The organism is Marinobacter sp. 3-2 (assembly GCF_003751355.1).
GTDB lineage: Bacteria > Pseudomonadota > Gammaproteobacteria > Pseudomonadales > Oleiphilaceae > Marinobacter > Marinobacter adhaerens.
In genome coordinates this window covers 1-57,671 of record NZ_RJUQ01000015.1, presented here as the reverse complement: position 1 = coordinate 57,671, position 57,671 = coordinate 1, and the positions used below count along the sequence as shown (strand labels likewise).

Genomic DNA, 57,671 nt, shown 5'->3' with positions numbered 1-57,671 from the left:
CGGCAAAGTTTGTTTTTGATGATGACAATCGACGAGGCATGGCTGTGGACTCCATGGTGGCCGGCGGCTGTATTGTCTCCGGCGCTCTGGTGAAGCATTCCTTGTTGTTTTCGCAAGTTAAGATTCATTCTTATAGTGAAATCTCGGATTCGGTCATCTACCCGGATGTCGAGATTGGCCGTCACTGCCACATCCGCAATGCCTTGATTGATCGTGGCTGCCGCATCCCCGAAGGGACGAGGATAGGTTTCGACGAGGCCGATGACCGGAAGCGGTTTCATGTATCGCCCAAAGGTATTGTGCTGATCACGCCCGAGATGCTCGGGCAGGATTATCCCCATGGCCTCTGACACCAAAACACCGGTTGTACTCTGCTGGCACATGCACCAGCCGTCTTATCAGGATATGCGCACTGATCAGTTCCTGTTTCCCTGGGTGTACCTTCATACCATCAAGGATTACAGCGACATGGCGGCGCATCTGGAAGCGAATCCGGACGCGAGGGCGGTAGTTAATTTTGCTCCGGTTCTGCTAGAGCAGATCGAGACCTACCTTATCCAGATTGAAAAATGGCGCCATGGCGCCGGCGAGATCGGCGATCCTTTGCTCGCAGCTCTGGTTGCAGAACAGTTGCCGGAAACCGGCACGCCTGCGTTTCTGGGATTGATCGAAAAGTCTCTGCGGGCCAACCGGGAACGGATCATCAATCGGTATCCGGCCTACGCGCAGTTGGCGGAGCTTGCAGAGGTATACCGCAAAAAGCCCGAGCTGCAGAGATACATTTCAAGCCGGTTTCTTTCCGACTTGCTGGTTTGGTACCACCTTGGCTGGATGGGAGAAACCATCCGCAGAAGCAGCCATTGCATCCAGAGCCTTCAGGAGAAGGGCCACAACTTTTCGATGGATGACCGTAAAGCTCTTCTCGACGTGATTTTTGATGTGTTATCCGGCATCGGCCCAAGATACCGGCATCTTGCGCAAAAAGGGCAGGTGGAGCTGTCTGTCAGCCCCTACACCCATGCCATGCTCCCTCTGTTGATCGACCTGGGTGCTGCCCGCGAGGCCATGCCGGATATCGCTTTGCCAGCACACAGCCATTATCCGGAGGGTGAAGCGCGCGCCGCATGGCAGCTCCAACAGGCGAGGGCCGTTTTTCAGCGCTTCTTCGGTGTTGATCCCTCCGGCTGCTGGGCTTCCGAGGGTGGTCTCAGCCAGGCCACACTGGGCCTGCTGGACCAACATCAATTCCGATGGACTGCCAGCGGAGATTCTGTGGTGCACAACAGCCTCAATCTGGCCCGGCAGGACAACCCGGATTTGCCCGATGCCGGGATTCACCAGCCCTATACGTTCGGCGAATCGAATACCGCCGTCTTCTTCCGTGACGACGGTCTGTCGGATCTGATCGGTTTTACTTACGCAGACTGGCACGCCAGGGATGCCGTTGGCGACCTGGTGCATCATATGGAAAACATTGCGGGGCAGGCCAAGGGCAAGACGAAGCCGGTGATTTCCGTGATCATGGATGGCGAAAATGCCTGGGAGTATTACCCCGAGAACGGTTTTCACTTCCTCGACGAGCTCTATCGGGTACTGGCAAACCACCCCCGGCTCAGATTGACCACTTATGCCGATCTGGTGGCGAACCCCGTAGCCGCGCCGGTTCATTTGCCGCATCTTGTGGCCGGCAGCTGGATTTACGGTACGTTCTCCACCTGGATCGGTGACCCGGACAAAAACCGGGCCTGGGATCTGCTCTGTGAAGCCAAAACCCACTTCGACCGGGTGATGGACAATGGCAGTCTCAATTCGGAGCAGAAAGCAGCCGCCATGCAGCAACTGGCTATCTGCGAAGGGTCCGACTGGTTCTGGTGGTTTGGTGACTATAACCCGGCCCAGATCGTCAGCGACTTTGAGCATCTGTATCGCCGCCACCTCGTCAATCTCTATGAAATGATCGGCTACCCGGCGCCGCCATCTGTGTTCCAGAAGCTCAGCCAGGGCAGTGGAGAACCGGCTCGCGGCGGTACCATGCGGCCGGGTCATGAGGCGGATCATCCTGCATGACTTCAGCGAACGACAAGGATCTGTTCAGTGCCCGAAGGGCCGGTGTACTGCTTCACCCGACCTGTCTGCCCGGAAGCCTGGGTGTTCTGGGCGCCGGCGCTCGCCGGTTCGTCGATTTTCTGGCCGACAGTGGCATCACCATCTGGCAGACACTGCCTATTGGACCAACCCACCAGGATCTTTCACCGTACCAATCCCTGAGTGCCCACGCGGGCAACCAGGATTTTATTGACCTCGCTGAACTGCTGCAGACCGGACTGCTGGCCGATGCTGAACTGGCCCAGCCCATCGCCGAATCCCGCCAGCAGCTGCTGGCTATCGCCGCCCAACGGTTTTACGAGGGCCATGCCACAGGCCGGAAGGGCCTTGATCTGGCCGGATTTGAAGCTTTCCGGGCAAGAAATGATTACTGGCTGGATGATTTCTGTCTGTTCTGCGCAATCCGGGAGGTTCAGGAGTCGCCAGGCTGGCTCCAGTGGCCAGAGCACTTGAGGGATCGGGAGCCGGCTGCCTTGCAGGCCTTTGTCGACCAGAACCAGGCCAGACTGGCTCGCATCAGGTTTGAGCAATTCCTGTTCAACCACCAGTGGCAGGCACTCCGGGACTATGCACGAAGCCGCAATGTTTTGCTGTTTGGTGATATCCCCATATTTGTCGCTCAAGACAGCGCCGATGTCTGGGCCAACCGACAGTTCTTCAAGCTGGACGCCCGGGGCGAACCCACTGTGGTTGCCGGTGTGCCGCCGGACTATTTTTCCGAGGAGGGCCAGCACTGGGGTAATCCACTCTACAACTGGCAGGTCATGGCGGAAGATGGCTACCAGTGGTGGCTTCAACGGCTCGAAAGCCAGCGCCATCTGTTCGATCTGATCCGGATAGACCATTTTCGGGGGCTTCAGGCCTATTGGGAGATCCCGGCTGAGGCCCCTCAGCCACGAAACGGCTATTGGGTTCCCGGCCCCTCTGACCATTTTCTACAGGCCTGCTTCGACCGCTTCCCGGATTTACCCCTGGTGGCCGAAAATCTCGGCATCATCAGCGACGATGTGGAAGAACTTCGTCATCGCTTCCGACTGCCAGGGATGACGGTGATGCAGTTTGGCTTCGACGGCAGCCCAAACAATCCGCATCTACTTCACAACCACCAGCCCCGGGATCTTGTCTACACCGGCACCCACGATAACGACACAACACTGGGGTGGTACCGCAGCCTGGATGACCGTACCCGGCACTATGTGAACGATTATCTGGCCACCAGTGGTGATGGGATGCCATGGCCGGTAATTGAAGCGGCGTTCCGTTCGGTCTGTTCATTGGCCGTGGTGCCTATGCAGGATTTCCTGGGTCTTGGAACCGAGGCAAGATTCAATACGCCGGGCACCATTACAAATAACTGGACATGGCAACTGGACTGGAATTTTCCCGAGAAAGACTTGTCGAAAATAATCGCTGAATCGGTAAAACGACATGGGCGCCTTCCTCCGGTCTGAGCATTTTTTGATCAGCATCAAAGAGGCGGGCCCCAACCTTCGATATAACACACAAGCAGTATCAACAATTGGCGTTCAAGATGAGTCACGAGGGGGGAACATGGAACACAGACTCAGTAAACGCGTACAGGGAAAGCTTGGGCTGTTGGTATACAAGCGCGGGATGCCGGTTGCGACCGGTCAGATTCGCGATGCCTCCAAACGTGGTCTGTTCATTGCCACGGACTACACTGACGTTCAGTTAAACCAGACGGTGGAACTGGAGTTCCGTTTTCCGGATACCCAGGAAAAGCGGTTCCGTCGGCTGAAGGCCCATGTTGTGCGGAAGTCAGACCGCGGCCTTGGTGTCGATTTTGAAGGCGTCGAGAACGACAGTTTCACAATTTCTTCACTGATTAACTGGCTTAAAAACCACCACATGCCAGTCAACTATTTTCCTGCCCGCAGGAAACAAGCCTGAAGAACACCCAAGGGAGAGGATCTGTGCATGGAACGACTCAAAGGTAAAGTGGCCGTGATCACCGGTGGCTCCGTTGGCATCGGAGCCGCAACAGCGCTCCGAATGGCAGAAGAGGGTGCTGCTGTCGCCATTCTCGACTGCCAGGATTCCGAGGGAGAGGCCCTGGCTAAACAACTTGAAGGCCGCGGTCTGAAGGCGGGTTACTGGCACTGTGACGTAAGCAAGGAACAAGAGGTCAAACAGGTTCTGGACGCCGTTGCCAATACCTTCGGTAGCCCGACTGTACTGGTGAACAACGCCGGCATTGCCGGGGCGAACAAGCCGACCCATGAACTCACGGAAGAAGAGTGGGACCATGTTCAGGATGTGAACGTCAAGGGCGTGTTTTTCTGCACCAAGCAAGCCATTCCCCACATGAAAAAAGCGGGCGTTGGCAGCATTATCAACCTGTCATCCATTTATGGGCTGGTGAGTGCGCCGGATATTCCGCCTTATCATGCCTCCAAGGGCGCCGTGCGTTTGATGTCCAAAACCGACGCCCTGTTGTATGCCACTGAAAACATTCGCTGCAATTCCATTCACCCCGGTTTTATCTGGACCCCGCTGGTTGAGGCGCACCTCAAAACGACCGGGCAGGACCCGGAGGAAGCTAAAAAGGCCACGGCGGCAATGCATCCTGTCGGTCACATGGGCGAGCCGGATGATATTGCCTGGGGCGCTGTCTATCTCGCCTCCGACGAATCCAAGTTTGTGACCGGGAGTGAACTGGTGATTGATGGCGGTTATACCGCTCGATGATGTCCCGACCAACCTGAGCGGAGTTCAAATTTGACCCTGGCAGCCTATACCCCGCGGTCCTTGCCTGAATCCCTGAGCGGATTGTTCCAGTTGGCGCTGGACCTTCGGTGGACCTGGCATCACGGTACCGATGAGCTCTGGCGCGCTCTTGATTCGGACATCTGGGACACCACCCGGAACGCGTGGCTTGTTTTGAACAGCGTGTCCGGGGAGCGGCTGGAAGAACTGGCCGCAGACCCCGACTTTCAGCAGCGCTACCGTGAGCAGATTCATGCTCACCAGGCTTTTACAGAGGCTGACACCTGGTATTCGACCGATTGTCCGGGCGATCTGGGCGAGGGCGTTGCCTATTTCTGCATGGAATATGGTCTGAGCGAATCGCTGCCGCTGTACAGCGGTGGTCTGGGCGTATTGGCCGGCGATTTTCTGAAGGCGTCCAGCGATCTGGGTGCGCCAGTCATGGCGGTGGGTCTGCTGTACCAACAGGGCTACTTTCGCCAGGCCATTAGCACCGATGGCGAACAGCTGGAGTTCTATCCATACAACGACCCCACCATGCTGCCCGTCTCGCCCCTGCGGGACGCTGACGACCAGTGGGTGAGGGTGATTGTGCCTTTCCCGGGAAGACACGTGCGCCTTCGGGCCTGGAAGGCCCAGGTGGGCCGCTGCGAGCTGTTGCTGCTCGATAGCAACGACCCCCGAAACGAACCGGGCGACCGGGGTATCACCAGCGAACTCTATACCGGTGACCCGGAAAAGCGCCTGCAACAGGAAATGGTATTGGGCATCGGTGGCTGGCGTCTGCTGGAACAACTGGGGAGATCGCCGTCACTCTGCCATCTGAATGAGGGCCACTGTGCCCTGGCGCTCATAGAGAGGGCCTTCAGCTGGCAGGACGACCATGAAAGTGATTTCCAGACAGCTCGAACCGCAACCAGGGCGACCAATCTGTTTACCACGCACACCTCGGTGGCGTCGGGCTTTGATCATTTCTCCCGATCGCTATTGCGACTGTATCTGACACCCTGGCTCGAAGGCCGCGACCTGAATGTCGATCAATTGCTGGCATTGGGAAGCCAGCCCTGCAGCCCAGACAATCAGTCGACTGACCTTAAACTCAATATGGCCTTGCTGGCCCTCAATATGAGTGGTCGGTTCAACGGTGTCAGCCGCATCCACCAGAAGGTCACCCAGACCATTTTCCAGCCTTTCTTCCCGCGCTGGCCGGCCGAAGACATTCCGGCGGATTATGTGACCAATGGCATCCACACGCCGAGCTGGGATTCTCCGGAATCCGACGCCATCTGGACCCGGGCCTGTGGCAAGGATCGCTGGCGCAGGCCTCTCCAGAGCACCTGCCCGATGACTGACATCGCCGACGAAGAATTATGGGAAATGAGGCGCCTGGAGCGCGCAAGGCTGATTACCTACCTCCGGCGAAGGCTTGCAAGCCAGCATTGCGAACAGAATCCCGGAAACAACCATGAAGCCGCGTGTGGCCTTTTGCTGGACCATGAAACCCTCACGTTGGGCTTTGCCCGCCGGTTTACGGAATACAAGCGACCAGATCTCCTGCTCAAGGATGAGGAGCGCCTGCTCAAACTGCTTGCCAGCCGCGATCGCCCGATTCAGATTGTGCTTGCAGGCAAGGCCCACCCCTACGATCTCCCGGGGAAAGACATCATCCGGCGATGGAAAGCCTTCTCCCGGCGACCGGATGTCGAGGGCAAGGTGGTGTTTATTGAAGACTACGATCTGGGCGTGGCCAACCAGCTTATCCAGGGCGTGGATGTGTGGCTCAATTGTCCGAGACACCCTTGGGAAGCCTGCGGCACCAGTGGCATGAAGGTACTCGTGAACGGGGGACTGAACCTGTCACAGTACGATGGCTGGTGGGCGGAGGCCTGGAACCCGGATGTGGGCTGGGCTATTCGACCTGGCGCTACCTTTGACGAGCTAAGCGGGTCAAACAATCACGACCACGATCTCTCGGACATGGAACAGCTGTTTGATCTGTTGGAGAACGAGGTAATTCCCGGGTTCTATGACGTCGACAGAGAAGGTATTCCCCGGAAATGGGTCGGGCGCATGCGTGCGAGCATGGATCAACTGACGGCGGCCTATTCCGCCAACCGGATGGTGCGGGAATACGTCGAGCAGTTCTATCTCCCCATGGCAGAAATGGGAAGCCGGCGCAGCTCCGAGACTGCACGGGAGCTAATTGGTGAATACGGAGAAATCTCCAGGCACTGGTCCCGGTTGCGTTTCAACAGCTTCAATACAAGCGAAGATTCGGGTAGCCAGACTTTCACCGTGGAAGTCTATCTGGATGGAATTGACGAGCAGCGGATTGCAGTAGAGCTTGTTGCAGAGGATTCCGAGCATGGCCCAAGAACCATTACGGCCATGCAGATGAAGCATCCGCTGGGTGGTTCCCCTCATACCTATCTTTATGAATGCACAGTGCCTCCACGCCCCGAAGGACACTACACGCCGCGCCTGCGAGTGCGGGATGCACGCCTGAACATTCCCCTGGAAAACCCCGCCATACTCTGGCTCAGGTAGGCCTCAGCTGCGCCAGAACGCCGGCGATAGAACGATCACCACGCTCAGTATCTCCAGACGCCCCATCAGCATACCCACAGACAGTACCCATTTTGCCGCATCGGGAAGCGGCCCGAAATTACCCGCAGGGCCGATTATGTCCCCAAGGCCGGGGCCGACATTGGTCAGCGAGGTGAGGGCGCCGGACAGTGCCGTGACAAAGTCCAGCTGCATGGCGGCCAGGGCAACCGTGATCAGCAAAAGACAGAGCAGGAAGATGAACGTGTAGGCGATCATCGACGAGATAATCTCATCGCTCACGGCCCGGCCGTTGTAGTTACGGGTAAGAACCGCACGAGGGTGCAGCAGGCGCATCAACTGCTCACGCAGGATGATCAGGGAAAGCTGGAACCGGAAGATTTTCATGCCGCCGGCCGTGGAACCAGAGCAGCCGCCCACGAACATCAGGAAAAAGAACAGCACGAACGCCAGAGGGCCCCAAGCCGAATAATCTTCGGAAGCATAGCCAGTGGTGGTTACCACAGAAGTGACGTTAAACAGGGTAGAGGCGTAGTTATGGATAGGATCGAAGGGGACCGGTGACACCATCCAGCGGTAGAGTGTCAGAAGCAGCGGTACAAAAAACAGGATCGCGAGAAACAATCGCACCTGCTGATCCCGGAAAAGAACGCCGTGTTGGCCATGCATTTCACGCACGAAAAGGAAGAAGGGCAAGCTGCCGATAATCATGAAAAATGTGGCTTCCATGAGGATCAGATCATTGAACTTGCCCATGGACAGATCCGAGGTAGAAAAGCCACCGGTGGCGATGCTGGTAAGACCATGGTTGAAGGCATCGAAGAGCGTCATGCCAGAAAACCAGTAGGTAACCACCGCAATGATAGAAAACGCCAGATAAACCACCAGCAAGCCACGGCTGAGTGTTTTCATCCTTGGCAGAGCCTTGTCGGTCCATTCCGAAGATTCGGTGGCGAACAGCCGCATGCCGCCGACTCGCAGAAACGGAAGTACCGCAACGAACATACCGATAATTCCGATACCACCAATCCATTGCAGAATGGACCGCCAGAGCAATACATCCCTGTCCATGTTATCGAGGCCACTGAGCACCGTTGCCCCGGTGGTGGTAATGCCCGAGGCACCCTCGAAAAAGGCGTCTGCGGCAGAAATGCCAATGTCACTCAGATAGAAAGGAAGGGATGAAAGCAGTGCAATAATGAACCACGATGATACTGTGAGTACGAACATGTACCGGGGCTTCAGATCCCGCGGTTTGCGGTAGGTGGCGGCCATTCCCAGTATACCGAGGCCCCAGACAATGGCGGCCGATTCTGCAAACGCCATGGCGTTCGGCGCTTCAGAGCCCGCAAGCAGGATAACAGGCAATGTCATGAAGATGCTTAAAAGCACGAACATGACGCTGACAATGAAAATGACGGGGTAGAGATTTCTCAATGGATGCTCGAGCCAGCTGATACCGGGAGACGGCGTCAGAATACCTTTGGGGTCAGCCTTCCGCAAGGTAACACCGCGCGGATGCTGAAATTACCGGTGAATTAAATCGGTGTAAATAACGCGTAAATGCGGATCTTTCTGATGGCAAAACGCGTCAGTCTGGTGCAAGTTCAGCGATGTACACCGAACAATTCGGTTAAGGAGATAAAAAATGAAACACCTACGTTCAATTGCCGTTATCTTTGCCACCGGTATGGCTGCTGCAGGAACCGCATCCGCCCAGGATATGTACAAGTCTGGCGTTGGCGGGCTCTACACAGGCCTGAACTACACTTTCATGAACCTTGAGAGCGGTAACGCGGATGCCGACGTAGGCACGCTGTCTGCCAAAGTTGGCGTGATGGCGACGCCGTATCTGGGCATCGAAGCGCGGGGCGGTTTTGGCGTGGATGACGACCGCATCGGCGGAGTCGATTATTCACTGGATAACTTCTTCGGCGGCTACGCCACGTTCAATCTGGCCAACGAATCACCCATTACGCCATACGCTATCCTCGGCTTCACCCGGGTTGAAATCGAAGCTTCTTCGTTTCTGGGCACAGCCACCGAGGATGAAACGGACGTGTCCTACGGCATCGGCATGAATATGGAATTTGCGCCGAACCTGTCCGGCAACCTTGAATACATGCGTTATTATGAAGACAGTAATGCCGAAGTTGATGGTCTGGGCGTCGGTATTCAATTCAACTTCTGAAACCAGGCCACCGGGGAGACTGTTTGAACCATCTGGCTCATGTATTTCTCGCGCCGGACTCACCTGAAGCTCGGGTGGGGAGCATTCTCGGTGACTTTACCCGGGGCGTCGATCTCTCGACGCTGCCGGACCCGGTGAAGCAGGGCGTCCGCCACCATCGGGCGGTCGACAGCTTCACCGACCAGCACCCCGACGTACTTGCCAGCAAACAGGTCTTCTCCCGTCAACGTCGTCGATTTGCCGGCGTTGCGCTCGATATTCTCTATGACCATTTTCTTCTCAAACACTGGGACCGGTTCAGTGAAATTGAGCAAGAGGCGTTCATTCGCGGTATATACAACGAGTTGCAGCAGAAAGAACATCTCATGCCGGACAAAATGGCCAGAGTTACCCGAATGATGGTATGGAACGACTGGTTCGGGGCCTACCAGGACCTTGAAAACATCGGGAAGGCACTGGACCGCGTTGCAGGGCGCATACGGTTCAGAAATGATTTCGCCGGCATAATCACGGAAATCCGCGCAAACCAGGAAGAACTGGAGCACAGTTTTTTATCATTTTTCCCGGATTTACAGGAATTTGCAGGAGGTATTGAATGAGGTTTGTTATTAGGGCGTTCTTGGCTGTGGTATTGGTTTTTCCATCAGCGATGGCGGTTTCTGCGGAGGCCGATGCCAACAATAGCCAGCAGCGACCGCCGGAAACCCTTGGCTATGTTGAATGGGTAGTCATGAAAGATACCAACCTGAGGCTGAAGGCGCGACTCGATACAGGCGCCAAAACGTCATCTCTCCACGCGGTAAACATCGAGGGCTTTGAGCGCGACGGCGAGGAGTGGGTCAGTTTCCAGATTCCACTGGGTGACCACGAGGACCAGCCGACCGAGGGCGAACTGGACCATGACGACGTCATTCTGGAGTTCGAACGGCCGGTTGAGCGAACTGTCCTGATCAAACGAAAAGGCGCGCCATCCCAGAAGCGCTATGTTGTCATGATGGACTTCTGCATTGCCGGAACCACACATACCACGCAGTTTTCACTGACAGACCGCGGCAAGTTCTCCTATCCGGCGCTGCTGGGTCGCCGATTCATGCGCGATGACAATATTCTTATCGATTCCGCAGACTCGTTTATGGCCGAAAAAGAGTGTGAATACATAACTCTGGAAGAGCTGGCAAAGAGGCATGCCGAGAAAGTCGTAGAGGAAACCGACTCGGATACTTAAAAGCACATGCTGGTGTGGTAATCCTCTTTCACGAGAACCAAGCTGCTCGGCGATCGTGGTATCAACAGGGACCGGTTTTCGGAATTTGCCAAATCAAATGTGGTGACGTCTGCATAAACCTCGCAACTCTCTCACGTCATCGAAAAAAATAAAGTAAACTTTCGTCCTTTACGCCCTTCGCCCCGGCCATTGTTGAAAGCAGGGCATTTGTCCAACTCTGCCTTCAAATTAATCCGTAAAAGATCCAGGCATCTTCGATGATGGGATTGTTTAACATTTTACCTGTGATTCAGATACTTGGGTTCTTGCTCATCCTGCTCAGCTCTCTAATGACACTTCCGGTGAACCTGTTGATGTTTGGCGACACACCGGATTGGCTGGCTTTCGTGAAATCGGCAAGTATCTGCTTTGGCGTTGGTGTGGTGTGTTTTTTCAGCGCCGGAGGGAAGCGCCGGCATGCTCTGAAACAGCGGCAGATGTTTATTCTCACGGTCTCGGCCTGGATTGTCATTCCATTATTCTCAAGCCTCCCGCTGCTGCTCAGCGATTTAAGGCTAAGTGTTACCGACGCCTTTTTCGAGAGCATTTCCGGTGTCACAACCACCGGTTCCACTGTGTTGACCGGCATTGATCATCTGCCAGGCGATATTCTTCTTTGGCGCTCAATCATGCAGTGGATGGGCGGTATAGGGATTATCGGTATGGCTGTCGCCATCCTGCCATTCCTGAGAATCGGCGGCATGCGATTGTTCGCGACAGAATCCTCCGAATGGACCGAAAAAGCAGTGCCCCGAACGAATCGGCTGGCCCGAGGGCTAGTTTTCAGTTACCTCGCACTAACTTTCGGCTGCATTCTGACGTATTGGCTCCTGGGCATGGATTTGTTCAACGCCATAAATCATGCCCTGACCACTGTATCGACCGGAGGTTATTCGACTTCGGACAGCTCAATGGGCCAGTTTGATCAACTTTCCATTCTGTTTGCATCGAGCATTTTCATGATGTTGGGCGGAATCCCGTTTTTTCTGTTTGTAAGGCTTTTGAATGGCCAGGCGCAGCCTCTTCTTCGCGACCAACAAATTCATTTCTTTCTGAAATTTCTCCTTGTGATCGCTGTTCTCATTGCTTTTTATCAAGTTTTAAACGACGGCACGTTTCCTCTGGATGCTTTCGTTCATGCTTTATTTAACGTGACGTCCGTAGTAACAACCACTGGCTACGCTTCACAGGATTACACACTCTGGGGCCCGTTTGTGGTCGTTCTGTTTTTCTTTCTGACATTTGTTGGCGGCTGTTCGGGGTCTACAAGTGGAGGGATGAAAATTTTCCGATTTCAGTTGTCCATGCTCTTATTGCGAGAGCAGGTAATAAGGCTGCTTCATCCAAATGCAGTCATTGGAAGGCGGTACAATGGGCGAATAATCAGTGACGAAATCGTAGCCTCCAGTGTAGCGTTTTCATTCATTTTTCTGTCAACACTGGCGGTGGTCGCTGCGATTCTTGCTGCCTTGGGGCTGGATCTTGTCACGAGCTTAACCGGTGCCGCGACCGCGTTGGCGAACGTAGGGCCGGGCCTTGGTGACATTATAGGCCCCGCTGGAAACTTCCAAACCTTACCGGATGCAGCGAAATGGGTATTAATGCTGGCGATGTTACTCGGGCGATTGGAGTTACTCAGCGTCTTTGTGATGTTCTCTCCGCAGTTCTGGAGAGGCTAGGTTCCAAACCGTTGGAGTCTTATATGATGCCGGAATCGGGCAGTAGCTTGAGGAGATTAATTATCTTATTTAACATAATATACATTATGCGCAGTTTGATATGGGCTCGAATAACACCATAGCAATTTTTTGGGCGACCACAGAAAGTGCTAAAGAATAGCCACAGAAAGTACTAAAATTTCACAAGAACCGCTAAAACGGTCGCCCACCTGTCTATCTATATGATTCTTGCAGATTTTGATGTATCTGTCTCTCAGGTCATTTTGCGGGTGTGCAAGAACTTCGATACTGGCCAGCTAGTTCGCTTCAATAGCACTATCGCTATTCGGCTCTATGGATTATTCGGAGTGAATGCAGAGCATCCATTACCGGTGGCGAACTACACCATCTCTATTTCCAGGAGTATTTGGATAACGAACCATAGAACGTTCTCTTTGAACCCATCCGGCTCTGCGAATTCTCCTTTGCGAAAGAACCAACGCGGGACGAATCATCAATAATTTGGGTGTGGGAATTCCAGCAGAAATCATGGACCACATTGCGAACGCCTGGATAAAGAAGCGGAAACTGCAAGATGCCCTTGGCGGCCCTGTGGGTAATGAGCTTGGGCGTCCTGACAATCCTTGGTATTGATCTTCCGGTGTTGTTTGATCATAAATCCGTTAAAATAACATTATTACGGATTTTATTTCCGCTCCCCCTTCTATGCCAGCGCATTACCAGGAGCCTCTCTAAATGAGTAAAACTGGCCAGGCACGCGTGTTGACGCCCGAACAGTTCGGCCACCTCTTGAGCGTGATCCGGGAACATCGCTATCCTGAAAAGAATACGGCCCTGGTTCAGATCAGCTTCAAGCTCGGGCTGCGAGTCCAGGAAATCGCGCTTTTACAGATCAAAGACGTTGCCGAACTCGGCCCTGACACTACTGGCCAGCGTTCGTTCAAGCTCAAAGAAATCCTGGCGTTGCCTGCGGCTTACACTAAAGGTGCCGATGCGCTGAGGCGATCCAAATCAACTTATCAACGCCGTCGGATCAGTTTCAGTGTTCACGATTTTCACCAGCTTGTTCAGCGAATTGAAACCATGGCTAAGGCCGGCGCCGAGATCAAACCGGAGGATTTTTATCCTGAGGTGAACAAGCACCGTGGTAAATCGCGCGATCTTCCGATGAATGACGCAGCACTGAGAACGGCTATCGAAAATTACCTTGCGATCCGTCTGGCAGCAGATCCTTCGGTGAAAAAGACTGATCATCTATTCCTGACTCAAAAAGGAGGCCCCTACTCTCCCAACACTCTCCAGGAACACTTAGCTCTGATGCAGAGGCATTGGGCAGGTATTGAGCGAGCCAGCTCCCACAGTAGCCGGAGGACGTTAATGACAAATATCATTCATGACCAAAAGAAGTCAGTTAAAGTTGCTCAAAAAATCGCTGGCCATGTTTCACCTTCAACGACACTCATTTATGAAGAGCCTCCTGAGGAGTCACTGAAGGAAGCGTTGCAGGATGCCGGGTACCAATATGTTGGATAACCCAGCAAGCGGATAGCTCTGGCTATCTCAGAATCATCGGTGTCCCCGACCCTGTGTCCAGTACTAAACAGTATTGGACGTTTCTAGCAACAAGTTGTTTGCATGGCTCATCCGGAGTGGAATCGTCAACTGCTCAGGAATCAGCATCGTCCGGTTGACCTTCTTGAGAAACCTAACCAATCAAAAGTTGGCAGCTCTCCTGTCCGCGGTGTTGTTGGTAGCAACAAACTCATAGCTCCCCTGCTCGCCTCTCGAAAACCTTTTCGACGATTCTGCCGTCGCCAACGTGACCTCCTTGCCACTTACAACTAGATACCCGTGAGATTTGCGAACGTTAGCTGCGGTCGCAAAGCGAACATTCAGGCGTGAGAATGGCATCACCATTCTGCGGGCCTGTGACTATGGACGCTCGAGAATTCTTGCCCCCGGCCCCTCTTTCGCAAGCTCGTCCTCCGGGTTTCGAAGGGGACAGTCCTTCAGCGACAGGCATCCGCATCCGATGCAACTGTCCAGCTCATCTCTAAGGCGTTCCAGAGAGCGTATCCGGTTATTCAGGTTCTCTTTCCATTTTATTGAAATGTCTTTCCATTCGGATGCTGTAAGTTTACTGCCCGCCTGTATGGAGCTCAGCGTTTCACCAATTTCCTCCAGTGATAATCCCGTGCGCTGGGCCACTCGAATGATCGCGATGTATCTCAGGACTATGGCCTGGTACTGCCGGTGATTTCCCGCGTTACGAGTGGCCTTGATTAACCCTTTTGACTCGTAAAAATGGATCGTCGACACCGGCACGCCGCTACGCTTGGCCACCTCGCCAACGCTCAGAATCCGCCCGGCATCCATCGCCTGTGTTTTTGCCATACAGCCACCTCATCAAAAGCCGCACACACCACGGGTATCCATAACGGTCCCGAAAACGCGCTCTGTGTTCGATGATAAATTTTTCGAAAGAAACGCTTGACCTCAAGTTAACTTGAGGCCCCATAGTCCTGCCAACTCAACAGGCCGTCAAGCCGAAATATGAATTCCAGTTGGAGGATCAAGCGTGAGCCACTCGCAGTCGGGGCGATCTCATTCGCCCAAATTGAGAACTTTACAGACCGTTGTACTTGTATTGATCGCCATCACCCTTGTGAGCGGTGGCCTGTATTACTGGAAAACACAACGGCAAGCCGGGGCGGGCGGCTGGTCCGGTGGCGGTCCAATGGATGTGGTGGCTACCACCGTGCAAGCCAAAGATGCACCGGTCACGCTGGAAGCACTGGGTGAGGTTCGCGCCGTCAATCAGGTGAGGCTGTCAGCCGAAGTGGCCGGACGCGTCTCGGACATTGCGTTCGAGCCTGGCGAAAACGTTAAGGCGGGGACCCTTCTGGTCCAGCTGGACGATGCCACGGAGCAGGCCGACCTGGACGCTGCGACCGCAGACGCCCGATTTGCTCGTGACCAGTTACAGAGGGCCGAAGGTCTTTTCTCGAAAGACGCCATCTCCAAGGAACTGCTTCAGCAGCGCCACGCTGAGCGCGACCGGGCCGTGGCCAACGTTAAACAGATCGAGGCCCGCATCCGGCAGAAGCAGATCCGGGCACCGTTCGATGGCAAACTCGGGCTTCGACACATCGACCTTGGCGAGCAGATCAACGCGGGCGATAACGTGGTTTCCCTGACCGATCTGAAAACCCTCAACATTCGTTTTGACGTACCGCAGCGTGAGCTTGCGCGAGTCAAGGTCGGGCAGCAGATTCACCTTCAGAGTGATGTGTCCGGCCCGGAAACACTGGTTGCAACCATCGGAGTCATTGAACCTCAGGTCAACCAGAACACCCGTAACGTGACCTTGCAGGCGACGCTCGACAATCAGGATGGGAAGTTGCAACCGGGCATGTACGTCTCAGTGGGCGTTCAGCTTCCAGAGGAACCGGATGCGCTGGTTTTGCCTGCAACGGCCGTGGTGACCTCGTCATCCGGAGATACCGCGGTCGTCGTCAGGGACCTGTCCGAAGACAACATTGGTCAAGGGGAAACCGTTCCGGTGGTCGTCGGCCGCCGATTTGGCGATCACGTGGTTATCGAGAAGGGCCTGAAACCCGGCGATGTGGTTCTGACGGAAGGCCAACTCCGGGTTCGCCCGGGCGCCGATCTGAAAGTACAGACGCTGTCTCAGACCAACCTCGCTGAACGCGGAGGTGCCTCATGAGCTTCACGGATATTTTCATCAGGCGCCCGATCCTGTCGGTTACGCTGAGCATGCTCATCCTGTTGACCGGACTGGCAGCGCTCTTCTCACTTCCGATGCGCCAATACCCGGCGATGGAGAGCGCGACCATCGTTGTGAACACCAGCTTTCCGGGTGCGTCACAGCAAGTCATGCAGGGGTTTGTTACCTCACCCATTGCCCAGGCCGTCGCGACGGCCAGCGGCATCGAGTATCTGACGTCCAACTCGACGCTGGGTCAGAGCGAGATCCGGGCGAAACTGAAGCTCAATGCCGATTCCGACCGCGCGCTTACCGAGATCATGGCCCGGGTTCAGCAGGTGAAGTACCGGATGCCAGAAGGCGCCTCCGACCCGGTAATCAACAAGATCACCGATGGCGTCTCTGCCGTTCAGTATGTGGAGTTTGCCAGCGACCAGCAGACCATTCCGGAAGTAACCGACTACGTCGCGCGTGTGGCCCAGCCGCTGATCACCTCCGTGCCCGGCGTAGCCACCGCCGACATCAACGGCGGACAAACCTACGCCATGCGCTTATGGGTGGACCCGGATAAAATGGCCGCTCGCAACATCACGGCCAGCGACCTGTCGGCCGCGTTGCGCGCAAACAACGTGCAGGCGGCCCCAGGCACGCTTCGCGGCAGCGACACACTGATGCCGATCACCGCGCGGACAGACCTGCGGAATGAGCAGGATTTCCGGGATATGGTCGTCAAACGTGACGACAACAGCGTGGTAAGAATCAAGGACATCGCCACGGTTGAACTGGGCGGGCAAAGCTCGGACACCTCCTTTTTTGGCAGCGGCAAACGCGTGGTCTCCATGGCCATTACCCCAACACCTGACGGTAATCCCCTGGAGATCGTTGAAGGCGTCAATGCGCTGTTGCCCAAGCTCCAGGCCTCGGCGCCTCCGGGCATGACCATCACCAACATTTTCGACACGGCCCGATTCGTCAACGCATCGATTGATGAAGTCATGAAAACCCTGCTGGAAGCGGTGATCATCGTGATCGTGGTGATTTTCCTGTTCCTCGGAACCTTCCGCGCGGTGATCATTCCAATCGTCACGATTCCGCTGTCCCTGGTGGGCGCGACCATGCTGATGGCCATGTTCGGTTTTTCCATCAACCTGCTGACGCTGTTGGCCATGGTTCTGGCCATTGGGCTGGTGGTCGACGATGCCATCGTGGTGGTGGAAAACATTCACCGACACATCGAGGAAGGCAAATCGCCCGTGAAAGCGGCGATGATCGGTGCCCGGGAAATAGTCTGGCCCGTGATTGGTATGACCATCACCCTCGCAGCGGTCTATGCCCCCATCGGCATGATGGGCGGCGTCACTGGCGCCCTGTTCAAGGAATTCGCCTTCACACTCGCCTGCTCGGTGATTGTCTCGGGTGTGGTGGCTCTTACGCTCTCACCCATGATGAGCAGCTACCTGCTGGACGCAAAGATGTCAGAGGGCCGACTGGCCCAGGCCATCGAACGCACCATGGGCGGGTTGGCGAATCGCTATGGCCGGCTGCTGAGCCACATACTTCATGCACGAACGGCGGTGTTGCTGGTCTGCGTTGCAGTGCTTGCCGGCATTGTTGTGCTCTTCATGGGCGTGGATCACGAACTGGCCCCCGGCGAGGATCAGGGCTACGTGTTCGTTCAGACCAAAGCGCCCCAGTATGCCAATGTAGACCACACGGAGCGCGCGGCGTTGATGATCGAAGACGTCTTTCAGGAACTGCCGGTCTATCAGAGCAGCTTCTTCCTGAACGGTTTCGGAGGCCAGAACAACGGGTTCGGTGGCGTGGTGCTGACGCCCTGGGATGAGCGTGACATGACCGCCAGCGAAGTTGAGGCACAGATCAATGCGGCAACCGGCGGCATCACCAACGCCTTTGCGACCGCCTTCCAACCTGCACCGTTACCCGCCGGCAGCGGTGGGTTGCCTGTGCAGATGATTCTGCGCGCGCCGATGGAGTTTTCCGAACTGCACAAAGCCATGGAAACCATCAAAGGTGCGGCCTGGGGCAGCGGACTGTTTGCCTTCGTCGACAGCGACCTGGCGTTTAACAGCCCGCAGGCCCAGATAACGGTGGACGCCGACAAAGCCGGTGAGATGGGCGTCACCATGAGCGCCATAGCAGAGACGCTGGCGGTTCTGGTGGGCGAAAACTACATCAATCGATTCAACTGGTTCGACCGGTCCTACGACGTCATTGCGCAAGTGCCGCAGGACAAGCGTGCAGCCCCGGGCGATCTGACGGGCTACTACGTGCGCGCCCAATCCGGTGACATGGTGCCACTGGCTACGGTGGTGGACGTCGAAGTCCAGCCACAGGCCAATAGCCTGCCGCAGTTCAACCAGATGAATGCGGTGACCCTGTCCGCCGTGTTGCTGCCGGGCGTGACCATGGGGCAGGCCGTCGATTTTCTGCAATCACAGCCGTTACCGCCGGGCGCTCAAATTGATTGGATGTCTGACAGCCGCCAGTTTGTGCAGGAAGGCAGCCAATTGATCGTGTCCTTCGGATTCGCTCTGATCGTCATCTTCCTCGTGCTTGCCGCCCAATACGAGAGCTTCAGGGACCCGCTGGTGATTCTGGTGACCGTTCCGCTCGCCGTATGTGGCGCCCTTATGCCGCTGTGGCTTGGGTACACCACCATGAACATTTACACCCAGATCGGTCTGGTGACGCTCATTGGACTGGTCTCCAAACACGGGATCCTGATGGTTTCATTCGCCAATGACATCCAGAAACGGGATGGGCTGGTGCCCACTGACGCGATGTTGAAAGCGGCGACCATCCGTATGCGCCCGATCCTGATGACCACGGCGGCCATGGTCTCCGGGTTGATCCCACTGATGTTTGCGTCGGGTGCCGGGGCGGAAAGCCGCTACGCCATCGGCGTTGTTGTCACCACAGGTTTGCTCATCGGCACGCTGTTCACCCTGTTCGTGCTACCCACCATCTACACCTTGCTGGCGCGGGATCACCGCAGTGAGGCGGCTTCCGACCGCGAACTGGAATTGGCAAGGGAGGTTTCTTAATCATGTCCAAACGCACATTGATCGCTTTCAGTCGCGCTTCCCTTATCGCACTCTGGAGCGCCGCATGGCTGGCAGGGTGTTCGCTCGCCCCCTCCTTCTCAACGCCCGAGGCACCTATTGCCTCGGACTGGGGCAGCGAAAGCTCCGCCGCTAAACCCGGCACCGCTGTTGAGTCTTCATCGGCTTCACTCGATTGGCGCACCTTTGTGGTTAATGAACAACTCCAAGGGCTGATTGAAACGGCACTGGCGAACAACCGCGATCTGCGGCAGGCCCTGCTGAGCGTCGAGGCGGCGCGCGCGCAATACGGTATTCAACGGTCTGATCAGCTCCCGACTCTTCAAGTGGAAGGTTCGGGGCAACGGGAACGGGTCCCCGGTGACCTGTCCGCCTCCGGCCGTTCGACAACACAAAGCCTTTATCAGGCCGGCGTTGGATTGACCACCTACGAACTGGACCTGTTTGGCAGAGTTGAGAATCTGTCCGAAGCTGCCTTGCAGGAGTTCCTCGCCACGGAAGAAGGGGCTCGAAGCACCAGGATCAGCCTGATTTCCAACATTGTCCGCACCTATGTGATCAGGGATGGGGCACTCGAGCGAAAGCGCCTCGCAAAGCAGGTGCTGAACACACGCGAGGCGTCATTGCAGTTGATCGCCGACCGTTTAGAGCTGGGCGCCGCCACCGCGCTGGACTATCAGGAAGCCCTGGGTCTGGTTGAACAGACCCGCGTTGATCTTGAACGGGTTGAACGTGAGATCCGGCAAACGACGAATGCCCTGACCCTGCTCGTCGGTGTTCCGGACGTGCGCCCACAACTTTCCGAGGAACCGACGTCTGATCGCTGGATCGTCCAGGGACTGGCTCCCGGCGCGCCCTCAGAGCTGCTTGAACATCGTCCGGATATTCGTGCCGCAGAGCATCGACTGAGGAGCCGGAACGCAAACATTGGTGCAGCCAGGGCCGCCTTTTTCCCACGGTTTTCTCTGACGGGATCGTTCGGTTCGGCAAGCGCCGAGCTATCCGACCTGTTCGGATCGGGTCAGGAAAGCTGGTCGTTCGCCCCACGACTCACTCTGCCGATCTTTGATGGTGGCCGCAATGAAGCCAATCTTGATCTGGCCCACGTCAGAAAAGACCTTGCAGTGGCTGAATACGAAAAGGTCATCCAGTCGGCGTTTCGGGAAGTCTCAGACGCCATCGCAGCGAAAGAAACTCTGCAACGAGAAACGGCCGCCCGACAATCACTGGTAAAGACCAGCGAAATGCGGCTTCAGTTGTCCAGGGCTCGCTATGAGAATGGCGCAGATGATTACTCTCGCTACCTGGACGCCCAGAGACAGAGCTTCAGGAATCGAAGCGCCCTGGTTCAGGTACAAACAGAACAGCAACTGGCTCTGGCCGACCTTTTTCGGGCTCTGGGGGGCGGGTGGCAATGACATATTCATCGGGAATGGCATGAGGTGAAGCCTCAGTCACAGATTCTCGATGAACCGCCGCACTGAGATGCTTCAAGAATGTTCGCTTTCGTTTAGTAGCAGATCAAATACTGTGTCTGGATTCTGATAAAGCGGACATTTCAGTATCTGTCAAAAACGCCTGTTCGAGTGGAAGAGGCCGTGGCGGGGACCGTTTGAGGAAGTCGCGATCAAGTAGATCAATCCGTCAGCGACCCGTCTCGTTCAATGTCTATAATCCGAATCCCGGGGACATGGTGGCAAAGACTCTGATAATTCGAAGTCGTCTTCACCGCGTTGACAATAGTGGGCAATCGTCTGCGAAAGGACACTGTTGAGTTCCGCAACACGAGCAATGTGTTTCTCGCTCACGTAGTGGTAAGCATCATTGGCGGGAGTGGATTTTCGATCCTAATGAAGCCGCCCAGTGACGCTTGCACATCCCCTGATGCAAGCAACAGGGCGTCAAACTGAGTGGCATCAAGCGCAACTGATGCACGCTTCGTCGGTCTTTCGGTGAATGTTGGCGTTATGCCCAGTTTTTCGTAGGCTCTGGCAATCAAGCGCTCGTATTCTCTGACTGACTCACCGCCGGCTCGTAGGTTGCAACGGACCATTGCTCAACATCAGGTGTCTTATTCGCCTCCGATGCCAGGCTCAACGAAGAGGCCAGTATCAGGTAACTGAACAAACCGCACCCAAGGGAAGTGATCGAAAATCTGTTCGGTTTCATGGTGAGCGGCCGCTGCTTCTTCGGGTTGGCGAGATGACACTATTAATTCACATCTTAACCTGAATTTCATCAGTGGCATTTGTGCAGGCGAGCGTTCGCCTGCAATCGGTGATGCCGGATGTTGTTCGGTGTCAGCACTTCTTCCTGCCCAATATCATGCACGCGAATCATCGCCAGGCCCCAGTAGAAAAGTGAAGTACACGAACCCGTAGAATTGGGCAATCAATGAACAGGATTGCGATAACAGCTTCCCCGCACCAGTGTTTGAATAGGAGTGCACTACTGACTTTTCAGTTCTCAAAGGAGATCGTTATGAAATCCAGAACCCCAATCATGCGAACGGTGGCCGTCGCTTTGCTCGGGCTGTCGGCCATACCCGCTGTTGTTGCTGAGGAAAACCAGGGGCACTCGCTCTACGACAAAGAGTGGAAAACGCCGATTGATGGCCCAGCGCAGTGGTTTACAGGAGAGGTCACCGTCGATCCTGTGTTCCCAAGCAATGACGTTGCACGGTATTCCGGCGCGTATGTGACGTTTTCTGCAGGTGCACGGACGATTTGGCACGAGCATCCGGCGGGGCAACATATCGTGGTGACTGAAGGAACCGCTCTGGTGGGAACTCGCGATGGCTCCGTCACAACGTTTCATGAGGGCGAGGCTGTCTGGTGCCCACCCGATATGGATCACTGGCATGCAGCGACACCCGAGTCCCCGATGACCCATTTTGTTGTTACGGCCTTCAAAGGTGACGAGAACGTGGTTTGGAAAGAAAAGGTGACCGACGAGACGTATCAGAACGCCCTGGAAAAGTCAGAGTAATTGACGGTTCCAGATGTTTTTAGGGGTCGGGCACAGCGTGCCCGGCCCTGTTTCTTAAACGGTTCGAGCCGAGGATTGCTCCAGGCTCGTCCCTGACGCCGCCGTTCCGCAGCGCCAGATCACGGGTGACTTACCGCTTAATCTTCCCTGTCCGCAAATACCTTTTTGACCACCGGCATGGCCGAGAAGACGTTTGGCCAGCCTGCGTAGAACGCAAGATGAGTCAGAACTTCCGAGGCCTGCTCTTTGCTCAGCCCGTTGGTCATGGCCTTGTTCAGATGGAAAGGCACCTGTTCGACCTTGCCTGCCGCAATAAGGGCGCTGACCGTCACCAGGCTCCGATCCCGAGGCTGCAATCCCGGTCTGAGCCAGAGATCGAGGAAGAGTGCGCTTTCGGTATAGTCAACCACGCCCTGGGATACCTCGCCAAAGGTATCCTGCACGAACGTTTGCCGTTTCGCTTCGGCTTCTTTATCCAACGGGAGGAGCTCCGGAGAAACGGCGGGCAGCTCAGAGGCCTCTACGCCACGGGCTTCGAAAACTTCCGCTGTCACAGCCACCGCTGACATCGCATTTGCCCACCCTGAATAGAATGCCAGGTGGGTAATGAGCTCTGAAATTTCAGACGGTTTAACACCGTTATCCAGCGCCAGGTTGACGTGGTAAGGCAGCTCAACCTGCTGATTGCGGGAAATCAGGGCCGCCAGCGTGACAACGCTCCGGTCACGGGCGGACAGCCCGGGACGGTTCCAGACCTCATCAAGGACCAGGTTTTCCGTATACGACGCCAGTGCAGGCGAGACTGACTGAATCTGCGCCATAGACGGAGCACTACCAGGCAAGCTGAGGCTTGGGCCCGACGCCGAACCCTGCGCGAGCGCGGGCGCTGAAAAACAAAGGGCGAGGGGGAAAAGGGTTTGTGCCAGTTTCTTCATGATGATTGCTCCGGATTGGTGGAAACGGGGTGATTAAGGTGATTGGGTTGCTGAAAAACGAGACTCGGGGCTTGCTACCGGGCTACGGAAATGGTGGCTGTGAAGCTGTCGGATTGACTCAAATGCTCCAGACCACTGGTCACGGTCCCGAGATTGACCAGGGATCTTGAGTAGCCAAAATCCCTGTAAAAGATGGCCAGATTCCCCCAGGGTGCGTAGTAGGTGAAGCTACCCACCTGAGGGTCAAAGCCGGCTGGCGCCCCCTCTGTCGAGAGACGGCTGGGCAAGTCACTGACCTTTTCAATGCCATGATAATCCCCGAAGCTCAGTGTCAGTGGCAGCTGGGCCAGAAAATCACGGGTGGCCGCGGAATCCTCAAGGCTCACATGCACGATGGAGCCGTCGATATCCAGGATGATCTCTGTTTCAGTGTTCACGGCATCTTCCTTTGTCGAACTGGATTCGGCCTGTGCCATGACAGACCCGACGCTCCCCTGGACAGCCAGCACAAAGCAAAGCCGCCGCAGGGTTCCGGCCATCGAAAGAGACTTCATGGTCACGACGTCAGTTGGTCAGCCACTGGCAGACGGCGGATACGTTTTCCGGTCGCGGCGTGGATGGCATTACACAGGGCCGGCGCAACCGGTGGCAGGCCCGGTTCGCCCACACCACCCATGGCATCGCCCGGGTTATCAATCAGGTGGACACGCACCACCTTCGGAGCATCCGGCATTCTCGGCAACAGGTAATCGTGGAAGTTGCTCTGGGTGGCGACGCCGTTCTCGAAGGTCACTTCGCTCTTCAGTGCGATACCGATTCCCATGACACAAGCGCCCTCCATCTGGGAGCGAATGCGCTCGGGATTGGCCTGAGGGCCACAGTCGAAGGCAATGTCCGCGCGGTGGATGGTGAGTTCGCCAGAGTCATCCACCTCAACCTCGAAAACAATCGCCGTGTACGAAGCAAAGCTTTGGTGGAACGCCAGGCCAAGACCTCGACCGTCTGGCAGCTCTCGCCCCCACCCGGCTTCCTCCGTGGCGCGCTCAATAACACGCCGCATTCTGGCGGTATCGATCGGGTACAAATCGGGGTCTTCACCGTAGTTCCAGCCATCGCCAACGGTCAGGTTGTGCACCTTCCTGCCCGGGCCCAACAGTTCCAGCACGTAGTCCCGATGGTCACGGCCCGCAGCGACTGCCATTTCATGGGCAAAACTCTGAATGGCCCAGGCGTGAGGCAGGTTGTAGACCGACCGGAACCAGCCAATCCGAACGTGGGCCGAGGCTGGCGGATTCTCAAGCCGAATCGACGGGATGCTGAACGGCATCGTGTTGAAGCCCATGCCCAGCTCAAACTCGCCTTTGTGCTCGGGATCCGGTGCAAACAGCGACGCAATGCTTGGAGAAAGCGTCCTGTGCAGCCAACCCGTTGCCTTGCCCTGGTCATCAAGCCCGGCTTTGAGGTGATCCACGGATACCGCATGAAAGTAGGCGTGCTGCACATCGTCTTCCCGTGACCACTGCAGCTTGACCGGTCTTCCCTCAAACTCTTTTGCCAGTCGTGCCGCCTCACTGACGAAGTCCGGCTTTGATTTGCGCCCGAAACCGCCGCCCAGCAAAGTCTGGTGAACAGTCACGTTCTCTGCATCAATTCCGAGAATGCCGGCAATGCCGCCGCGGGTCGCGCCCGGGTTCTGAACCGGCGCCCAGGCCTCCGCCTTGCCGTTCTGCACCCGCACAACCGCAACCGGCGGTTCCATCGGAGCCTGTGCCATGTGCGGCATGTAGTAGGTCGCTTCCACGACGTTTGCCGCGTTGCTCAGGGCAGCCTCAACATCTCCCGACTGGCGGATCACCTTTCCGGGGGATTGTGCGGTTTCCTCCAGGGCGGCCCGGTAGGACTCGGAGGTATAGCTTGCGTTATCCCCCGCCGGTGAAAGATCCCACTGAACCTTCAGCGCCTTTCGTCCTTCCATGGCGGCCCAGGTGTTGGTGGCCACAACGGCCACACCCCCGAGCGGGTTGAAAGCAGCCGGTTGGTCTGCCGTGTCGATGCGTATCACCTTCTCGACGCCGGGGACCTCAAGCGCAGCGCTGTCGTCCACGCTGGTTATTCCGGCTCCGTATACGGGTGGCCTTGCGACGACGGCATAAAGCATACCGTCAAGCTCGACGTCGGCACCGAATACGGCTCTGCCGGTAACGATATCCTCACCGTCGAGGGCTCTCGGGTAGGCTGAGGTGAGCTCGCCATTCACCCAACCCGATTCTTTTCCAATGAATCGAAGTTCGCTGTCCTGCTTCAGGGTCAGCGCGTTTCGACCGGGAACTTCCAGCTCCCTCGCCGCACCCGCCAGCTCACCAAAACTCAGCTCACGACCGCTCGGCACATGAACAACCTTGTGAACTCCGGTCCGGATTTCAGACGCAGGCACGCCCCACTGGTTTGCCGCTGCCTGCTCCAGCATCTGCCTCGCGGCCGCGCCGGCCCGACGAATGGGCTGATACCAATGACGCATGCTCCGGGAGCCGTCGGTATTCTGGTTGCCGTACTTTTCCTGATCTGCCGGCGCCTGTTCAACCTGAACCTGGTCCCAGTCGGCACCGAGTTCATCGGCCGCAACCATGGCCAGACTGGTTCGGATGCCCTGCCCCATTTCTGCCCGGTTATTGATAAACGTTACGATGCCGTCGGAGTCGATGCGGATAAACACGTTCGGGTTGTCGACCCAGCCTCCCGGCATGGCGCCAGCGCCGAACTGTGCCTGTTCATTTGCAAAGCCCGCGTCCCAACGGGCCGCCAGTACCAGCGCCGAGGCGCCAGCCATGCCTTTGAGCAGACCGCGACGGCTGACGTTGGCAAGCATCAGGGTGTCGTTTGAATGACTCATGAGGACGCCTCCTCACTGACAACCCGTTCGACCGCCGCAAGGATACGGTTGTAGGTGCCACACCGGCACAGGTTCCCCGCCATGGCATCGATGATCTCCTGAGAGCTGGGGCTGGGATTGTTTTTCAGCAGCCCCGTCGCATTCATGATCTGACCGCCCTGGCAGTAGCCGCATTGGGCCACACCAAGATCCAGCCACGCTTGCTGAACCCGCTTGCCGAGCGCATCATCGGCCATGGCCTCAATGGTTTTTACCTCGCCAGACACGGCAGAAACCGGTGTCACACAGGAGCGGGTGGCAACTCCATCGATATGAACCGTGCAGGCACCGCACTGCGCCATGCCACAGCCAAACTTGGTGCCTTTCATCCCGACCACGTCGCGTATGACCCAGAGCAGGGGCATGGTATCCGGCACGTCCAGCTCATACTGGCGTCCGTTAATGGTTAAACTGGCCATGGGTTATCTCCCTCATCGATTCTTTTCTGACTGTCGGTGCCGGCAGCGTTCTCTCACAGGATGGCTTTGACCACCGCGCGGTTTACCGTTTTGCGATAACCGGTCAGGCCGGCTGCTGCACCAGCTTGCGGATATCCTGCATCGGCGGAGCCCCGAACATCCGGCTGTATTCCCGACTGAACTGCGATGGGCTCTCATAGCCCACCTGGAAAGCGGCGCGAGAGGCATCCACGTGTTCGGTCAGCATCAATCGGCGAGCTTCGCTGAGCCGCATTCTTTTCTGGTACTGAAGAGGCGTCATCGCCGTCATTGCGCGGAAATGATGATGAAAGGCCGAGACGCTGAGTCCGGCCCGGCTGGCCATCTCGTCTACCTTCATGGATTCCTTGTAGTGTTCTTTCAGCCACTCAATGGTTTTGGAAACCCGATAACCGTTCTGGCCCGAGGCCGCCATATTGCGCAGTCGAGGGCCCTGCTCTCCTTTCAGCAACCGGTAGAGAATCTCACGCTGAATGAGGGGGCCAAGCGCCGCGCTGTCTTCAGGCTCACCAACGAGATCGAGCAATCGATTGAAGGCATCCATTAACGGCGGATCGATATCGTTGACCGCGATGCCGAGCGACTTGTCGAAGGGCTGCCGTGCGATGTGAGCCGGGTTCTCCAGTATCAGCTGGGATAGCGCCCGAAAATCGATTTCCATGGTGAGACCGAGGTAGGGCTGGTCCTCCGATGCCTCGAGGATTCTGGACACCACCGGCAAATCAATGGAGGTAATCAGGAACTGGCTGGTGTCGTAGAAAAACGTATCTTCGCCCACCACGACCTGTTTTCGACCCTGGCCAATCAGGCAAATACTGGGCGCCAGCATATAGCTGGTCGGGTCCGTGGGATGATGCCAGCGATGGAGGCTCAGGCCCTTGATGTCTGTATCCAGACGGTTGGTACCCTCGGTGGCTTTCTCAATCCTGGCGGCAAGACCGAGGGGGCCGCGGTCGTCGCCCGTATACGGTTGCTGCTTATCTGCACGCGCCTGTTTGTCAGACATTGTTCGGTTGCCTCCACGAATCACTGTTCCAATGCGGTTGTTCAGAAAGTCAGGGATACAGCGTTCTGACTTGATTCAAGCTCAAAACCGACGCCAATTCACGCCCCACACCGGGCATAAAGAGAATCGGGCAAGAATTCAACAGTATCGAGCCACTCACGCCCCAAACGCCGTCTTAAGAGCGACTCTGGCCCTGACCGTACCTGGTCATCTCCACCAGGCGCCAAACCTGGCCGGTTGCAGCTGATCCAACTCAAGCGGTTCACCCACCATCGGCGTCAACAAATCGAACGGTTTTCCCTCACTCGCTGCCACCATGCGCTCAAAGGGCTCGTCCCATGGGTGCCGGGCCAGTGTGAATCTGCCAACGTGCGCCGGGATGAGTGCCTTAGCACGAAGATCCTCAGCCGCTGCCACTGCTTCCTCCGGGTTCATATGGATATACGGCCAGCGCGGGTCGTATTGCCCGCTGTCCAGCGACACCAGATCAAAAGGGCCGAAGCGTTCGCCAATTGCCTTGAAATGGGGGCCATAACCGGAGTCCCCACTGAAGAGCACGCGACGATCGGGCGTTTCGATCACGAAACCCGCCCAGAGGGTCTTGCCGCGGGTCAGCAGGCGGCCGGAGTAATGACGGGCGGGGATGAGATGTATGCGCACCTCATTACCGATTTCAAAGCTGTCATACCAGTCACCCTCCCAGACCCTTGCCTCCTCATAACCCCAACCCCGGAAATAGCTTCCGACACCCAGCGGAGAGACGACCTGATCCACTTTGGGCTGAAGCTGTATCACGCTGGAATAGTCCAGGTGATCCCAGTGATCATGAGTAATAAGAAGCGCGTCAATGCCCGGGAAATCGCTGGCCCTGTAGCCATTCGTCCCCGCGTAGGCCGCGTTGAGAAACGGTAAAGGCGCCGCGTAGTCACTGAACACCGGATCAATCAGGATGCGTTGGCCATTCAATTGAAGAAAGAACGATGAGTGACCAAACCAGACAACCAGGTCTTCCCGTGCATCGAGTGCCTTCAGGTCGACTTTTCTGGATGGAATTGGTCCGTTCGGTGCCAGCCGCTGAGTATCGGAGCGCAGATTTTCAAGCAAGACTTCCACGAACGATTTGTCGCCAGCGAACATGGGTGTTTCAACAAGATTATGGAACTGCCCGTCCTGATAATTGGAGGAACGCTCAATGGCGGACAACCGATCACCTTCGGGCAGCTCGCCAAACTTCGGATGCTGAAGATACGCGACCCCGGCAACGATGAGGACGGCGAGGATGCCGCTCAATCCGTAAAACACGTTTCTTGCCTTTCTTTTCATGACAACGATAACCAACCTGATTGAGGTATTCCGGACGCAGTGTTCCGCTGCCCAGCGCACGCCATTAAACACCACTGGATAAAACGCGTTCACCTCTTTTCAGTGTCTTCCGGAGGATTAGGCAATAAACCAGCAGAATCGCTATAAGACGGCGGCAGGGAGAGGTGCTCCAATGGTCTTGCGATAGAAAATTCCACTGAAGCGACAGAGGAAAAAGCGTCATGCCGAACAAACCGTTCCCGGAATCTCAGACTCACTACACCGAAGAATCACGGAATTCATTTACCGGCCCCGCCGAGTTCTTCACCGGTGATGTCCAGGTGGATGTGATGTTTCCCAATAACGACACGGCCCACTATTCCGGAGCCTTTGTCACCTTCTCGCCGGGCGCGCGAACCGCCTGGCATGAGCACCCCGCTGGCCAGCACATGGTTGTGACCCAGGGCACCGCACTGACCGCAACACGAGATGGGACAGTGATCAAGTTCAAGGAAGGCGAGGCGGTTTGGTGCCCACCCGACCTGGACCACTGGCACGGCGCCACACCGGACGCGCCGATGAAACACTTCGTCGTGACAGGCGATAAAGACGGCGAAAATGTTTCCTGGAAAGAAAAGGTCAGCGAGGAGGAGTACCAGCAAGCCGTTGCCAAAACCCAATAAAAAGAAGCCCCTCGTTTGACCGGGGGGCTTCTTCTTTTGAATCAGCCAGGATTCGTCTTATTGAAAGACCGGGAACTGGCTTGCCTCTCCGTAGTCCTTGATCGGCTCCAGGGCACTCAGCGCGTCCATGTCGGCCTGTGCGATCTCGAAATCCACCGCGGCGTTGTTCGCCATGTGGTCCGGGTTGGCGGTTTTGGGCAACGGCAAGAGGCCCAGTTGCAGGTCGTAGCGAATACACAGCTGCGGCACGGAGACGTTGTACTTCTCCGCCATTTTGATAATCGCTTCGTTCTTGAACAGCTCTCCATGACCGACCGGGGAATAGGCCTCAACCAGCATGCCTTTATTGCGTGAGTAATCGATCAGGGCACCCGGCACATTGGTGACATGCGCCAGGATCTGATGAACCATGGGCGCCACGCTGCAGGTTTCGAGAATGGTATCGATGTCCCGTTCCTGAAAATTCGACAGACCGATGGCCTTCAGCTTTCCGGCCTTGTAGGCGTCTTCCAGGGCACGCCAGGCTTCCTGATTGCCCTCAGGGAAACGGTCCTCGGATCCGAAGTGATCCCAGGGCTGCGGGCTGTGGATGATCATCAGATCGAGGTACTCGAAACCCATTTTCTCGAGCGATTCCTCAATCGCAGCGGTGGCCTCGTCATAGGTCTTGTGACGGGCTGCCAGTTTGCTCGTGACAAACAATTGCTCACGCTCCAGAGAACTGGCGCGCACACCGTCCGCCACCTCGGCTTCGTTACCGTAATCCTGGGCCGTGTCGATGTGCCTGTAGCCAAGCTCGATGGCTTTTTTGACGGCATTTGTGGCGGATTCGCCCTCGATCATCCAGGTTCCGAGGGCAAGCTTCGGAATCGCAATACCGTTCGCCAGTGTGTAAGTCTCTTTGAGAATCATAGTGATCGCTCTCCTGTATTTAGCCTTGATTTTCCGAACGTTATGGAGCGAGTTTCGGAAATGAGGCGTTCAGGGATGGGACCATGGCCTCATAGGTCAGAGTTTGCTCGGAAAGCGTCGGTGTTTGAATACACGATTCGGTCGGTTGATTGCCTAAAACTCCAGCTCCGCCGCTTGCCGGGTCAGAGCTGTGGTTGTCACCGGGAACTGACCGAGAACGCCTCCACCAGGAAATCAATCATTGCGCGGACCTTGGCCGGGAGCCGTCGATCGGGCGGAAACAGTACGTGCAGGCCGCCAAGCTCCACCACCGGAACATCCAGTACCAGTTCCACGAGGGTTCCATCGCGCAGCGCGTCGGCGACAATAAAGTCGGGCTGGTAGATCACGCCCTGACCGCCAACGGCGGCGGCCAGCAGTGCATCGCCGTTATTCGCCTTGAGCGGCCCCTGAATCGGCACTTTTACCTCACCGTTGCGGCCAAACGACCAGGTTCCATCGCCCTGCTGGGAAGACAACGAATAACTGAGGCACTGGTGACTACTCAGTTCAGAGACTTTGCGAGGGGTACCACAGCGCTCCAGATAATCTGGCGCGGCACAGACCCGCATCGGGTAGTCTCCCAAATGCCTTACTTTCAGATCACTGTCGGCCAGGTGCCCGATGCGAATCGCGAGATCCCATCCCTCTGCAATCAGATCCTGCTGTGCATCACTCAAACCGAGTTCTATGTGAACGTGCGGATAGCGGCGACTGAATGCCGGCAACAGGGGGGCGATGTAGTGAGTGCCAAAAGACAGGGGCACGTTCATCCGTAGCAGGCCAACGGCCTGATTACCCTGGGCCGCCAGCTGCGACTCGGACTCTTCAAGATCCAGGAGGATTCTCTGGCAGGTGGCGAGGTAGTCCAGCCCAGCATTGGTCAGCGTCAGGCGACGGGTGGTGCGATGACACAGGCGCACGCCCAGCCGTTGCTCAAGTGCGTCCAGATGCTTGGTGGCCATCGCCGGCGAGATCCCCAGATCACGGCCGGCTGCAGAGAGACTACCCAGCGTTGCGGCCTGAACAAACACTCGCATGCCGGTAAAACGGTCCAACATTATTTTTAACTCTCAGTTAAAACTGATCCTAAAGTTAACATGTTCTCTTTCTGAAGGTGAATAGTTATCGTTGCTCGGCAACGCTGTTTCCACAGACTGCGGTCAGGAGAGGTAGTTCCGATGCACCAGAAAGCGACACAGCCAGTACTCTTTATTCCTCACGGAGCGGGGCCCTGCTTTTTCATAGACTGGAACCCGCCGACCACCTGGAATGGCATGGCTGAGTTTCTGGCCAGCGTAAGCACTTCATTGCCGGAACCACCCAGGGCCATTCTGATGGTATCCGCCCACTGGCTTGCCCCCGAGTTCACGGTGACGTCGGGCCAGCAGCCGGATCTGATTTACGACTACTACGGTTTTCCCGAACACACATACCAGCTCAGTTATCCAGCAGAGGGCATGCCTTCATTGGCCAGTGAGGTTGTCTCAAGGCTCAAGGCTGCCGGCATTGAAGCCCATGAAGACGCCCAGCGCGGGTTTGACCACGGTATGTTTATTCCCCTGAAGCTGATGTTTCCGGAGGCCGACATCCCGGTGGTCCAACTGTCGCTGAAGGCGGATATGGACCCGGTTTCTCACCTTGAAGCGGGCGAGGCCCTGGCTGGTCTTCGCGAGGACGGCGTGCTGATCATCGGCAGCGGCATGAGTTTCCACAACATGCGAGGGTATGGCGATGCCCGCTACACCCAACCATCGGAAACGTTCAACGAGTGGCTGGTCAATGCCGTCCACGACACACCCGCTGAACGAAAACGGGCGTTGGGCAGCTGGACCACGGCACCCCACGCCCGGGATTGCCATCCACCACGCGCAGAAGAACACCTGATACCACTGATGGTAGCGGCAGGTGCCGCAGGCGCGGACCAGGGGCGCACCGTCTACACCGAAAACGTTCTGAAAACCCGGCTTTCGGGATTCCGTTTCGGATGACGATGGCGTGAAAGCAAATTCAAAAAACCTTCAGGAGATTCCAGATGCAGATTGATCTCAGCGGCAAAACCGCACTGGTAACGGGTTCAACCGCCGGTATCGGGCTGGCCATTGCCAGCGGCCTGGCAAACGCCGGCGCACAGGTCACGATCACAGGCCGTCGTCAGGACAAACTGGACAACGCCCTCGCGAGTATCGAACAGACCTCCGGACGCACCGATATCCGGGGGATCGTGGCCGACCCCGGCACGGCCGAGGGTTGCCAGGCCCTGACTGGGGCCTGTCCGGACGTCGATATTCTCGTCAATAATCTGGGTATCTACGGCGCACAGCCGTTCTTCGATATTGCGGACGACGACTGGGACCACATACTTGAGGTCAATGTCATGAGTGCTGTCCGGCTCGCCAGGCACTACGCCCGTGGGATGGCGGACCGGGGTTGGGGCAGGATCCAGTTTATTTCCAGCGAGTCAGCCCTGAACATCCCGTCTGAAATGGTTCACTACGGCGTCAGCAAGGCCGCCCTGCAGGGGCTTTCCCGCGGCCTGGCGAAGGTACTCGCGGGCACAGGCGTCACAGTAAACACGATCCTGCCGGGCCCTACCCGCACCGAGGGCGCCGTAGCCATGCTTCAGGAGATGGCTTCCGAACGGGGCGTATCGATGGCAGAGATGGAAACGCTCTTCCTTGAAGAAAACCGACCCTCAACGCTGATCAAGCGGTTCGCTGATCCCGTGGAAGTAGCCAGCCTGTGTGTTTACGCGGCCTCCCCCCAGGCCAGTGCTACCACCGGTTCAGCCCTGCGAGTGGAAGGCGGCATTGTTGAAAGCATCGCCTGAAACAGGGCGCTGCATCGATTACCAAAAACCGAAACCAGAGGACATCCCTTTACCATGAAAGACTCCAGGGAAAGTTACGGAACACTCAGCAAAAGCCTGCACTGGCTGATGGCCGTCTTGATCGGCTGGCAGTTTCTGAAGTTTGGCGACCGGGTTGCCGACGGCGAGCACTGGGTTGGCGAAACCCTGGTGCCCTGGCATGTGTCGATCGGAACACTATTGCTCGCATTAATCGTGCTGCGCATGATTTGGGCTTTCAGTCAGCGCGGCCAACGGCCCCAACATGAGGATCCGCAGGGACGCCTGGTGAAAATCGGTCATGGTTTGCTCTATGCGGCCATGCTGTTGCTGCCCGTCACCGGAATTCTGATTCTGCTGGGCGGCGGTTATGGTCTGAACGTCTTTGGCATGCAACTGATTGAAAAGGGTGACAAGATTGCCTGGGCATCGACCATTGGCGGCATCCATTCCACCCTAGCCTGGGCTCTGGCGGCTCTGGTGATTGGTCATATCGGTATGGCGCTGTTCCACCAGCATGTGAAAGGCGATGGCACCCTGAGCCGGATGGTCTGATTGAACCGAGAGTTGCAGCACCTCGCTCGGCGGGTGCTGCAACTCCGCAGCGCACCCAATTCGGCATGTGCGCCCGCGGCCGAAGCCATTATGTGCTGCTCTTGATCAGGTCGATAAAACTCTCCGGTTTGCCCAGAGCAAAGCCTTGACCGTAGTCGACCCCAATCTCCCTGAGTTTTGAAATAATCGCATCACTTTCCACAAACTCGGCTACGGTTGTCATACCCATCAGTTGCCCGAGATCGTTGATCGATTTCACCATTGCATAATCGAAGGAATCTTCAGCGATGTCTTTTACAAACATTCCGTCTATTTTCAGGTAATCCACCGGCAGATTCTTCAGATAGCCGAAAGAAGAAATGCCGCTCCCAAAATCGTCCAGCGCAAAGCTGAATCCCAGACTCCTCAACGAATTGATGAACTTCACCGCGCTTTTGAGGTTTGAGATCACCACCGTTTCGGTCACTTCGAAACACACCTTGTCAGGCGCAAGAGAACCACTGCGCACCAGCTCGAGAATGTACTCCAGGAAATGAAAGTCACCAAGGGAGGCACCGGAAAGGTTGATGGCGACCAGATCAACCGATTGGAAGAATTCCCTGTAACGAACAAAGAGATCGGCAACTTCAGTGACGACCCAATGGTCAATTCTGCCAATAATATCGTAGCGCTCTGCCGCTGGTAAAAACGCGCCCGGGGGGTAGATTTGACCGTCTTCCCCGCGAAGCCTGATCAGGATCTCGTAGTGCCCCGCACCCGGCTTTTTGAACGACTGAATGGGCTGGGCAAACAGAATAAACCGGTTATCCGTCAACGCCGCTTCGATCTTCGAGATCCACTCGATCTGGCCTTTCCTGAGATTGATCTCGGCATCATCCTCTTTGAACACATGGATGCGATTTCGGCCTTGTTCTTTGGCGGTGTAACAGGCGATGTCCGCCTGCTTGAGGAGAGTTGTCAGATTTCCGGTAGCCGCGTTGATCTCGACAAGGCCGATACTCGCCCCGATACGAAAAACGCCGGACTCCCAGACAAACTGGTAATCGGCGATCTGGCTCAATACGCTCTGCGCGACTCTGAAGGCCTGCTCTAAACTGCAGTCCTCCAACAAAATCGCGAACTCGTCGCCCCCAAGGCGGGCCAGCGTATCGTTTTTCCGAACCAGCGTGTCCAGCTCAATGGCCAACTGCCGAAGCAGCTCATCACCCGCAGTGTGTCCGCAGGTATCGTTGATAACCTTGAATTGATCCAGGTCCAGGAAACAGAGCGCGTGTTGTCTTTGCGAACCTTCTACGTCCGTCATCAACTGATTGGCCCGCAATTCAAACTCACTCCGATTGATCAGGCCCGTCAGGCTATCGTGACTGGCGCTGTAGGCAAGTTTGTAATCGAGCAGCTTTTTATCCGTAACATCGGCAGTAACCACAATCCAGACCGGGCCATGGGTGGGATGATCAAACCCCGAGAGACTCGTGGAATACCATACGTTTTCACCTTGTTCGTTTGACCGGCTCCACTCTCGCCTCCAGACCTTCTTGTTGGCGACTGACTGGACCACTTCCTTGATGGTGTCCGAGTCGAGCTGTATACCGAAGCAATCCAGTTCAGTCAGTTTTTTTCCGACCACGCTGTCTTGATGACAACGAAACATTTTTTCAAAGGTCGGATTCACATAAACAATTTTTTGGGAGTCGCTGACAACCAGACAAACGCCCTCAATCATGTTTGAAGTGATCTGGCTTTGCGTTAACAGGAGGGATTCTTTTTCCTTCTTTTCGGTCACGTCTGAAACCATCGAGGCGATTCCCAAGACGCGGCCCTCTTTATCCACCAGCGTGGTATTAAACCATTCACAAACAATAACTTTTCCGTCTTTGGTCCTGTTCTGGTTTATCGATGATTCACCGCCTGTTCGGTGCAGGAGTGAATGGAACAGGTTGAAAACATGGCCTTTGACCTCCTCTGGCACAATGGATTCCCACGAGGACAGACCAATCATCTCGGACTCGGAATAGCCGAAAATTGAGGTCGCGGCGGGGTTCCAACTGGTACAGATCAGGTTGGGATCCCAGGTAATACATCCCAGAGGGGTATTCTCAACGTGCGAGGAAAGCAGGGCTTCGCTCCTGGTGAGTTGATTTTCCGCTTCTTTCCTCGCCGTGATGTCCACAAAGCTGATAATGGCCTTTCCCTGAACGGAATCGTCAGGATTCTGGGTTTCCAGGTAATGAGTCGTCACAGAGGCCCAGATCGGCTTGTCACGGTCGGGCCTCAAGACCCCGACGACATAATCAAACAGGTTCGCTGACGACGACAACGCCACGTTAACGGGGTACCTGGACAAAGGCAGTGGGTTCAATTGCTCGTCGATGAATTGCCAGGCGGGATCAATTGCCTTCTTTCCGGCCATTTGCTCCTGTGTCAGGCCAAGGATGTCAGTTGCAGCGCGGTTGCTGTAAAGGATGCTGGTATCCTCTGCATGCAAAACGATACCAATCTGCAGGCTGTCCAGAGTCGAACTGTACTCTTGCCGTTCCTCTGAAATTCTCTTCTTGCTCTCGGCAAGCTGTTTCAGCGCGGACGTCTGCTCATGAATGTCATGACAGGAGCCGATATAGCCCACGAACTCGCCCGTCGGCTCAAAGTATGGAGCACCTTCATCCCGAATCCAGCGATAAACACCGTCCGCACGGAGCAATCTGTAATCCATCGAAAAGGACTGTCTTTGATCAAAGGCTTGCCCAAAGATTTCCCGGCAACGGCCATAGTCATCCGGGTGAACTCCCTTGCTCCAGCCGAAACCGGCTTCATCATTCAGACGCTTGCCCGTGAATGTCAGCCACGACTCGTTGAAATAAACGCACTCTTTGTTGGCATCCGAAATCCAGATCATGACGGAAGCTGAGTGGGTCAGCATTCTGCCGACCAGAATGCTTTGCTCCGGACTGAGTGGGCCAGAAATCATGGCGGGAGAAGACACTTTTCAGAAGAGAAGCGATTGATGCCCATAGCGAACCAGCCATCAGAATGGTAGGACTGTTCATTCACCATAGACGTTGGAACGGTATCTGCAACTCGTGGCCTCTTGATGCGGAACCCTGACCGGGGGACCGACTGTGCCCGAACCCGGTCATCAGTCGATGAAGAAAGGGGGCGACCTACACCAGTGAGTCGGCAAAAAAATCGAGGAGCAGTCGCACTTTCGGTGATACATGGCGATTGTGAGGATACACCGCCCAGATACCGTCATCGTCTTCCTGGTAGTGAGTCAGCACCGGGATCAGCCGCCTCGAGTCCACTGCAGCCTGAACGTAATAATCCGGCAACTGAACAATACCAATGCCCTTGAGGGCGGCATCGAGCAGAGCCCTGCCGCTGTCACAGCGAATATTTCCTTTGACCCGGACATTTCGGGGCTGCCCTGCTTCCTGGAAGCGCCAGTAATCGAGGTTGCCCAGCAGACAGTTATGATTCGCCAACTCGGAGAGCGAGTGCGGCGTGCCATGCGTCGCAAGGTAATCGGGCGACGCACACACGTACAGGGTTCGGGATGCAAGCCGCCGCGCCATCAGAGTGGAGTCCTCCAGCTTACCCATGCGCACCGCAAGATCGTAGCCTTCAGCCACCAGGTCCAGGGTCTGATTGGTAAGATGCATCTCCACATCAAGTTCGGGGTAACGCACAACAAAGTCATTGACCAGTGGCGCAATCGACTTTTCTCCATAGGTCACCGGCGCCGTGAGTCGCAGCCTGCCTCGGGGGATCAGCTGCATATTGGTGATGGAACGCTCCGCCTGCTCAAGGGCATCAAGCACCTGGCGACAGTGCTGGTAATACAGCTGCCCGGCCTCGGTGGCAGACACGCGACGTGTGGTTCGATAAAACAGGCGAGTTGATAAGCGGGCCTCCAGGGCACTGACCTGTCGGCTCACTTGTGCGGTCGAGACGCCCAGTTGCTTCGCGGCACGGGTGAAGCTCCCGGTTTCGGCTACCGCCACGAATTCATCTACCCCTTCCCAGCGATGCATGACTGTCCCCGTTCATGGTGTGCCATCTTGATTATTGCACACCAGTAAAAGTTATTTACTGAGAGCGGTCATTATCAATCAGATCACTATAAATACAATGGGCACTTCGATCGGGCGGCGCCCGCCCTTCCTGTATACCGATGGAGAACACTATGGCTGAAATGATCAAATCAAAAGCGGCAATTGCCTGGGGCCCCGGTCAGCCACTGTCCGTTGAAGAAGTGGATGTCATGCCCCCGAAAGCGGGAGAAGTGAGAATAAAAGTGATGGCAACGGGTGTCTGCCACACCGATGCCTTCACCCTCTCCGGAGAAGATCCCGAGGGCAACTTTCCGGCCATCCTTGGTCACGAGGGCGGCGGAATTGTAGAAGCGGTCGGCGAAGGAGTCACCAGTGTGGCGATCGGCGATCACGTCATTCCGCTCTATACCCCCGAGTGTGGCGAGTGCAAATTCTGCCTGTCTGGCAAAACCAACCTGTGCGGGAAAATCCGCGAAACCCAGGGCAAAGGACTCATGCCCGATGGCACCAGCCGTTTCTACAAGGACGGCCAGCCCATTCATCATTACATGGGTTGCTCGACCTTCTCCGAGTACACCGTTCTGCCGGAGATTTCACTGGCGAAGGTCAACAAGGAAGCCCCGCTGGAAGAGGTCTGCCTGCTCGGCTGTGGCGTCACCACCGGCATGGGCGCGGTCATGAATACCGCGAAGGTGGAAGAAGGCGCCACGGTGGCCATTTTCGGGCTCGGCGGCATCGGCCTGTCTGCGATTATTGGTGCGACCATGGCCAAGGCGAGCCGAATCATTGGCATCGATATCAATGACAGCAAGTTCGACCTGGCACGACAGCTTGGTGCAACCGACTGTATCAATCCCAAAGACTACGACAAGCCGATTCAGGAAGTGATCGTCGAACTGACCGACGGTGGCGTGGACTATTCCTTCGAATGCATCGGGAACGTCGATGTCATGCGGTCCGCACTGGAGTGCTGCCACAAGGGCTGGGGCGAGTCGGTCATCATCGGCGTTGCCGGGGCAGGCCAGGAAATCTCCACCCGCCCGTTCCAGCTGGTCACTGGTCGCGTCTGGAAGGGCTCTGCCTTCGGTGGCGTCAAAGGCCGTTCCGAGCTGCCCGGCATTGTCGAGCGTTACCTGCAGGGTGAATTCAAGCTCAATGATTTCATCACCCACACCATGGGGCTTGATGACATCAACGAAGCCTTCGAGCTGATGCATGAAGGCAAGAGCATCCGCAGCGTAATTCATTTCGACAAGTAATCGCGACGGCCACCTGCCCCGCAGGTGGCCGACCGATGGAGGTCCCGATGACAATCGAAAACCTGAGCAGCAACAAGAGTTTCGGTGGCTGGCACAAGCAGTACAGTCACCGTTCTGAAACCCTGGGTTGCAGAATGCGATTTGCGATCTACCTTCCGCCAGGAGTAGCCAACGGGGAAAAAGTACCGGTGCTCTATTGGCTGTCCGGCCTGACCTGTACCGATGAAAACTTCATGCAGAAAGCCGGCGCCCACCGTGTGGCCGCGGAATTGGGCATGGCCATCGTGGCACCGGACACCAGCCCCCGCGGCGATGACGTTGCCGACGATGAAAGCTACGATCTTGGCCAGGGCGCAGGCTTCTACGTGAATGCCACGGAAAGCCCATGGCATCCCCACTACCGCATGTATGACTACGTGCTGAATGAGCTGCCCGCACTGATCGAATCGGTGTTCCCGGTAACGGATCAACGCTCGATTTCCGGCCATTCAATGGGTGGTCACGGCGCTCTGGTTCTAGCTCTGCGCAACCCAGAACGATTCCAGTCCGTATCGGCCTTCAGCCCGATCAGCAACCCGGTAAATTGCCCCTGGGGCAAAAAGGCCTTCACCGCCTACCTGGGCAAGGACACCGCGCGTTGGGCCGAATACGACGCCAGCCTGCTGATGCGGGATGCAACACAGTTCGTACCAGCCCTGGTCGATCAAGGCGATGCGGATAATTTCCTGACTGAACAGCTTCAGCCAGAGGCGCTTGAGGCCTCGGCCAGCATCAGCAATTACCCGCTGGAGCTGAACTTTCGAGAGGGCTACGACCACAGCTACTTCTTTATCGCGAGTTTTATCGACCAGCATCTGCGGTTTCATGGCCGGTATCTGGGGTGCTCCACGTTGCAGTCCTGAGCATTCTCAAAAAGGTTGCCAGAAACACGGTTCCCGGTTAAAACAAATCAGGATAACGCTCGGCGATACGAACAAGCTCAGCAAGTGATCGTACGTCGAGTTTCTGCATCATATTGTGCCGGTGAACCTTTATCGTCACTTCGGCCACACCCAAATCAGCCGCAATTTGCTTGTTGAGCCTGCCTTTTACTGCCTCTTTGAGGATCTCCTTTTCCCTCCTAGTCAGCAGGTTTACCCGTTCTTTCAAGCTGGCTAACTGGCTGAGCTCTTCGTGTTTTCTCGCGTCCTGCCGCAAACCCTGATGGACGGCCTCCAACAAGTGATCCTGGTTCACCGGTTTTTGTAGAAACTCTATGGCTCCTGCCTTGATCGCCTTCACTGACATAGGGATATCGCCATGAGCGGTCACGAAAACGATCGGTACCAACTCATCGATCCCAATCAGGTGTTCCTGTAATTCAACACCCGTCATTTCGGGCATGCTGACGTCCAGCACCAAACAGCAGGGTCTCTCAAGTACCAAACTGTCCAGAAACGCTTTCGCAGATTCACAGGGCACAACGTTGAATCCGTGAGAACGGAGCAGGCTACTGATGGCCTCCCGCATCGAAAGGTCATCATCAACGACGTAGACAGTTTGCGTCTTACCCATGGCTGTTACCTTCTAATGGCACCGTCAATTCAAACGTAGCACCTGCCTGCCCTGGCTCCTCATCCAGGAGCGCAACATCGCCTCCCAGACGACTGGCAATTGTCCTGCATATGGCCAGTCCCATCCCCAGGCCCTCTGACTTGGTGGTGAAGAAGGGTTCGAAGGCACGGCCACGGGCCTTCAGCGAAACGCCCGGCCCACTGTCGCTGACCAGAACACGGATCTTGGCGATCTGAGGGCAATACCGAACATGCAAACGTAACCGTTTATCGTTGCTGGCCATGCTCTTCATGGCATCAATCGCATTCAGGACCAGATTCAGAAGGATCTGCTGCAGCTGTACTTTATCGCTCGTGGTTACAGGCAGATCCGACTCGATTACGGTATGAATCCGAATACCAATCTTACGGGCGGTCTCATTGACGAAATCCAGAACGTCCGAGATCAAATCAGTCCAATCAATCGGCTGGAGCTCCCCCGCATCGCGCTTCATAAACCCACGAATCCGAATGGCCACATCAGCCGCACGCTCACCGTCGCGCTGGATGTTTTTGATTGCTCTCGAAGCCTCGTCGACATTTGGGGGTGAATGGGACAGCCACTGGAGCCCAGCCTGACTATTGGCAACGATTGCGGAAAGCGGCTGATTGATTTCATGAGTGATCGACGCCACCAGTTCACCCATGGACGTGACTCTCATTACCCGCGCCAACTCCAAACGGGCTTCTTCCAACTCAAGCTCGGCCTGTTTGCGCTCACTGATGTCCTCAACGACGCCCATTAATAGGGGTGGCGAATCTTCAGTTTGGGGTATCACAGAAACGCTGGAGCTGGTCCAGACCTCATAACCCTGTTTGCTGATAAATCGCTTCTGATAGTGGTAGTTTTCAATGTCCCCTGATAGAAGCTGGTTCAGACGATTCCCGGTGATCGACCGATCAGCCTCATGGGTGAAATCAATCACCGAGCGCCCCATAAGTTCCTCAGCAGAGTAACCCAACATCTGACAAAAAGCCGGGTTCACGTTCACGAACATCCAGTGGGTATCGACGACAGCAATACCAACAGCGGAATTCTCATGAATCGCCCGCCAACGCCCTTCGGATTTTCGCAGTGCGTCGAAACTGCGCTGAAGTTGCCGGCGACCCTCAATCAACTCCCGGGTAAGCTGCATCAGATTCGTGTCCCGGGATTCCAGCTCCTGCTGAAGAGCCCGTCGCGCATCCCGCATAGTCACAATATTCCGAACCCTCGACAGTAACTCCGGCACAAAAAACGGCTTGGTGACATAATCCTGGACGTATTTCGAGAGCAGTTCGTTTTTGACCGCTCCCCCCGAATGGGCCGAGAGCACCAGAATAGGAATCTGAGCAGAATCCACTCGATTGCGAATGGATCGGATCATCTCATCACCGCTGAACTCCGGCATCATGAGGTCGGTAATGATCAGATCGGGCTGAGTCGATTCCAGAATCGCCAGCGCTTTTTTTGCGCCATCGACCGTGCGGACCTGATATTCATCACTGAGTACACGATCAATCAGCTCCCTCATTTCACGGTTGTCGTCGACCACCAGCACCCTCGGCTTTCCGGTTGCTTCAGAGGCTGATGGCTCATCTCCCTGATGCCCATCTTGAACGAGGAGACTCCCCGTATCGCGGTTGCTGTTTCTGACACTTTCACGGACGCCAGTACCACAGGGTGCCTTGGCCGGTAACTCCACACTGAACAGGGCGCCACCCACCGGAGAGTTGGTAACCGTTACTGTACCCCTATGAAGATCAACGAACTCCTTGACGATCGCCAGCCCCAACCCTGTTCCCTGGCGCGTACTCTGAAGCAGGCCCGCTCCCTGTTCGAAGCGTTCGAAAATCTTTGCCCTCTGGTCTGAGTCGATGCCAGGCCCCGTGTCCGTGACGCTGATCAGTATCCGGTCATTCTCGTGCTCCTCGACAGAGCAACTGATACGCCCGCCTCGGGGGGTCACACTGAACGCGTTATAGATCAGATTGAACACGGTTTGGCTCAGGCGCTCCCGATCCGCTTCGATCTCCAGACCGTCCGGAACCATCAGAGCAAACGCAATATTATTTTGCAGGGCAATCGCATCGAAATGGCTAGCAACCTCTTTCATGAACCCGACCATGGGAATCACTTCATAAAAGAGCTGAACCTTTCCCGCATCGACTTTCGCAAGATCGAGAAGGTCATTCACGAGATTGAGCATGGTAATGGCATTTCGCCTGATGGCTGACAGGTCCGTCTTCTGCCGTTCGGATAAACCACTGCTTTGAGAGAAAATGTCATCAACCGGGCCAATAATCAGCGACAGCGGGGTTTTGAGTTCGTGACTGATGTTGGCAAAGAAGCGATTTCTTTGTTCGTCCAGTTCCCGGTTTTTTTTAAGGAGCTCCTCAAGTTCGTTTTTCTTCCTTGCCACCTCAACTTCTACTTTTTTCTTCTCGGTGATATTCCGGCCTTCCGCGAGAATGAACCGCACCTCGCCGGCCTCATCCCTCAAGGGTGTGAGAGAATAATCCGTAATGATGGTTCGCTCACCGCTGGCCTCACCATAGACTTCGATATCTCGACGGATGAACTCACCCTGCGCGGCCCGCAGAACCATCTCCCGCTGGGAGGCCCTGCTTTCCTCAGACAGCGCAAACCAGCGAGCCTCCCAGAACGGCGTACCAACCACGTCTTCCATGGAAAGACCAGCTCCTCGCAGCGCAGGGACGTTGATCTCAAGGATGTTTCCCTCCCCGTCCAGGAGCCCGGCAAAGTGGTACATCTGATCCAGAATAATCCGGGCAAACTTCTCTTTTTGGGTCTGATAGTCATCCTGACCATCCAGATCAACGCTACCAATCCTGAAGGTTGGCTTGTTACGGAAAATACGCTTTATGAATTCATACATGCCCGGAACCGGTTTTTGTTGTTGTAAGGCTGGCGCAACACATTCCGCGAGCCAGTCCAGCGCCCCCAGACAAGCTCTCTGGCATAGTAGCCCCAAGCGCTTCCCCTGAAAACCGGGGCTGAGGCGGTTGCCCGTCCCAGCCCCCAAGGGCACAACAACAAACCTTTCGGGAAACCGCTAACGGGCTGACTAACCCCCTCCGCGATTCATACTGACAAGCTGAGCGGTGGTGTACTCGAGCAAACCCTCCTCACCGAACTCAACGCCTATACCCGACATCTTGCAACCTCCAAACGGGCAATGGGGAAGCACTTCGGCGTGGTTGTTGATCCAGGCCGTTCCAGTCTCCAGCTTCATTGCCAGAGCCCTGGCCCGCTCCAGATCACGGCCCCAGATGGAACCACCAAGGCCGTTGGGATTGTCATTGGCTCGGACCATCACTTCCTCAATGTCGGTGTAACGAATCACCGGCAACACAGGACCAAACTGCTCCTCGTCCACCAACCGGGTTCCATCGGATATATCCGCCACAATGGTTGGCGGATAAAAGAAGCCCTCGCCCGGCATTCGTTCACCCCCACAGACGATACGGGCTCCGTTCTCTCTCGCATCGCTGACAAGCTCTTCAATGTATCGCAGCTGTTTCAGGTTCTGGACAGGGCCAAAGCTGTTTGCCGCATCAAACCCACTGCCAACGCCTTGTTCTCTCGCCATGGTGGCAAGACGCTGAACCAGGTCTTCGTACAGGGAGTCATGAACGTACAATCGCTTCAGCGCGGCACAGGTCTGCCCCATGTTGAGAAACGATGTCTGGAAAATGGCACCGGCAATCTCATCGAGATCGGCATCATCCAGCACGATGCCCGCATCGTTACCCCCGAGTTCCAGAGTCAGTCTTTTCAGCGTATCCGAGGCCCCACGCATAATCGCCTTGCCGGTCGGAGTTGAACCGGTAAACACCATCTTGCTGATACCCGGGTGGGTGCTCATTGCCTCGCCGATTTCAACGTCGCCCGTCACACTGTTCACGACACCGGGCGGCACCACCTCGTTGATCAGCTCGACCATTCGCAGGGTACTGAATGGCGTTAATGGCGCTGGTTTTATAACCACCGTATTACGGGTGCGAAGCGCTGGCATGATATGCCAGACCGCAATCATGAGCGGCCAGTTCCAGGGTGTAATGGAGCCCACAACGCCAAGCGGCTTGCGGTGCAGTTCGGCAAGCCGGGTTTCGCTGTCCTCGATGACCTTGACTGGAATATCCAGATCAGCGGTGTATCGAGTCCAGGCAACAGCGGCACCTACTTCCATCTCGGCAAGTGCCAGTGGCTTACCCTGTTCCTGAACCACCATGTGCGCCAGTTCTGAGGCGTTGGCCTCAATGCGACCGGCAATCTCATGCAGCATGGCGCGCACATCGCTCTCGGGAGTATGTTGCCAGTGGCCAAAGGCCGTCTTCGCGGACGCCACGGCCTGATCCAGTTGGGCGACTGAAGTGCCCGGACACTGTGCGAACACCTGCCCACTGGCAGGATCCACGACATCCAGCGAGGGCGCCTCTCCGCTATGCTTCATACCACCAATGGTTAGAGCTGCTTCATAGTTCATTGTCATCTCCTGCACTCAATCGCTCCGGTGTGACCACCAGAGGTTTCAGAATGTCGGTATCCGAGACCACGGTCACCGCACCTTTGGGGGAAAAGTTGCCGATATCACCCGCCAGAAAAATCCCCACATCCGAGGACATGGCACGTTCCAGTGCCGGACCATTCCGGAAAGCGGCTTCGAAGTACACGAAGAACGGTGCACCCTCATCATTCGTCACGCTGTAGGAGGCTGACAGCAAGCCCGGCAACTCCAGTGCTTTCGGAAGATGGACCTCTCGGTAATAGGTCAGAAAGCCGTCTTCGTCGACGGGACGTGGATACAACACCAGTAGTTTTTTCATCCGGCTCACCTCAGAAGTTCAGCGCGTAGTTCAGGACGAAGTTGTCCTGAGACTCCGTCGTTCTCACCGGATTTCCAGTGTTGGTGTTTTGCGGGTTTGACCTGTCGATTTCGAGATTATGGGAATACGCAAAATCAATCTGACTTCGAGTGGACAATCGATATGAGAAACCGGTTGAGAGGATCCGGGTAGGGGTCACGGGCAGGGTCACAAACAGGTCACGATCAGGCACCACCTCGGTTCCATGACGGTAGCCGGCTCGTAAAACCCAGTCGCCAATCGAATACGCAGACCCAACGGCAACAATGGTTTGATCCTTGTAATTCTGGGGGACGACCAGATTCAGATCATCACCTCCGTCACTGGTAAAACCGACATGGATATCCTTCAGTACATCACGCCAGAACACTCTCGACACATCGAGAGACACACGCCAGTGGTCCCGAAGCTCATGGGTTACCCCGAACCCAAGAGAGGCGGGCATCTGAAAATCAGTGATTTCGACGTGTCCCTTGATGGGAATCTGCCCGGCCACCAGATCCACCGCGGTAAGAACCGCATCGCCCTGCAAATCATTCAGGCGGGTTCCAAAGTTATAGGCTGCACCCACACGCGTATTATCTGATGCCCGCCAGCTCAGGCCTAAGCGGCCGCTGACACCCCATGCATCTGCGCCACTGCTCAATGGGTGCTCCCGGGTAAAGCTCAGATGAGCGCCATCCAGGGCAGGCAAAGTAGCCAGGGTGCCCAGCAGGCTTCCACTGACACGGCCGTCGGCAATCAGGCTACCCACCTGATTTGCCCCCAGCAGCAGATTCAGATTCATGCCGCTCCATACCGCATCTACAGTGGCACCGATCGAAAGACTCTCATTCACCCGAAAGCTCAGAGCAAACGGTATATCGACAACCAACAGCCGGCTGCTGTTTTCCAAACCCGTAGCCGTGCCACTGGTCCCATCTGACAGAAAACTGTCGCTGCCGTATTCGGTCCCCAAACCACCCAGCGCAAAGGCACCAACCCCAAATGCCCAGTCGCCCCGGTTTACCGTGTAACCAATCTGTGGCGCAACGTAGGGCCCCCGGTTCTGCCCCCGGTCCGACGACCGCACCTGTTCACCGGTCGTGAGGTCCTCATTAACGATGTCCGCTGTGATCACATCCGCACCAAGACTGAAACGGCGGCCCTCGGGTGCCATTGACAAGGTTGCCGGATTAACCATCATGCCCGCCACGCCTACGTCCTGAGCCAGGGCCGTTCCGCCCATAGCCCTCGAAACGGCACCATAGCCTTCAAGCCTCAACCCCTCCGTCGACCAGGCGAATCCAGAGGCGGCCATAAGCGGAACGCCGAGCAAACCAATAGCTAATTTCGTATGTTTTCGCATGACAAGTCTCTTTTGTTGTTGTCGTAAACAAAGCCGTTGCGACTGCGCAGTTATGCTGAACGCTGGGTGCTCGTTCGGAGCGCCTTCAGACCAATGACGAACAGGGCCCACAACGCCAGAACGCCAAACAGATAGGCAGGTGCAAGCGCTAACACGCTGAAAATATTGCCTTCCCCGTATACATTCGGACCAAACGTCAAACCACGGTTTTCGGAGAGATTGGAGAAGAAGTAGAAACCCACGTTGGACCAACCGTCCGCGACGATGATCCATCCAAGAATCCGGGCCTTTTTAGCCTCGAAATCAAGGTGGGGGAGAATGAACGCGACGGCTATGACCATCATGCCGTTCAGGGCCGGCCCTATGTGGGCCTTGGCCCATCCTTCGGGGGTACCCGGCACGTCAAATTCCACGATGTAGCCCGGAATAATCTCGAATCCCCCGACCAGATTCATCCAGAGCGCAACCCCGAACACCAGGGTTGAAAAAATCATAAGAACACCGTGTCCGGCCATTTTCTTTTCAAATGCACCCAACATAAAACCTCCAGAATCAATGTTGTATTTGTTGTTATAGAAGCCTGCCCTCAGGCGATGGGGGCTGGGTTGTGGTGGTACTTGCTCGCAAAGAACAGAAGCGGTGCCTGGCTGTCAGTATCGGACTTGCCACAGGCAGTCACTCTGGCTATGAACAGCGTGTGGTCATTGACGTCGACCGTTTTCACAACCTCACACTCAAACCAGGCGATGGCGTCGGTCAGGGTTTTGAGAGCCTGGCGCTTGGTAAATTCGGGGGCAGGCATGCCGTTCAGATCGCGCCGACTGTAATAGGCCGAATAGTCTTTGTGGTTCTCACCCAGAATGCTGACACCAAAACTTCCGCGCTCAGTGAGCATGCCGTGCATTTTTCCCGGCTTGAGCGACACCATAATGGTCGGTGGTTCAAGGCTTATGGACGTAAAGCTGTTGACTGTCGCCCCGTGAATGTCGCCATGACTATCCTCGGAACTGATTACCCCAATGCCGGTGGCGAACAGCGAGACAGCCTGACGAAAAGATTGGCCATCAAGTTCCTCGATGGCAGAGCATTTAAGTGCTGACATGATGTTTTCCTCTTTTTGTTCTGAGCAAACGGCCACTCACTCTGAGTGACCGCAACATTCCTTCTCAGGCGGCCTGCGGACCAGCAAATCTCTTGCACCACTCGGCGAGGCGGTCCGGGCTTGAGAAGTAATCCCATTGCTTTTCGGGATAGTTAAAGTTGTTGGTGAATTCATCCGCCATCTCCCGACTCTGGCTCAGGGTGCCGATGAATTGCTGGAACTCTGGAGGTAGCTCCTTGAGGTTCTTGAGCATGTAGTTGGTCCAGCGTGTCGCACACAGAACACGGTCTTCCCGTCGGGATTCCAGATGCTCGACAAAGCGTTCGTCGAAGACGTTGGTCGCTACAATTTCTTCGCCTAGCACCCGAGCAGCGTGAGACGCCATGTTGGCGCCCTGCCCCAGCAACGGATCCACGGTCGCCATGACATCCCCTAATCCGATCACCGTTTTCCCATTGCTCAATTGGGCAGAACCCTCCCGAAAAATGGGGGGAACAGCGCCCTGAAGGATGTCGTTCGCGTCATGCGCCAGATCGAACTTCTCCGGATCGATCCTTTCGGCAACAGAGGGGTGATGCTTGTAAAGTTTTTCAAGCAACAGATCCAGGAACGCCCGAGGGTCATTGTCGTATTTGGTCTTGGACAGAATCTCGAGGTCGCCACCGAAATGGTTTTCCAACACCAATGCTGTGCACATACCATCAAAAGACAGCGTCGGGATCTCAATCATTTCACCGGCGCCCGGCGAGAAGGACATGGTCACTGAGCGGATGGGGGCCTCTTTGATCCCCTTAAACAGCCCCACACAGAGAGCCCGTTGAGGCGTCTTGAAAGGCGTAGCGGATTCCCGGGCTTCAAACAGCGATCCAAACCCGCCTTTGCCGGTGCAGACCACCAGCAAATCGTATTGCTCGGAAAGCGTTTCGAGGTCATCGGCGCTGATCTGCTCATGCACGATAAGTCCACCGCGCTCGGCAAACGAAGTCATGAGCTCCGGCAAGTACAGACGGTAATCAACTGCTCGACTCGGCGTTGCCAGATCCCCGTAAAAACGGAGGGGGGTTGGTGTGCCGACATAATAATAGTGGCCGTAATAGCCGTTCTCGTTGACTGGCCACTTATTCACGTTCAGATCCGCCTCCCGGGCGATCGTAACGGAGTGGTGCGCAACCGTGTTCAGAAGACGGGCTGTGCGATAGTCCTCAGGACGCCGATCGGAATACAAGGTTACATCGACGTTGTGCTGCTGCAGATAGAGTCCCAGATGCAGGCCAGCCGCCCCGGCACCGACGATACAGATACGTTTGTTCATGAAGTCACCTCTGTGTTGTTGTTGTTTCAGAACAACTTCACACTAGCTATGGCGACAGGGCGGAACAATTAACCATGGTTTAGATGGTTTGGTAACCACTGCCTGGATGCCGCCGCTCATCAGAGACTTCAACACCTGAGTATCCAGTGGCTGATGGACTCGAAGAACCGGGGGCTAACGGCAGCACGTAAGGCAGGACTCTCATCGGGAAAGCCCAGTCCTTTTGGACAGGGACTATTGGATCTCCCAATCCGACTTCTGCCAAATAAAGCACCTCCGGACCACCACACTGAGTCAACCCAATTGCTCGCATCCTCCGGAGCCACAACCTCGCACATTTCAATCAATATATTGCTTTAAAATCCCACCTAACCCCACAAAATGATCTTCTGTATTTTCTTCGATTTAGATTAACAAAACTGAATATTTCACCCACCCATCCTGGTGACACGACTCTCGATCCTTAAAGCAATATGTTGACATATTATTCCAAGCGCGCGTATGTTGAACCGGACAAGGCAGGACCCTGCAATTGAGGTCGGAGGCCTTCTAACAACAACAAACCGGACACAACAGGTGAACACGATGGATACAGGCATCTCGCTCAATCCGGAACGCCGTGCCGCGATGATCAACAGCGGCGCGTGGAACGACAAGATCATTACCGACTACTTCGACCAGGCGGTCGCCAGCACCCCGGACAGGGAAGCGATCGTCGGCTATCAGGTCACCAGCGACACCCGCACGTCCCTCACCTATCGGGAACTCAACGACCGGGTCACCCGCATAGCGGCAGGGCTTGCAGCCATGGGCATCGGAAAAGGCGAAGTGGTGGCCTGCCAGCTACCCAACTGGTGGCAGACCACGGCCCTGCACCTGGCCTGCATGCGAATCGGCGCCATTCTGAATCCGCTGATGCCCATTTTCCGGGAGCGGGAACTGCGTTTCATGCTCAGGCATGGCGAGGCCAAACTATTGGTGATTCCAAAGGCATTCCGTGGCTTTGACTACGAAGCCATGATTGACGGCATTCGCGGCGAGTTGCCAGACCTCGAAACCCTGCTGGTGATCGGAGGCGTTGGCGAGCGCAGTTTTGAAGAACGCCTGACAGAGACGCCCTGGGAAGAAAGGCAGGACGTCACAGCTCTGTTTTCCGAACGTCAGCTCAACGCCGACGACGCCATCTACATCCTTTATACCTCCGGCACCACCGGGGAGCCCAAGGGGGTCATGCACACCTCCAACACGCTGTTCTCCAACGTGCGCCCCTATGCCGATCGCCTGCACCTGAACTCCGACGACAAGGTGCTGATGGCCTCGCCCCTGGCACACCAGACCGGTTTCATGTACGGCATCATGATGCCCATCTATCTGGGCACCACCGCCATTCTCCAGGACATCTGGGACGCAGAATACGTCTGCAAGGTAAACGCCGCCGAGAAACCGGCCTTCACCATGGCAGCTACCCCATTCCTGGCAGACCTCGTGAAGACCGCGCCAAATCATGAAGGTGAACTGGATTCCCTGAGAATCTTCGTGTCCGCCGGAGCGCCCATCCCCAGCGCTGTCGTGGAACAGGCCGGCAAGGTACTGAAGGCGAAGATCGTCTCGGCCTGGGGCATGACCGAAAACGGCGCTGTCACCATGACCTGCCCCGAAGACCCGCCTGAACGGGCCAGCCAATCCGATGGAAAGGCCATGCCCTTTATGGACGTGAAAATCACCGACTTTGAGGGCAATGACCTGCCTGCCGGCGAGGAAGGCAGCCTGCTGGTTCGGGGCTCCAGCCTGTTTGTCGGCTACCTCAAACGCCCCGAACTCTATGGCGTGGACGAATCCGGTTGGTTCAACACGGGAGACCTCGCCCGCATGGACAAGGATGGCTATATCCGCATCACCGGCCGGACCAAGGACGTAGTAATCCGCGGTGGCGAGAACATTCCCGTGGTGGAGGTGGAAAACCTCCTCTACAAGTTCCCCGGCATTGTCGATGTCGCCCTGGTGGGCTGCCCGGACGAACGGCTGGGCGAGCGCCTCTGCGCCTACGTCACCCTGGACGAGCACGCCAGCGACATAACTCTGGATCAGGTAAAGACCTACCTGACCGAACAACAACTGTCCCGGAACTACCTGCCCGAATACCTGGAAGTGATCGCGGCCATGCCTCGCACGGCCTCCGGCAAGATCCAGAAATTCAAACTGCGCGAGCAGGCCAAAAAGGTTCGCCTGTAACCGAACGCACGCAGTTAATCCCAGTGATCCGACAACAACAGGAGCAAGTCATTATGAGAGGCCTCAAGGGAAAAACAGTCATCGTGACCGGCGGCGGGGGCGGCATTGGACGTGCCGTATGCCTGCGCTTTGCGGAGGAAGGCAGCCTGGTGGCCGTACTGGACCGGGACGCGAAAACCGCACAGGCCACGGCTGATCTGATTGCCGAAGCCGGAGGCACTGCCCGTGCCTACGCGGCGGACATCACCGACTACGCCGCCATCACCGAGACCGTAGCGGCCATCGAAACCGACCTGGGCACCCCCACCGTGCTGGTGAACAACGCCGGGTTCGACCGATTTCTGCCATTCCTGAAAACCGAGCCAACGCTCTGGGACCAGTTGATTGCAGTGAACCTCACGGGCGCGCTCAACATGCACCACGTGGTGCTGCCGAGAATGGTCGCAGCCGGCGGCGGCAAAGTCGTTAATGTCGCCTCCGACGCCGCCCGGGTTGGCTCCTCCGGCGAGTCTGTCTACGCCGCCTGCAAGGCCGGGCTGGTGGGCTTCAGCAAGACCGTGGCCCGGGAACTGGCCACCAAAAACGTTTGCCTGAACGTGGTCTGCCCCGGTCCCACCGACACCGCCCTGCTCAAAGGCGTGGCAGATACCGCCCCGAACCCGGAAAAGCTGCTGGAGGCCTTCCGCAACGCGGTCCCCATGAAACGCCTCGCGCAACCGGAAGACTACCCCGGCGTCATCGCCCTGCTCGCCAGTGACGATGCCAACTTCATAACCGGCCAGGTCATCAGTGTGTCCGGCGGCCTGACCATGGCCGGCTAAGCGACCAGCTACATGATTTAGGAGAACGCACCATGAATTACGAAGACATTCTGTACGACGAAAACAACGGCGTCGCCACCATCACCATCAACCGGCCGGACCGTTACAACGCCTTCCGGGGCCAGACCTGCATGGAGCTGCTGGACGCCTTCAACCGCGCCGGCTGGAACAAGGACATCGGCGTCATCGTATTCACCGGCGCCGGCGACAAAGCGTTCTGTACCGGCGGTGACCAGGGCGCCCACGAGGGTCAGTACGACGGCCGCGGTCTGATCGGCCTGCCGGTGGAAGAACTGCAGCGCACCATCCGCGAAGTGCCCAAACCGGTGATTGCCCGGGTCAACGGCTTTGCCATCGGCGGCGGCCACGTCCTACACGTAATCTGTGACCTGAGCATCGCCTCGGAAACCGCCATCTTCGGGCAGGTCGGCCCCAAGGTCGGCTCGGTCGATCCAGGTTTCGGCACCGCCTATCTGGCGCGGGTTGTGGGCGAGAAACGGGCCCGGGAAATCTGGTACCTGTGCCGCAAGTACAGCGCGCAGCAGGCGTTGGAATGGGGCCTGGTCAATGCTGTGGTCCCGCCCGAGCAGCTGGACGAAGAGGTACAGAAGTGGTGTGAGGAAATCCTGGAGAAGAGCCCTACGGCCCTGACCATCGCCAAGCGCTCCTTCAACGCCGACAGCGACAATATTGCCGGTATTGGCGCCCTGGGCATGCAGGCCCTGAGCCTCTACTACGACACCGACGAGTCCAAGGAAGGCGTCAACGCCTTCAAGGAAAAGCGCAAGCCGGACTTCCGGAAATTCTACAAGTAAGCCGATCGACCCGGTGGCGACGCACCGCCGGGTCACAGACAACGCCCGGAGAACACCATGAATTTCGGATTCAATGAAGAACAGAACGCGATTCGCGAGGTTGTGGCCCGCTTCAGCGCCGAGGTGCTGGCTCCGGGCTATCGCAAACGGGACCAGGAAGGGGTCATCGAAAAGGCTGTTATCCGCCAGCTCGGCGAGATGGGTCTGCTCGGTGGCGAGCTGCCGGAAGAGTTCGGCGGCAGCGGCATGGATTGTGTCACCAGCGGCCTGATCATCGAGGAAATTTCCAAAGGGGATTTCAACGTTGGCTACATTCCCCTGCTGACCTCCCTTAACGGCCAGATCATTGCCAGCCACGCCTCACCGGACCTCGCAAAAGAGTGGCTGCACGGCATGACCTCCGGACAGAAGGTGGCCTGCATCGCCCTGACCGAACCCCACGGCGGTTCCGACGCCGCCAACCTGCGCCTGAAAGCCGAGAAAAAGGGCGACGTCTACGTACTCAACGGCGAGAAAACCTCCATCTCCATGGCCGACCAGGCGGATGTCGCAGTGGTATTCGCCCGCACCGGCACGGTGGAACAGCGCGCCTCCGGGATCAGCGCGTTCCTGGTACCCATGAACACACCGGGCATCACCACCACCCGATTCGAGGACAACGGTCAGCGTGCCATCGGCCGCGGTTCGATCTTCTTCGACAACGTGGAGGTGCCCGCCAGCCACATGATGGGCGACGAAGGCAAAGGCTTCAAACAGGTCATGCAGGGCTTCGATTACAGCCGCGCCCTGATCGGCCTGCAATGCCTGGCTGTGGCCCAGCAGTCGCTGGATGAAACCTGGCAGTGGCTGACCGAACGTACCGCTTTCGGCCAGAACCTGTCTGCCTTCCAGGGCCTGACCCATCCGCTGGCCGAATACCAGACCTACGTTCACGCCGCCCGTATGCAGTGCTATCACGCACTGTGGCTCAAAGATAACGACCTGCCCCATAACGCCGAAGCAGCCATGAATAAGTGGTGGGGACCGAAACTGGCATTCGACGTTGTGAAACAGTGCCTGTTGGCTCACGGCCACACCGGCTGGGGCGAGGACCTGCCGTTTGCACAGCGTCTGAGAGACGTTCTTGGCCTGCAGATAGGCGATGGCACAGCTCAGATCATGAAAAACATTGTTGCACGGGAATATCTGCCGAAGTAAGCAAATTGGTCACCCTTACAGCAGTAACGAGAACCCAAACCAAAAAGTATCGTAGCGGAGTTAGAACAATGAAAAATACAAAAAAGCTTCTGCCCTCAGTCGTTGCCTCAGCTCTAATTGCAGGTACCACCCAAGCAGCAATCTCTGGAGACACAGTTAAGCTGGGGTACCTTGCTGACATGTCCGGCACTTACCGTGACCTTGCCGGTCCGAACGGTTTTAAAGCCATGGAAATGGCTGTTGCCGACTTCGGCGGGACAGTAAACAATGCCAAGATCGAGGTGGTCAGTGCCGACGATCGGAATAGCCCTGATGTTGCATCCAGCACAGTGCGTCGCTGGGTTGAGAACGACGGTGTCGACATGGTTGGCGGCATGGTGGCCTCTTCAGTAACCATCGCCACTACCAAGATACTTGAAGAAAACAACAAATTGGGACTGATCTCAGGCTCTGCTGCATCCAGCATCACCAACGAGCACTGTACACCCAATCACATACAGTACGTCTACGACACCTACGCACTGTCCATCGGTACTCCGACCGCGATCGTTCAGGAAGGCGGCAAATCCTGGTACATACTGACCGCAGACTATGCCTTCGGTCATGCCATGGAGGCGGACGTTACCCGGGTTGTAGAAGCCAATGGCGGTGAGATTCTCGGAAGCATCCGTCATCCATTCCCAACGCCGGACTTTTCCTCGTTCATCCTCCAGGCCCAGGCTTCAGGAGCCGACGTCATTGCTCTGGCGAACGCCGGTGCGGACACAACCAATGCAATCACCACCGCTGCGGAATTTGGCGTCACGCAGTCGGGTCAAATCATTGCTGGTCTTGTCGTATTTATCAGTGACATTCACGCCCTGGGTACCGAAGCGGCCCAGGGACTGCAGCTGACTACCGGTTGGTACTGGGACATGAACGATGAAACCCGTGAATGGTCTGATCGTTTCATGGAAGAAACCGGTACCCGTCCAACAATGGTTCACGCGGGGATCTACTCCAGCACAATGCAATATCTGAGGGCGGTGGAAGCTACTGGCTCGGATGACGCCCAAACTGTCCGAAAGCATCTGATAGAGACTCCGATCAACGATATGTTCGTCAAAAACGGTCGTATCCGTGAGGACGGCCGGATGGTTCATGACATGTACCTGGCCGAGGTAAAAACACCGGAAGAGTCCACCGGCGAATGGGATCTTTACAAGATTGTTCGAACGATTCCGGGCAACGAAGCCTTCCGTCCGCTTTCGGAGAGCAAATGCAAGCTCATCAATAACTGAGTGAAAACTGCGATCGCGGAGTTCCCTGCGAGATCTCAGGGAACTCCGGGTTCACAGCGCCCTTATCATCCGGACTGAAGCAAGAAAATGCGGAAGACCACCCCGGATCTATGTGAAGATATCGTTGATAAATAAACTTAACGGGCTTGCGAACCATTCTTTACCAACGGGATACGAAATGATCGTCAACGAATCCGGAGGCATTCCCAACCGGCTTTTTTTCCGCCTGTTCCAGACCGGAAACATTCTGCAGCGCCAGGTCCAGAATGAAATGGGCATCAGCGCCGTTCAATGGGCGGTCTTGGGTGCATTGTCCCGGGAAGGATTCGAAAACGGCACCTCATTCAATCAACTCAAAGAGTATCTGTACGTCAGTCGCCAAAACCTTGATGGCGTCCTTAAGCGAATGGAAAGGGATGGGCATGTCGTCCGGATACAGGATCCCCAAGACCGCAGAGCAAGACTGGTAGTACTTACCGAATCCGGTCGAACGTTCTGGAACCGGCTGCAAGACACGATTGCCGAGTTTTACAGACAGGCTATGCAGGAGATGAGCTTTGATGACGGTGTCAGCCTGCTTCACCTTTTGAAAAAACTTCAGCATGGGCTTATTGACGTCTCTCTGGAATCGACCATCCCAGAGCCCCATGACACCGAGAACCTCCAAACCGAATAAAGCGTCAGCCATTCAACTTGATCAAATGGCCAACTCGCAGACTTGGGCACCAGAAGTGAACGCCGGAATCACTGAAAGGTACGCATTGCAGCTCTGTTTTTGCCCGAACGTTTCGCAAGGTACATGGTTTCGTCTGCCAGCATCAGAGCTTTATCGACTCTACCGGGTGCCTCATTAAAAGTGACCATGCCAAGTGAAAATGTCACCGGCCATTTACTTTGATCCATCTTGTTTTCTAAGGTTTGAACCAGTCGCGGCATGAACTGCTTAGCCGCGTCGAATCCCGTATCAGGGAGCAACACCGCAAATTCGTCGCCACCAATGCGTGCTGGGAAGTCGCCGCTACGAAGGCCAGACTTGAGGGCATCCCCCACGTCTTTGAGCACTTTATCGCCCTCTGCGTGCCCGTAGTCATCGTTGATCGGCTTGAAGTTATCTAAATCAATACTGATTAGCGTGAAATGTCGGCCATAGCGGGAAAGACGCTCGATCGAGCGTTCAAGCTCTGCTCGAAAACTGCGTATGTTAGCAATTGATGTAAGGGGATCTGTCCGGGCCAGCATGCGTTCTTGATCTAGTTCATTCCGTAACCCAGTTACGAGGTATCGCTGTTCGGACACATCCTGACAAATCGCCAGGGTGTAACTTCCGGACGCCAAGGTAATCTGCCTTAAAATAATAACAATCGCGAAGTGCGTCCCATCGCCTCGCACAGCTTCCAGTGCAGAATTTGCAATCCGTGTCTCTTTCTCTGGAGAGGCGTGGAAGCGGGCCATCTTATTATCATGGCCATCGCGCTTCTCCACTGGAATAAGCTCCCCAACATGTTTTGCATGGAAGCCATCTCCGCTGGACTTGAAAACCCGCCTGGCCATTTCGTTCGCAATAAGAATTTCACCGCTATCGCCAACCACGAGGGCAGCTTCAGGAAGGGTGTTCAGGAACCAGTTGTAATCGGAGAGACAAGGCAGATTTTCAGTATTCACAAAGTGGGACTCAAAGGTGATAAACCCAACACTAAACAAAGTGTAGTAGCCCCCATTTAAACCGGACACCTTGGTAGAAGCAAAGGCCTAGGCATAGACCTAGTGCAAAGGAGTGTCCAAGGTGGAGAGAATCGAA

48 protein-coding genes (1 of these 48 running past the window's edge) are annotated in these 57,671 nt (G+C 56.0%); 27 read left to right on the top strand and 21 right to left on the bottom strand.

The annotated features are described in order from the left end of the window. The 6 genes from glgC to glgP form a co-directional block, all read left to right on the top strand. Positions 1–350 carry the 3' end of a glucose-1-phosphate adenylyltransferase gene (glgC, locus tag EDB94_RS14425; RefSeq protein ID WP_108018597.1) on the top strand. It extends 916 nt beyond the left edge of the window, so the window shows 350 of its 1,266 coding nt (coding positions 917–1,266); its start codon lies off the left edge, out of view; the stop codon is at positions 348–350. After that, positions 340–2,067 carry a glycoside hydrolase family 57 protein gene (locus tag EDB94_RS14420; RefSeq protein ID WP_108018596.1) on the top strand — a complete coding sequence of 576 codons (1,728 nt, stop codon included), beginning with the start codon at positions 340–342 and terminating at the stop codon, positions 2,065–2,067. The genes glgC and EDB94_RS14420 overlap by 11 nt, the downstream gene beginning before the upstream one ends. After that, positions 2,064–3,557, top strand: coding sequence for a 4-alpha-glucanotransferase (gene malQ, locus EDB94_RS14415; RefSeq protein ID WP_108018595.1), 1,494 nt, complete (start codon positions 2,064–2,066; stop codon positions 3,555–3,557). The genes EDB94_RS14420 and malQ overlap by 4 nt, the downstream gene beginning before the upstream one ends. A 100-nt stretch (positions 3,558–3,657) precedes the next feature. Next, positions 3,658–4,017, top strand: a complete 360-nt coding sequence (locus tag EDB94_RS14410) for a PilZ domain-containing protein (RefSeq protein ID WP_049784470.1) — start codon at positions 3,658–3,660, stop codon at positions 4,015–4,017. A gap of 27 nt (positions 4,018–4,044) precedes the next feature. Then, complete coding sequence (locus tag EDB94_RS14405; protein WP_108018594.1) at positions 4,045–4,815, top strand: SDR family NAD(P)-dependent oxidoreductase; 771 nt, start codon at positions 4,045–4,047, stop codon at positions 4,813–4,815. Positions 4,816–4,845: 30 nt separating this feature from the next. Next, complete coding sequence (gene glgP, locus EDB94_RS14400; protein WP_108018593.1) at positions 4,846–7,380, top strand: alpha-glucan family phosphorylase; 2,535 nt, start codon at positions 4,846–4,848, stop codon at positions 7,378–7,380. A 3-nt stretch (positions 7,381–7,383) separates the two neighbouring features. Here the strand turns inward: glgP and EDB94_RS14395 are convergent, their stop codons facing one another. Continuing rightward, the gene (locus EDB94_RS14395; protein ID WP_181259054.1) at positions 7,384–8,796 is read right to left on the bottom strand and encodes a TrkH family potassium uptake protein; all 1,413 of its coding nucleotides are present in this window, start codon (positions 8,794–8,796) and stop codon (positions 7,384–7,386) included. A 250-nt stretch (positions 8,797–9,046) separates the two neighbouring features. Here EDB94_RS14395 and EDB94_RS14390 point away from each other — a divergent pair, with 250 nt between their 5' ends. The 5 genes from EDB94_RS14390 to EDB94_RS14370 all read left to right on the top strand — a co-directional run bounded on the left by EDB94_RS14390 (position 9,047) and on the right by EDB94_RS14370 (position 14,065). Continuing rightward, positions 9,047–9,589 carry a porin family protein gene (locus EDB94_RS14390; RefSeq protein WP_108018591.1) on the top strand — a complete coding sequence of 181 codons (543 nt, stop codon included), beginning with the start codon at positions 9,047–9,049 and terminating at the stop codon, positions 9,587–9,589. A 23-nt stretch (positions 9,590–9,612) separates the two neighbouring features. Then, the gene (locus tag EDB94_RS14385; protein ID WP_108018590.1) at positions 9,613–10,188 is read left to right on the top strand and encodes an ACP phosphodiesterase; all 576 of its coding nucleotides are present in this window, start codon (positions 9,613–9,615) and stop codon (positions 10,186–10,188) included. After that, positions 10,185–10,814, top strand: a complete 630-nt coding sequence (locus EDB94_RS14380) for an ATP-dependent zinc protease (RefSeq protein WP_108018589.1) — start codon at positions 10,185–10,187, stop codon at positions 10,812–10,814. The genes EDB94_RS14385 and EDB94_RS14380 overlap by 4 nt, the downstream gene beginning before the upstream one ends. Before the next feature lie 257 nt (positions 10,815–11,071). Next, positions 11,072–12,532: a TrkH family potassium uptake protein gene (locus tag EDB94_RS14375; RefSeq protein WP_260312601.1), complete on the top strand. Its 1,461-nt coding sequence runs from the start codon at positions 11,072–11,074 to the stop codon at positions 12,530–12,532. A 735-nt stretch (positions 12,533–13,267) separates the two neighbouring features. After that, positions 13,268–14,065: a tyrosine-type recombinase/integrase gene (locus EDB94_RS14370; protein WP_104272038.1), complete on the top strand. Its 798-nt coding sequence runs from the start codon at positions 13,268–13,270 to the stop codon at positions 14,063–14,065. Between the two features lie 399 nt (positions 14,066–14,464). On the opposite strand, the gene soxR is transcribed toward EDB94_RS14370, so the two are convergent. Further along, positions 14,465–14,926: a redox-sensitive transcriptional activator SoxR gene (gene soxR / locus EDB94_RS14365; RefSeq protein ID WP_104272046.1), complete on the bottom strand. Its 462-nt coding sequence runs from the start codon at positions 14,924–14,926 to the stop codon at positions 14,465–14,467. Between the two features lie 184 nt (positions 14,927–15,110). On the opposite strand from soxR, the gene EDB94_RS14360 reads away from it, so the two are divergent. The 4 genes from EDB94_RS14360 (at position 15,111) to EDB94_RS14340 (ending at position 22,330) form a co-directional block, all read left to right on the top strand. Continuing rightward, positions 15,111–16,259, top strand: a complete 1,149-nt coding sequence (locus EDB94_RS14360) for an efflux RND transporter periplasmic adaptor subunit (RefSeq protein WP_199185539.1) — start codon at positions 15,111–15,113, stop codon at positions 16,257–16,259. Next, positions 16,256–19,324 carry an efflux RND transporter permease subunit gene (locus tag EDB94_RS14355; RefSeq protein WP_104272052.1) on the top strand — a complete coding sequence of 1,023 codons (3,069 nt, stop codon included), beginning with the start codon at positions 16,256–16,258 and terminating at the stop codon, positions 19,322–19,324. The genes EDB94_RS14360 and EDB94_RS14355 overlap by 4 nt, the downstream gene beginning before the upstream one ends. Positions 19,325–19,326: 2 nt before the next feature. After that, the gene (locus EDB94_RS14350; RefSeq protein WP_104272055.1) at positions 19,327–20,760 is read left to right on the top strand and encodes an efflux transporter outer membrane subunit; all 1,434 of its coding nucleotides are present in this window, start codon (positions 19,327–19,329) and stop codon (positions 20,758–20,760) included. Between the two features lie 1,063 nt (positions 20,761–21,823). Further along, positions 21,824–22,330 carry a cupin domain-containing protein gene (locus EDB94_RS14340; RefSeq protein WP_167450414.1) on the top strand — a complete coding sequence of 169 codons (507 nt, stop codon included), beginning with the start codon at positions 21,824–21,826 and terminating at the stop codon, positions 22,328–22,330. Between the two features lie 137 nt (positions 22,331–22,467). Here the strand turns inward: EDB94_RS14340 and EDB94_RS14335 are convergent, their stop codons facing one another. From EDB94_RS14335 to EDB94_RS14310, 6 genes are all read right to left on the bottom strand, one after another. Then, a complete protein-coding gene (locus EDB94_RS14335; protein ID WP_199185540.1) occupies positions 22,468–23,151 on the bottom strand; it encodes a carboxymuconolactone decarboxylase family protein in 684 nt (227 codons plus the stop codon). Positions 23,152–23,339: 188 nt separating this feature from the next. After that, positions 23,340–23,702, bottom strand: coding sequence for a cyclophilin-like fold protein (locus EDB94_RS14330; protein WP_199185541.1), 363 nt, complete (start codon positions 23,700–23,702; stop codon positions 23,340–23,342). 119 nt (positions 23,703–23,821) lie between these two features. Further along, positions 23,822–26,155, bottom strand: a complete 2,334-nt coding sequence (locus EDB94_RS14325; protein ID WP_104272061.1) for a xanthine dehydrogenase family protein molybdopterin-binding subunit — start codon at positions 26,153–26,155, stop codon at positions 23,822–23,824. After that, a complete protein-coding gene (locus EDB94_RS14320; RefSeq protein ID WP_104272065.1) occupies positions 26,152–26,613 on the bottom strand; it encodes a (2Fe-2S)-binding protein in 462 nt (153 codons plus the stop codon). Before EDB94_RS14320 ends, EDB94_RS14325 begins: the two co-directional genes overlap by 4 nt. A gap of 103 nt (positions 26,614–26,716) precedes the next feature. Further along, positions 26,717–27,658, bottom strand: coding sequence for an AraC family transcriptional regulator (locus EDB94_RS14315; RefSeq protein ID WP_104272070.1), 942 nt, complete (start codon positions 27,656–27,658; stop codon positions 26,717–26,719). Positions 27,659–27,865: 207 nt separating this feature from the next. Beyond that, on the bottom strand, positions 27,866–28,981 hold the full coding sequence (locus EDB94_RS14310; RefSeq protein ID WP_104272189.1) for an MBL fold metallo-hydrolase: 1,116 nt from the start codon (positions 28,979–28,981) through the stop codon (positions 27,866–27,868). A 221-nt stretch (positions 28,982–29,202) separates the two neighbouring features. Between EDB94_RS14310 and EDB94_RS14305 the strand changes: the two genes are divergently transcribed. Next, on the top strand, positions 29,203–29,643 hold the full coding sequence (locus tag EDB94_RS14305) for a cupin domain-containing protein (protein ID WP_104272075.1): 441 nt from the start codon (positions 29,203–29,205) through the stop codon (positions 29,641–29,643). Positions 29,644–29,700: 57 nt separating this feature from the next. Here EDB94_RS14305 and EDB94_RS14300 read toward each other — a convergent pair whose 3' ends face one another. Then, positions 29,701–30,555, bottom strand: coding sequence for an aldo/keto reductase (locus tag EDB94_RS14300; RefSeq protein ID WP_104272079.1), 855 nt, complete (start codon positions 30,553–30,555; stop codon positions 29,701–29,703). 197 nt (positions 30,556–30,752) lie between these two features. Continuing rightward, complete coding sequence (locus tag EDB94_RS14295) at positions 30,753–31,655, bottom strand: LysR family transcriptional regulator (RefSeq protein WP_104272081.1); 903 nt, start codon at positions 31,653–31,655, stop codon at positions 30,753–30,755. 120 nt (positions 31,656–31,775) lie between these two features. Here EDB94_RS14295 and EDB94_RS14290 point away from each other — a divergent pair, with 120 nt between their 5' ends. From EDB94_RS14290 to EDB94_RS14280, 3 genes are read left to right on the top strand one after another with little or no spacing between them, the layout of a single operon-like run. Continuing rightward, on the top strand, positions 31,776–32,585 hold the full coding sequence (locus EDB94_RS14290; protein ID WP_104272084.1) for a class III extradiol ring-cleavage dioxygenase: 810 nt from the start codon (positions 31,776–31,778) through the stop codon (positions 32,583–32,585). A 44-nt stretch (positions 32,586–32,629) separates the two neighbouring features. Next, complete coding sequence (locus tag EDB94_RS14285; RefSeq protein WP_104272085.1) at positions 32,630–33,424, top strand: SDR family NAD(P)-dependent oxidoreductase; 795 nt, start codon at positions 32,630–32,632, stop codon at positions 33,422–33,424. Between the two features lie 54 nt (positions 33,425–33,478). Then, positions 33,479–33,997 carry a cytochrome b gene (locus tag EDB94_RS14280; protein ID WP_104272087.1) on the top strand — a complete coding sequence of 173 codons (519 nt, stop codon included), beginning with the start codon at positions 33,479–33,481 and terminating at the stop codon, positions 33,995–33,997. Positions 33,998–34,085: 88 nt separating this feature from the next. Here EDB94_RS14280 and EDB94_RS14275 read toward each other — a convergent pair whose 3' ends face one another. Both EDB94_RS14275 and EDB94_RS14270 read right to left on the bottom strand, forming a co-directional pair. Beyond that, complete coding sequence (locus EDB94_RS14275; protein ID WP_158254294.1) at positions 34,086–36,914, bottom strand: PAS domain-containing protein; 2,829 nt, start codon at positions 36,912–36,914, stop codon at positions 34,086–34,088. Between the two features lie 241 nt (positions 36,915–37,155). Further along, entirely contained in the window at positions 37,156–38,025 is an 870-nt protein-coding gene (locus tag EDB94_RS14270; protein ID WP_104272092.1) for a LysR family transcriptional regulator, read from the bottom strand. A gap of 161 nt (positions 38,026–38,186) precedes the next feature. Between EDB94_RS14270 and EDB94_RS14265 the strand changes: the two genes are divergently transcribed. Together EDB94_RS14265 and fghA are read left to right on the top strand one after the other, a co-directional pair. Beyond that, positions 38,187–39,305 (top strand): S-(hydroxymethyl)glutathione dehydrogenase/class III alcohol dehydrogenase, encoded by a 1,119-nt coding sequence (locus tag EDB94_RS14265; RefSeq protein WP_241956275.1) that lies wholly within the window; start codon positions 38,187–38,189, stop codon positions 39,303–39,305. A 47-nt stretch (positions 39,306–39,352) separates the two neighbouring features. Beyond that, positions 39,353–40,207, top strand: coding sequence for an S-formylglutathione hydrolase (fghA, locus tag EDB94_RS14260; protein WP_104272095.1), 855 nt, complete (start codon positions 39,353–39,355; stop codon positions 40,205–40,207). Positions 40,208–40,244: 37 nt separating this feature from the next. Here fghA and EDB94_RS14255 read toward each other — a convergent pair whose 3' ends face one another. The 8 genes from EDB94_RS14255 to styA form a co-directional block, all read right to left on the bottom strand. Next, on the bottom strand, positions 40,245–40,859 hold the full coding sequence (locus EDB94_RS14255) for a response regulator transcription factor (RefSeq protein ID WP_104272097.1): 615 nt from the start codon (positions 40,857–40,859) through the stop codon (positions 40,245–40,247). Further along, on the bottom strand, positions 40,852–43,776 hold the full coding sequence (locus tag EDB94_RS14250; protein WP_104272099.1) for an ATP-binding protein: 2,925 nt from the start codon (positions 43,774–43,776) through the stop codon (positions 40,852–40,854). The genes EDB94_RS14255 and EDB94_RS14250 overlap by 8 nt, the downstream gene beginning before the upstream one ends. Before the next feature lie 189 nt (positions 43,777–43,965). Continuing rightward, positions 43,966–45,387 (bottom strand): aldehyde dehydrogenase family protein, encoded by a 1,422-nt coding sequence (locus EDB94_RS14245; protein ID WP_104272101.1) that lies wholly within the window; start codon positions 45,385–45,387, stop codon positions 43,966–43,968. Then, a complete protein-coding gene (locus EDB94_RS14240) occupies positions 45,377–45,727 on the bottom strand; it encodes an EthD family reductase (protein WP_104272104.1) in 351 nt (116 codons plus the stop codon). Before EDB94_RS14240 ends, EDB94_RS14245 begins: the two co-directional genes overlap by 11 nt. A 10-nt stretch (positions 45,728–45,737) precedes the next feature. After that, on the bottom strand, positions 45,738–47,114 hold the full coding sequence (locus EDB94_RS14235) for an OmpP1/FadL family transporter (RefSeq protein ID WP_104272107.1): 1,377 nt from the start codon (positions 47,112–47,114) through the stop codon (positions 45,738–45,740). 50 nt (positions 47,115–47,164) lie between these two features. Further along, the gene (styC, locus tag EDB94_RS14230) at positions 47,165–47,653 is read right to left on the bottom strand and encodes a styrene-oxide isomerase StyC (protein ID WP_104272109.1); all 489 of its coding nucleotides are present in this window, start codon (positions 47,651–47,653) and stop codon (positions 47,165–47,167) included. Between the two features lie 47 nt (positions 47,654–47,700). Continuing rightward, on the bottom strand, positions 47,701–48,216 hold the full coding sequence (gene styB, locus EDB94_RS14225) for a styrene monooxygenase NADH-dependent flavin reductase subunit StyB (RefSeq protein ID WP_104272111.1): 516 nt from the start codon (positions 48,214–48,216) through the stop codon (positions 47,701–47,703). A gap of 64 nt (positions 48,217–48,280) precedes the next feature. Next, positions 48,281–49,528 (bottom strand): styrene monooxygenase subunit StyA, encoded by a 1,248-nt coding sequence (gene styA / locus EDB94_RS14220; protein ID WP_104272114.1) that lies wholly within the window; start codon positions 49,526–49,528, stop codon positions 48,281–48,283. Positions 49,529–50,113: 585 nt separating this feature from the next. On the opposite strand from styA, the gene EDB94_RS14215 reads away from it, so the two are divergent. The 6 genes from EDB94_RS14215 (at position 50,114) to EDB94_RS14190 (ending at position 56,549) form a co-directional block, all read left to right on the top strand. Then, positions 50,114–51,760 (top strand): AMP-binding protein, encoded by a 1,647-nt coding sequence (locus tag EDB94_RS14215; protein ID WP_104272119.1) that lies wholly within the window; start codon positions 50,114–50,116, stop codon positions 51,758–51,760. Positions 51,761–51,813: 53 nt separating this feature from the next. After that, positions 51,814–52,581, top strand: a complete 768-nt coding sequence (locus tag EDB94_RS14210; RefSeq protein ID WP_104272124.1) for an SDR family NAD(P)-dependent oxidoreductase — start codon at positions 51,814–51,816, stop codon at positions 52,579–52,581. Between the two features lie 32 nt (positions 52,582–52,613). Next, positions 52,614–53,396 (top strand): enoyl-CoA hydratase-related protein, encoded by a 783-nt coding sequence (locus tag EDB94_RS14205; protein WP_104272127.1) that lies wholly within the window; start codon positions 52,614–52,616, stop codon positions 53,394–53,396. 57 nt (positions 53,397–53,453) lie between these two features. Next, complete coding sequence (gene aliB, locus EDB94_RS14200) at positions 53,454–54,593, top strand: cyclohexanecarboxyl-CoA dehydrogenase (protein WP_104272131.1); 1,140 nt, start codon at positions 53,454–53,456, stop codon at positions 54,591–54,593. A 68-nt stretch (positions 54,594–54,661) separates the two neighbouring features. Further along, positions 54,662–55,873, top strand: coding sequence for an ABC transporter substrate-binding protein (locus EDB94_RS14195; protein ID WP_108018587.1), 1,212 nt, complete (start codon positions 54,662–54,664; stop codon positions 55,871–55,873). Between the two features lie 178 nt (positions 55,874–56,051). Continuing rightward, positions 56,052–56,549, top strand: a complete 498-nt coding sequence (locus tag EDB94_RS14190) for a MarR family winged helix-turn-helix transcriptional regulator (RefSeq protein ID WP_104272141.1) — start codon at positions 56,052–56,054, stop codon at positions 56,547–56,549. A 68-nt stretch (positions 56,550–56,617) separates the two neighbouring features. Here the strand turns inward: EDB94_RS14190 and EDB94_RS14185 are convergent, their stop codons facing one another. Next, positions 56,618–57,535, bottom strand: a complete 918-nt coding sequence (locus EDB94_RS14185; protein ID WP_181259043.1) for a sensor domain-containing diguanylate cyclase — start codon at positions 57,533–57,535, stop codon at positions 56,618–56,620. Positions 57,536–57,671 lie beyond the last annotated feature (136 nt).

Bases quoted from the DNA above. Each gene is read 5' to 3' on its own strand.
- EDB94_RS14420 (WP_108018596.1), top strand. From the start codon at position 340: ATGGCCTCTGACACCAAAACACCGGTTGTACTCTGCTGGCACATGCAC.
- malQ (WP_108018595.1), top strand. From the start codon at position 2,064: ATGACTTCAGCGAACGACAAGGATCTGTTCAGTGCCCGAAGGGCCGGT.
- EDB94_RS14410 (WP_049784470.1), top strand. From the start codon at position 3,658: ATGGAACACAGACTCAGTAAACGCGTACAGGGAAAGCTTGGGCTGTTG.
- EDB94_RS14405 (WP_108018594.1), top strand. From the start codon at position 4,045: ATGGAACGACTCAAAGGTAAAGTGGCCGTGATCACCGGTGGCTCCGTT.
- EDB94_RS14395 (WP_181259054.1), bottom strand. From the start codon at position 8,796: ATGTTCGTGCTTTTAAGCATCTTCATGACATTGCCTGTTATCCTGCTT.
- EDB94_RS14390 (WP_108018591.1), top strand. From the start codon at position 9,047: ATGAAACACCTACGTTCAATTGCCGTTATCTTTGCCACCGGTATGGCT.
- EDB94_RS14380 (WP_108018589.1), top strand. From the start codon at position 10,185: ATGAGGTTTGTTATTAGGGCGTTCTTGGCTGTGGTATTGGTTTTTCCA.
- EDB94_RS14375 (WP_260312601.1), top strand. From the start codon at position 11,072: ATGATGGGATTGTTTAACATTTTACCTGTGATTCAGATACTTGGGTTC.
- EDB94_RS14370 (WP_104272038.1), top strand. From the start codon at position 13,268: ATGAGTAAAACTGGCCAGGCACGCGTGTTGACGCCCGAACAGTTCGGC.
- soxR (WP_104272046.1), bottom strand. From the start codon at position 14,926: ATGGCAAAAACACAGGCGATGGATGCCGGGCGGATTCTGAGCGTTGGC.
- EDB94_RS14355 (WP_104272052.1), top strand. From the start codon at position 16,256: ATGAGCTTCACGGATATTTTCATCAGGCGCCCGATCCTGTCGGTTACG.
- EDB94_RS14350 (WP_104272055.1), top strand. From the start codon at position 19,327: ATGTCCAAACGCACATTGATCGCTTTCAGTCGCGCTTCCCTTATCGCA.
- EDB94_RS14340 (WP_167450414.1), top strand. From the start codon at position 21,824: ATGAAATCCAGAACCCCAATCATGCGAACGGTGGCCGTCGCTTTGCTC.
- EDB94_RS14335 (WP_199185540.1), bottom strand. From the start codon at position 23,151: ATGGCGCAGATTCAGTCAGTCTCGCCTGCACTGGCGTCGTATACGGAA.
- EDB94_RS14325 (WP_104272061.1), bottom strand. From the start codon at position 26,155: ATGAGTCATTCAAACGACACCCTGATGCTTGCCAACGTCAGCCGTCGC.
- EDB94_RS14320 (WP_104272065.1), bottom strand. From the start codon at position 26,613: ATGGCCAGTTTAACCATTAACGGACGCCAGTATGAGCTGGACGTGCCG.
- EDB94_RS14315 (WP_104272070.1), bottom strand. From the start codon at position 27,658: ATGTCTGACAAACAGGCGCGTGCAGATAAGCAGCAACCGTATACGGGC.
- EDB94_RS14310 (WP_104272189.1), bottom strand. From the start codon at position 28,981: ATGAAAAGAAAGGCAAGAAACGTGTTTTACGGATTGAGCGGCATCCTC.
- EDB94_RS14305 (WP_104272075.1), top strand. From the start codon at position 29,203: ATGCCGAACAAACCGTTCCCGGAATCTCAGACTCACTACACCGAAGAA.
- EDB94_RS14300 (WP_104272079.1), bottom strand. From the start codon at position 30,555: ATGATTCTCAAAGAGACTTACACACTGGCGAACGGTATTGCGATTCCG.
- EDB94_RS14295 (WP_104272081.1), bottom strand. From the start codon at position 31,655: ATGTTGGACCGTTTTACCGGCATGCGAGTGTTTGTTCAGGCCGCAACG.
- EDB94_RS14290 (WP_104272084.1), top strand. From the start codon at position 31,776: ATGCACCAGAAAGCGACACAGCCAGTACTCTTTATTCCTCACGGAGCG.
- EDB94_RS14285 (WP_104272085.1), top strand. From the start codon at position 32,630: ATGCAGATTGATCTCAGCGGCAAAACCGCACTGGTAACGGGTTCAACC.
- EDB94_RS14280 (WP_104272087.1), top strand. From the start codon at position 33,479: ATGAAAGACTCCAGGGAAAGTTACGGAACACTCAGCAAAAGCCTGCAC.
- EDB94_RS14275 (WP_158254294.1), bottom strand. From the start codon at position 36,914: ATGCTGACCCACTCAGCTTCCGTCATGATCTGGATTTCGGATGCCAAC.
- EDB94_RS14270 (WP_104272092.1), bottom strand. From the start codon at position 38,025: ATGCATCGCTGGGAAGGGGTAGATGAATTCGTGGCGGTAGCCGAAACC.
- EDB94_RS14265 (WP_241956275.1), top strand. From the start codon at position 38,187: ATGATCAAATCAAAAGCGGCAATTGCCTGGGGCCCCGGTCAGCCACTG.
- fghA (WP_104272095.1), top strand. From the start codon at position 39,353: ATGACAATCGAAAACCTGAGCAGCAACAAGAGTTTCGGTGGCTGGCAC.
- EDB94_RS14255 (WP_104272097.1), bottom strand. From the start codon at position 40,859: ATGGGTAAGACGCAAACTGTCTACGTCGTTGATGATGACCTTTCGATG.
- EDB94_RS14250 (WP_104272099.1), bottom strand. From the start codon at position 43,776: ATGTATGAATTCATAAAGCGTATTTTCCGTAACAAGCCAACCTTCAGG.
- EDB94_RS14245 (WP_104272101.1), bottom strand. From the start codon at position 45,387: ATGAACTATGAAGCAGCTCTAACCATTGGTGGTATGAAGCATAGCGGA.
- EDB94_RS14240 (WP_104272104.1), bottom strand. From the start codon at position 45,727: ATGAAAAAACTACTGGTGTTGTATCCACGTCCCGTCGACGAAGACGGC.
- EDB94_RS14235 (WP_104272107.1), bottom strand. From the start codon at position 47,114: ATGCGAAAACATACGAAATTAGCTATTGGTTTGCTCGGCGTTCCGCTT.
- styC (WP_104272109.1), bottom strand. From the start codon at position 47,653: ATGTTGGGTGCATTTGAAAAGAAAATGGCCGGACACGGTGTTCTTATG.
- styB (WP_104272111.1), bottom strand. From the start codon at position 48,216: ATGTCAGCACTTAAATGCTCTGCCATCGAGGAACTTGATGGCCAATCT.
- styA (WP_104272114.1), bottom strand. From the start codon at position 49,528: ATGAACAAACGTATCTGTATCGTCGGTGCCGGGGCGGCTGGCCTGCAT.
- EDB94_RS14215 (WP_104272119.1), top strand. From the start codon at position 50,114: ATGGATACAGGCATCTCGCTCAATCCGGAACGCCGTGCCGCGATGATC.
- EDB94_RS14210 (WP_104272124.1), top strand. From the start codon at position 51,814: ATGAGAGGCCTCAAGGGAAAAACAGTCATCGTGACCGGCGGCGGGGGC.
- EDB94_RS14205 (WP_104272127.1), top strand. From the start codon at position 52,614: ATGAATTACGAAGACATTCTGTACGACGAAAACAACGGCGTCGCCACC.
- aliB (WP_104272131.1), top strand. From the start codon at position 53,454: ATGAATTTCGGATTCAATGAAGAACAGAACGCGATTCGCGAGGTTGTG.
- EDB94_RS14195 (WP_108018587.1), top strand. From the start codon at position 54,662: ATGAAAAATACAAAAAAGCTTCTGCCCTCAGTCGTTGCCTCAGCTCTA.
- EDB94_RS14190 (WP_104272141.1), top strand. From the start codon at position 56,052: ATGATCGTCAACGAATCCGGAGGCATTCCCAACCGGCTTTTTTTCCGC.